Below are 56,263 nucleotides of genomic sequence, written 5' to 3' on the forward strand. Positions count from 1 at the left end.
CATCGTTTCTACCACCAGTTGCTTGAATTCTGGTGTATATCGTTTATTTGGTACTCCTTTTGGCATAAAAATCACCCCACTTGTTATTCAGTATATCATACTGTCTAACAAATGGGGTGCAGTTCATCCTGTGGGAAGCGGGGTCTTTTTATGCTACAATAAAGAAAAGGGCAAAAGGGGGCGCAGATATGCGGGACGAAACGTGGATAGAAGCAGGAAAACGAATGATACTCCGGCAATTTTACATCAGAGAATCTATGCGCATTTTCCTCATGTTTGTCATGTGCATGGTGGTCAGTATCCTGTGGGCTGTGAGTACGGGACAAATGGTGGTTTTTCTCATAGCCATCGGGATTACAGCCCTTGTGATTCTGCGGATGGTGACCATTGGCAGCAGAGAATTTCGCAATGCTTTTGCGGACTTATATCCCCCTAGACAAGAGCAGATCATCATGGATTATTTGCAGCCCCATACCATTTATCGGCTCTTTGGGGGCGAAGTCCATATGCTTTCTGATGCCATGATTTGTCGGAGCGGTGCGAAATTGCTGCTCATACTGCCGGAGGAGGTGGATGTGATCAAGACCATGAAATATAGCGGAGAAAGCGCTTTTGTCCGCGGTGTTTGGATCACAACAGATACCATGAAAAAATATCGGCTGGAATTTATGTCAGGACAGCAGCAAAATATTAAACATATCGTCATGTGGTTGAAGCACAAAAAGCCGGAGATCACATGGCAGAGAAATTCCTGATAAAAAAGAAAGCTGAAATCTTTGGAAAAGGATTTCAGCTTTTTGTTGTATTTTTTTATTCTTGATGTTGGGAAAGAAAGCTTTCTAAAGACTTTTGAAATGCCGCGTCCTGCTCCGGTGTGCGTTTTTTGATGTGACCGCCGCGGCTTTTTTTCTGGCGGCGCATTTCCCGGGAAATATGACGCTCAAAGAGCATACGGTCAATGGTGTCGTTGCCATAGAAAAAGCCATTGGGATGAAGCACCGCGGCACCTTTTGTAAGAAACAGGGTGGCAAGACCATAGTCGGATGTGACGCACAAATCTTGTTTCTGCGCCAGATTTGCCAGCACCAGATCGGCACTGTCTGCGCCTTTGTCCACGGTTTTGACGGTGACAAAAGGTTCCTCATAGAAAAGCTGGTGGGCAACATCGCAGACCATTAGCACTTCTTTTTCATATTTCTTTGCAGCCCTGACAATGATTTCTTTCACAGGGCATGCGTCTGCGTCAACAAGGATTTTCATTTTTCTGCTCCTTTCTGGGGAGGTATCAGTTTACGCCGGAAATAGAGCACATCATCCATGGGATTTTCGTAATAGGCAGAAATTTCTTCAAACCCATTTCTGCGGTACAGGCGGATGGCGCTTTCCATAGGCAAAAGGGTATCCAGAACCATTTCTTCGTATCCGTCTGCTGCTGCCAGATTTACGATTTCTGTCAGCAAAGCCTGTCCTATGCCGTCTTTGCGATAAGCAGGCAATACATACAGCCGCTTCATTTCACAGCGAACAGCAGAATGACGGCAATAAGCTACGCAGCCCACAACGTTGCCATGATCCGCAATAGCTGCCAGAAGCCTGCCTGCGGGAAAACCATATTTTTTCTGAAGGTCTGCCAGTTCTGCGCTGAGATTTTGAAAAGATAAATCCCGCCCCAGACTGTCAGTATATGCTACAATCAAACTTTTGACTTCTGCCAAATATGTAAAACCATCTGTAATTTTCATGGGAACAACTCCTTTGAAAAAGATTTTTCTCTATTATATGATAGAGGCGGTTTTTTCACAAGAGATGGAATGGGACTTTACGAATGGAGGGAAGATAAGTATAATGAGTACGTCAAAGGACTTTTGGCAGAAAGGAACATGCTTATGAAAAAAGAACAATTGATCTGTCGGGGCTGCGGGAACGGATGCTTTCTGGAAGCAGTCCATGATGGAGATACATTGATAGAATTGGCAGGAAATAGTTGTGACGGCGGACGACGCTATGCGACAGAACAACTTTTGCGAAACTACTTGCAAACTGTTTTGCCTACGGTTGACGGCAGAGAAGTGCAGATTGTTTCCAGAGAGAAAGTATCCCAGCCCATCCGTCTGCGCTGTCTGAAGGCGCTGGAAGGTATTGTGCTGGAAACGCCTGTCATTAAAGGTGAAATGGTGCTTTGCGATGCGGCAGATACGGGCGTAGATATCATAGCGGCGGAGAATTTGTTTTAAGGGGTGAGAAACGTGATACGGTTTTATGGAGAAAAACCATATAGAGCGGCGGTGATCCATGGCGGTCCCGGGGATATTGGTGGTATGCGTCCTGTTGCGGAGCGGCTAGGTAAGACTTTTGGCGTTATGGAGCCTATACAGTCACAATACACGACCATTGCATTGGTCATGGAACTGCGGCGGCAGCTGGGGCTTCATATCAAAGAACCCATCACCCTTATCGGACATTCCTGGGGCGCGTGGCTGTCTTTGCTGGTGGCATCCTGCTATCCTTTTCTTGTTGAACGGGTGGTGCTGGTAGGCTGTCCGCCATTGGAGGAGATCTACGCAGGGCACATCCATGAGCGGCGGATGAAACGCCTTTCTAAAGAAGAACAGGAGCGTTTTATCTGGTATATGAAACATATGGCTGCCATCACTGCGGAGGGATGGGAAGACCTGCGACAATTGATGATTAAGGCAGACCATTATGCCCAGAAACCAAATGCGTCTTCCTATGCGCAAATGGATGGGAAAATGTATGAGCGTGTTTGGACAGAAGCCATAGAAATGCGGCGCAACGGTAATTTGATGCGGTATATCCAGTCTGTTGCCTGTCCCATACATATCATCCATGGGGATTATGACCCCCATCCTTTAGAGGGTATCATCAATCCTCTGGACAGTTTGTGTATTCCTTATCGTTTGCAGATATTGCAAAAATGCGGACATGCGCCTTTTGACGAAATATTTGCGGAAGAACGGTTTTATCAGATTCTGGAGCAGATTTTACGCAGTTAAAGAAAAAACGGAAATCTCCTTTAGAGACTTCTTCATCAGAATACAAAGAAAGCTGAAATCCTTATAGTACAGAGGATTTCAGCTTTTTTTGTATTTACTCAGTTTTAATTTGAACTGTTTTCTTCTAAAGACATCCGTTCTTTTTATGGAAAAATCAGAAGCCCATGTCTTCGCCTACCAGAATCACTTTGATTCTCTTAGCGGGGCGGCAAAGGCGGGTGATGAGGATTTCGTTGCAGATACATTCTTCGGAAGTGCAGTTGTGGCATCTGCCTGTGGTTGCGCAGGGAGTTTTGCCCATGAAACGCATGCTGTTGACAGGTGCAGCATAACCGCGGATACGTTTTACAGCAGCATCCACATCCTTGGCAACTTTATTCATGCCGCAAATAACGATGACGTTTTTGGGACCGAAGCAGATGGCAGCAACACGGTTGCCTGTGCCATCGATGTTGACCATGATACCATCTTCAGAAATAGCGTTTGTGCTGGTCAGATAGTAATCTACCAACAGACCTTTCCGATGCAGTTCAGCCACTTCTGCGGGGTTTTTGCCCAGATCGCGGTCGATGACTTCATAATCACCTTCATGGAGGGCTTTTGTCAGACCCATTTCACGAATGGTTGTGGAACCGCCCCAGGATACGGAACTTTTTTCGGGAATCAGAGATACTGCTTTTTCCAGTGCTTCTGCCGCTGTGGGACAGTAATATGCTTCAAAGTGACGTTTTTCCAGATTTTCAACTAATGTTTTGCCTAATAATTCATTGCGTAATTCCTTTGGTGTAGCCATGGAACAAGACTCCTTTCCAGATGTAAATTCTTTTGTAAACAACTTTATTTTAGCACAAAGCGGAAAACAGGCATAGCTTTTTTTATTTTTTTCCAAAAGTCATCTGTTTTTCTTGCAAAAGCGGAAGGTGCTGGTTTATCATAGAGATACTGAGGTTTTGAAATAAGGAGAAGAAGTATGGCTAAATATATCGAAAGCGCGCAGAATCGGCTGGTGAAACGGCTTCACGGCTTGAAACTGCGTAAAAATAGAGAAAAAGAACAGGTTTTTGTGGCAGAAGGCATCCGCTTTGTGGGAGAGATTCCAAAGGATTGGCCTGTGGAATGTTATGTGGTGTCTGCCTCTTATGCGGCGGAATACGACATCACGGAACTGGAGAAACGGGCGGAAGTATATGTTTTGACAGATCACCTCTTTGTGGATGTGGCAGAAACGGAAAATCCCCAGGGGATTATGACCATCTGCGGCAGAAAAGAGTATGATCTTGCGGAAATGTTGGAAAAGAAAAACGCCTTTTTCCTTATGGCAGAAGAAATGAACGACCCCGGCAATCTGGGGACGGTCATCCGTACAGCAGACGCCTGTGCGGTGGATGCCATTTTTCTTTCCAAAGGCAGTGTAGACCTGTATAATCCCAAAACACTGCGGGCAACTATGGGTTCTGTGTTCCACATTCCCGTATTCCAGAATGTTTCTCTGGATGAAATGGCGACGGAACTGCGGGAACAGGGGATTCCCCTTTATGCGGCACATTTGCAGGGCAGACAGTATCCTTATAGTCTGAATCTGCGCCGTGCCTGCGCCTTCCTCATTGGCAATGAAGCCAGAGGTCTGTCGGAAGAAGCGGCAGCCCTTTGTGATAGCTATGTGAAAATTCCCATGCCGGGGCAGGCAGAATCCTTGAATGCGTCAGTGGCAGCGGCGGTGCTTCTATATGAAGTGGTGCGCCAGCGGCTTATTCCAAGACAGAATTAAAAAGAACAGGGAAGTACAAAATCTTATGAGATGGATTTTGTGCCTCCCTGTTTTTATTTTACAATATGCGGTTATTGATCTTCAACTTTCCGCCTTCGTAGGCTTTTTCTTCGCTGCCTGCGAATGTGGAGCGTTTTACAGTGTCTTTTCCGTATTTCATACGGATTAAATCCATGGCGGCATCGGCTTTTTTCTGTTTACTCCAGTCTGGTTCCAGCAGAGAAAGCTGCACACAACCTTCATCACATAATTTGCCTGCGCGAATGCCTAAGAGCCGCAGGGGTTCGCCTTTCCAAGCATGGTCGAAAACTTCTATGGCAGTTTCATAAACGGCGTTGGTGCAGTCGATGGCGTTGAGCAGCTGTTTTTGATGGGAATAGACCTGAAAATCCGATGTTTTCAGTGTGACAGCGATTTCCTGGGCACAAAGTTGGCTGCCTCGCAGACGAAGGGCAACGGTTTCGGAAAGAGCTAGAAGGATTTTGTGGGCAGTTTCCCGGTCTGTCACGTCATAGGCGACGGTAGTGCTGTTGCCGATGCTTTTCATTTCATGTACCTCTGTGGCTGCCGCTACAGGGCTGTCGTCCATACCGTTGGCAAAAGCGTGCAAGGTCATGCCAAAACTCTTAAATTCCCGTACCAGCAGGTCTGTGGGATATTTTGCCAAATCGCCAATGGTGCGGATACCCATTTTTCGCAGTTTTGGCGCTGTGCGTCTGCCGACCATGAACAGCTCAGAAACAGGCAGGGACCATAACTTTTTCTCCAGCTCATCGGGAAAGAGGGTAATGATCTTATTGGGTTTTTCCAGTTCTCCTGCCATCTTTGCCAATAGCTTATTGCAACTGATGCCGATATTTACTGTAAAGCCAAGTTCCGTAAAGATGCGCTGCTGGATGGTTTTGGCTGCTTCCAGCGGTGGTCCAAAGAGGGCTTCCATGCCTGTATATTCCAGAAAGCCTTCGTCAATGCTAAATTGCTCGATGCGGTCAGAATATTCACCCAAAAGTTGAAACATTTTTTCTGAGGAACGGGAATATAATGGAAAATCAGGAGGGATACAGACAAGCTCTGGGCATTTCTGCAATGCCATGCCTGTGGGTTCCCCAGTCTGGATGCCATATTTTTTGGCAGGAGTGCTTTTGGCAAGGATGATGCCCCGACGACTTTGTCCGTCACCTGCTACGGCAGAAGGGATTTCCCGCAGGTCAACGGTTTCGCCATCTTTGAGCCGCTGGACGGCAGACCAGCTCAAAAAAGCACTGTTGACGTCAATATGAAATATGATTCTGCTCATGGGGAACACCTCCTTCCCCGCCTCCTAATAAGAAAACATGAGCAAGTCCAGTAAAATCAATGTTTTCAGAGGCAAGGAACACGATGTGAAGTCAAAAATTTAATACTGGCAGGACAAAGGGTGCTGATATGAAATGTCAGCACCCTTTTCCTGTCCCAAACGCCATAGGTAACACAAACCTGTGGCGTTTTTTTATGCCCTGCTGGGGGCACCCAAAACTGTATGAAAACGGGTGGGAAACCCCCTGTTTTTTCGCCTGTGGGCGGCGCAAACGAAGCCGCCCATATTCTTTCCCTCATGGGAGGCCGGACGGTGATACAGGGGCGCAAAACCACCGAAACGAACACTTTTCAAAACCAACGGAAGGAGGTATCCAACATGGCGGTATTCCGCATTGAGAAAACCCGCGACTACACGGTGATGTCCAACCATCACCTGCGGGACAAGTCGCTTTCGCTGAAAGCGAAGGGCCTTCTCTCCCTCATGCTCTCCCTGCCGGAGGAATGGGACTATACCACCAAGGGGCTGGCTCGGATCTGCAAAGATGGCGTTGACAGCATCTGCGCCGGAGTGCGGGAGCTGGAGGAACACGGCTATGTGATCCGCCAGCGGGTCCGCAACGCAAACGGTCAGCTCGGCGCCATCGAGTACACGATCCTGGAGCAGCCCAGACCGCCGGAACCTAAACCGGGAAAACCTGAACGGGAAAATCCAGTCTTGGATAATCCTGAACAGGCTTCCCCTGTCTTGGGAGAACCTGAACAGGAAAACCCCGCACAATTAAATACTAAAGAATCAAGTAAAGATAAATCAAAAAAAGATTTATCAAGTACGGAAGGATCAAATCCTATCCTATCAAGCCCCCAAACCCCCAGGGGCTCGGATAGGGCCGGACGGGATTGGATGCGGGAGCGAGAGAGCTATCGGGAATTGATTTTGGAGAACATCGAGTATGACATCCTCATACAGAATGAGCGCCTGGACCGTGACCGGCTGGATGAACTTGTGGAGCTCATGGTGGACACGGTTTGCTCCCATCGGGAGATGATCCGCATTGCCGGGGACGACTATCCGGCGGAGGTGGTCAAATCCCGGTTCCTGAAGCTGAACAGTTCCCATATCGAGTATGTGCTGGACCGTATGCGGGAGAACACCACCTATGTCCGTAACATCAAGAAATATCTGCTGGCTGCCCTGTATAACGCTCCGGCCACCATCGACAGCTACTACACTTCCCTGGTGAGCCACGATATGTACGGCAGTGGAGAACGGAGGTGATGTGAGTGCAGGAAGAAATCACGCAGAGGACGGTATCCCTCTCGGTGGAGGCCGGCAAGATGACGGCGGACCTGCTCCAAAAGGCCGTGAAAAAGGTGCTGGAGGAGATGCAGAAGAAGCCCTCCCAGCGCACCCTCCACCAAGGGAAACAGACCCTGCACCAGCTCAAACAGCATGGGGCCTCCCTGACCAACATCGAGATCACGGAGCAGAACATCAAGGCGTTTTCGGCGGTGGCGAAGAAGTATGACATCGACTATGCCCTGAAGAAGGACCCCACCACCGACCCACCGCACTACTATGTGTTCTTCAAGGCGAAGGACAAGGACCAGCTTCAGCCGGCCTTCAAAGAGTTCACCGCCATGACCCTGAACCGGGAGAAGCGCCCCACCATCCGGGAGCGGCTGGCCCAGGCCCAGGAACAGACCAAGGCCAAACACCGGGAACGGGAGAAGGTCAAGACCAAGGACCGGGAGGTGGCGCGATGACCGACAAGGTGAAAAAGCTGGTGCTGCTCAACCTCCCGTATCTCATCTTCGTGTATCTCTTTGACAAGCTCTGCCAGGGGGTGCGGCTTTCCCCTGGGGCGGCCGCCTCGGAGAAGCTGCTCCACATCGGGCAGGGCTTTTCGGCGGCCTTTGCCAGCCTGGCGCCCAGCTTCCATCTGCTGGACCTGTGCGTGGGCGCCGCCGGCGCGGTGCTGATCCGGCTGGCGGTCTACTCCAAGGGCAAGAACGCGAAGAAATACCGCCGGGGGATCGAGTACGGGAGCGCCCGCTGGGGCACCCCGGCCGACATCGCCCCCTATGTGGACCCGGACTTTTCCCAGAATGTCCTTCTCACCCAGACGGAGCGGATCACCATGTCGAGCCGCCCGAAAGAGCCCAAGTACGCAAGAAATAAAAATATCCTGGTCATCGGCGGTTCCGGCTCAGGCAAAACGCGGTTTTTCGTCAAGCCCAACCTGCTCCAGTGCCATTCCTCCTATGTGGTCACGGACCCCAAGGGCACCATCCTGAACGAGGTGGGCGCTCTGCTGGACCGCAAGGGATACCGCATTAAAAGCCTGAACCTCATCAACTTCAAGAAGTCCATGCGGTACAACCCTCTGGCGTACATCCGCAGCGAGAAGGATATTTTGAAGCTGGTGAACGCCTTGATCCTTAACACCAAGGGAGAGGGCGAAAAGAGTTCCGAGGATTTTTGGGTCAGTGCGACTCGTTCGCAGGCGGTAAAAAGTCTGCGCACGGGCAACGGTTTTCCGCTGTTCGGAGAACTGATAGTTTGATAGGTGGAATGACGGGGTAACGCCCTGAAACGCCTACCCTTGATGGGCGTGCATTAGCTGTAATGGCTTTTGTACGAAGCCCCATGACAAAGGCTGAGAGTAACCGTAACCACTGCCAAAAGTGGTCGAAAGCGGTCTGGCGGCAGACTGTGTTACCTATAGGCCGAGGGTCTATAAGATACCTATGGTTAGAATGTTCGCTTTGGCGGGCGGACTGACGAACCTGCGAATGTACAGGTCTAAAAGAAGACCACGCAGAAATGCGTGGGTGTGTTAAAGCGCAGTCGGTGTGGTTCAGTAGAAATTTGCCCTACGAACGACCATGCTGTGTTACAGGCACAGGCAAGCCGACAGGTCTATAGCAGGAACCTAAGGGTATGTATGTACAGATAGAACTATCGGAACGAGGAAAGGCAGCAGATTCCGCAAGGAATAATCTGACGAAGAACAATAAGCAGACGAACTGCTGCTGAAAAGCAGTGGTCGAACCTATGATGTGCTTGCGTTATGTGAGCTACGGAGGAATGGCCACAAGTCGGTTGAGATAAACAGGCATTATTCAATCCAACATAAGGATTCGAGTAAGACCAAAAGGGTCACTTTCGTAAAAGGAGGTGATGCCTTATGCCAAAGAAAAGCAAAAATCTATGTGTAGACGATTTACGGCACGCCGAGTATTACGGTATGCAGCCAGTTTTTGACGAACTCTATCGCCGAAGTCTGGACGGAGACAACTTTACCGACCTTATGGATATAATCCTAAGCCGGGATAACATTCTTCTGGCATATCGGAACATCAAAGCAAACGGAGGAAGCTACACAGCAGGAACAGACAACAGAAACATCAGTGACATCGGGTGTTTACCGCCCGAAACAGTTGTGGAGAAAGTGAGGTTTATTGTCACAGGAAGTCAGCACGGATACCGACCAAAACCGGTCAGGCGTAAAGACATTCCGAAGCCAAACGGCAAGACCCGCCCGTTGGGTATTCCTTGTATCTGGGACAGGCTGGTACAGCAATGTATCAAGCAGGTCATGGAGCCTATCTGCGAAGCGAAATTCAGCGACAATAGCTACGGCTTTCGCCCGAACCGCTCCGTAGAACACGCCATGCAGAGAACCTATACCATGCTCCAGCGAATGAATCTGCATTATGTGATTGAGTTTGATATAAAGGGCTTTTTCGATAATGTAAATCACAGTAAGCTGGTGCGGCAGATATGGGCTTTGGGAATACACGACAAACAGTTGATTTTTATTATCAAGCGGATTCTGAAAGCACCGATTAGAATGCCAGACGGCACTACCCTCATTCCAGACAAAGGCACACCGCAAGGTGGTATCATTTCACCGCTACTTGCGAATATCGTGCTGAATGAACTGGATAACTGGGTAGAGAGCCAATGGCAGAACCACCCTCTTGTAAAGGAATACGGGTATGAGAGGAAAATCAGAAACTCGATTACTTTTGACCGGAGTAAGGCATTTCTCAAAATGAGGAAAACGGGACTGAAAGAAATGTACATCGTGAGATATGCAGATGATTTCAGAATCTTCTGTCGGAATAAAGAGGACGCTTTGAGAACAAAAGAAGCTGTAACAGCGTGGATAACTGAGAGGCTAAGGCTTGAAGTATCGCCAGAGAAAACAAGGATAGTCAATGTCAGAAAACGCTATTCAGAGTTTCTCGGATTCAAGATACGGGTCAGACCAAAAAGCGGTAGGTACGCTGTGCAATCTCATATCTGTGACAAAAAGTTGGAACTGGAAAGGCAAAAGCTGGTGGAACAAGCGAAGCGGATTGCCAGACCGTCCAAAGGAAAAAGACCTTTAGACGAGATAAGGCTGTTCAATTCAATGGTTCTGGGAATACAGAATTATTTCCAGCTCGCTACCTGTATCAGTATTGATTGCAGAAAAATCCACAGGCAGGTCATGACAGTTTTAACCAACCGGCTCAATACAGAAACCGGGTGCAAACTTGTTCGAGAAGGCGGTGCAATGACCGAGAGCGAAAAGGAGCGGTTCGGTAAGTCGGCAATGGTGCGGTATGTATCAGGAATCGACCAACCTATCTACCCTATCGCATATATCAAGAACAAGATACCGATGGCAAAGAAAACAGCGGTATGCAGTTATACGGCCGACGGACGGACATTGATACACACAAACCTAAGCCTGAACTCATTTGTTCTGGCGGGTTTGAGAAATCAACCGTCTATGGGTCGAAGCACAGAACTCACAGACAGCAGGATTTCATTATTCTCTGCTCAACGTGGAAAATGTGCGCTAAGTGGAGAACTCTTTGAAAATGCGGCTGACATTGTATGCTGGCTGAAAACTCCGGCAGAATTTGGCGGCAGGGAACGCTATCAAAACATGATTTTGTTCCACAGGAGATTCCTTCCGCTTCTGCAAAGACGCCCGATGAATGAGCTGAAAGCGATAGCTGATGCTCTCAAAACAACAAAGGAACTGATGTTAAAAGTGAACAGTCTGCGTGAGCGGGCTGGTTTGTCCGCAATAGAATAATAGTATTTCATTTGGAGATTGATTAAATGCTTGTGAAAACAATCGATGGAACGCCGGATGCGGTGAAAGTCGCACGTCCGGTGTGAAGTGGGGGAAAATCCGGCGATAACTTCAAAGGATTACCTATCACTATAAGCCGAGCGCCTGTACTATTCTGCCCTCATCGGGTACATCTGGTACGAGGCGGAGCCGGAGGAGCGCAACTTCATCACCCTGCTGGACCTCATCAACGCCAGCGAGGCGCGGGAGGACGACGAGGAGTTCCAGTCCCCCGTGGACCTGCTGTTCGCCAAGCTGGAGAAGGAGCACCCGGACCACTTCGCCGTGAAGCAGTACCGCAAATTCAAAATGGCCGCGGGCAAAACTTTGAAGTCGATTCTGATTTCCTGCGGCGCCCGCCTTTCTCCCTTTGACATCGCGGAGCTGCGGGACCTCATGGCGGAGGACGAGCTGGAGCTGGATACCCTGGGCGACCGCAAATCGGCGCTGTTCGTCATCCTCTCGGATACGGACAGCACTTTCAATTTTGTGGCGGCGCTCATGTACTCTCAGCTTTTCAATCTGTTGTGCGACAAGGCGGACGACTTCTACGGCGGCCGCCTGCCGGTCCATGTGCGGTGTCTGCTGGATGAGTTTGCGAATATCGGGCAAATCCCGAACTTCGACAAGCTGATCGCCACTATCCGAAGCCGGGAAATCTCGGCTTCTATTATTTTGCAGAGCCAAAGCCAGTTAAAGACCATCTACAAGGACGCGGCGGATACCATCGTGGGTAACTGCGACAGCACCTTGTTTTTGGGAGGCAAGGAGAAATCCACCCTGAAAGAAATTTCGGAGCTGCTGGGCAAGGAGACCATCGACAGCTTCAATCAATCCGAAAACCGGGGCAGCCAGGTTTCTCACGGCCTCACCTATCAGAAATTGGGAAAGGAGTTGATGACCCAGGACGAATTGGCAGTAATGGACGGAGGCAAGTGTATCTTCATGCTGCGGGGCGTGCGCCCGTTCCTCTCGGACAAGTACGACCTGACGAAGCACCCGAACTACAAATACACCGCCGACGCCGACAAGAAGTACCTCTTTGATATGGAACGGTACATGAAACGCAAACCGGCCATCGTGAAGCCGGATGAGCCTTTCGAGATGTACGAATTGACAGCAACGGACCTTCAATAACAATTCTACAAACGAAAGGAACTATGATTTATGGATTTTTTCACTAACGCTATCGACGTATTGCAGACCTTGGTGATCGCCCTGGGCGGCGGCTTGTGCGTGTGGGGCGGCATCAACCTTTTGGAGGGTTACGGCCAGGACAACCCGGCGTCCAAAAGCCAGGGCATCAAACAACTGATGGCGGGCGGCGGTGTCGCCCTCATCGGCATTACCCTGATCCCGCTGCTGTCCGGTCTGCTCTCCGCCTGATGACTCCCCATAACACCCGCGGGAGGCCCCGGCACACGGGGCCTCCCGGAAAGGAGGTGATCCCCGTTGATCTTTGACGCGATACAGGAGTGGTTCCAGGAACTGCTCATCGACGGTATCATTTCAAACCTGACCGGGATGTTTGATACCCTGAATACCAAGGTGGGTGAGATCGCCGGGGAGGTGGGCATGACGCCCTCTGCGTGGAACAGCGGCATTTTCAACATGGTCCGCAATCTCTCGGAGACCGTGATCGTCCCCATCGCCGGCATCGTCCTCACCTTTGTCATGTGCTATGAGCTGATCCAGCTCATCGTAGAAAAGAACAACCTCCACGACTTCGACACCTGGATCTTCTTCAAATGGATCTTCAAGACCTTCTGCGCGGTGCTCATCGTCACCAACACCTGGAACATCGTCATGGCGGTGTTCGATGTGGCGCAGAACGTGGTCAGCCAGAGCGCCGGCGTCATCATCTCGGACGCGGGCATCGACATATCCGGCGTGACCGCCGACCTGGAGACCCAGCTCGCGGACTGGAGCATCGGCGCCCTGCTGGGGCTGTGGTTCCAGAGCATCTTCGTGGGGCTGTGTACGCAGATCCTCTCCATCTGCATCTTCCTGGTGATCTATGGCAGGATGATCGAGGTGTATTTGGTGACCTCGATAGGTCCCATCCCCTTTGCCACGATGGTGAACCGGGAATGGGGCAACACGGGGCAGAACTATCTCCGCTCCCTGCTGGCCCTGGGCTTCCAGGCGTTCCTCATTATGATCTGCGTGGGCATCTACGCGGTGCTGGTGGAGGGCATCTCCCTGAGCGGCGACAACATTTCCGGCGCCATCTGGGGGTGCATGGGGTACACGGTGCTCCTGTGCTTCACCCTCTTTAAGACCGGCAGCCTCGCAAAGTCCCTGTTCGGGGCGCATTAGGGGGAGGCCGGTATGGAGAAGAAATACAATGTCATCTACGCAGACCCGCCCTGGTCCTACAAGGTATGGAGCAAAAAGGGCGCCGGCCGGAGCGCGGAAAGCCATTATCCCACCATGAGCATAGAGGCCATCAAGGCGCTGCCTGTGTCCCGGCTTGCGGCCAGGGACTGCGCCCTGTTCCTCTGGATTACCTTCCCCATGCTCCGGGAGGGCTGGAGCGTTATGGACGCCTGGGGCTTCACCTTCAAGACGGTGGCCTTCGTATGGGTGAAGCAGTGCCGCAAATCGGACAACATCTTCACCGGGATGGGATACTGGACCCGCGCCAATGCGGAAATCTGTCTGCTGGCGACCCGCGGGCACCCGAAACGGGCGGCCAGGGATGTCAAGCAGGTCATCCTCTCCCATGTTGAGGAGCACAGCAAAAAGCCGGATGAGGCGCGGCGCCGGATTGAGGCCCTGATGGGGGACATCCCCCGGATCGAGCTGTTCGCCCGGCAGGCGACCCCCGGCTGGGATGTATGGGGAAATGAAGTAGCAAGCGACATCCAGCTTGCGGAAAGGAGCTGATTTTATTGGCCTATGTAACGATCCCGAAGGACCTGAGCAAGGTACAGAGCAAGGTCCTGTTCGGGCTGACCAAACGGCAGGTGATCTGCTTTGGAGCGGCGGCAATTATCGGCGTGCCGCTTTTCTTTTTGACCAAGGGGGCACTTGGCACCACCACGGCGGCCCTGTGCATGATCCTGGTGATGCTTCCCTTCTTCCTGTTCGCCATGTACGAGAAGAACGGGCAGCCCCTGGAGGTGTTCCTGGGACATCTCATTGAAAACAAATTTATCCGCCCAAAGACGCGGATCTACCAGACCAACAACCTGTACTCCGCCCTGGTGCGGCAGTACGAATTGGAACAGGAGGTAAGAGCGATTGCAGGCAAAAACGGCAAGACCCGCAAAACCGGCAGGGGCAAGGCGCAAGCTGACCCGCGCCGAGCGTAAGCAGATCGAGGCGGTGGTCCGCCAGGCCAAGGGGGACGGGAAAGCCCGTACAGTGCAGGAGAGCATCCCCTTCCGCAATATGTTCCCGGACGGCCTGTGCCGGCTGGAGGGCGGGACCTTCTCCAAGACCATCGCCTTCGAGGATGTCAACTACCGCCTGGCTTCGCCGGAGGGCCAGCGGGATATATTTGAACACCTCTGCGATTTCTACAACGGCTACGACCCCACCATCGGGGTGCAGATGTCGCTCAGCAGCCGGTATGTGGAGCATGGGCCGGAGGAGGACCTGTTCGGCATCCGTCCCCAGGGTGACGACCTGGACCCTGTCCGGGAGGATGCGGCCGGGATACTCCGCTTCCAGTATGAGCGGGGCAGCAACGGCTATGTGAAAACCAAGTATGTGACCCTGACCATCGAGGCGGAGAACCTTCCGGCGGCGCGGGCGCGGTTCGCCCGTATCGAGACCGACACCCTCAACCGCTTCAAGGTCATGGGCGCCGCCGCCCATGTGCTGGACGGGAAAGAGCGGCTGGAGCTGCTTCACGGCATCCTCCACCCGGCAGACGGCCGCCGTCCGGAGGGCGGGAAGTTCGCCTTCGATTGGGACTGGCTGGCGCCCAGCGGCCTTTCGGTCAAGGACTTCATCGCCCCGTCCTCCTTCCACTTCGGGGAGACCCGCACCTTCCGCATTGGCGAGATGTACGGGGCGGTGAGCTTTTTGCAGATCACCGCCCCGGAGATCCACGACCGCATTTTGGCGGAGTTTATGGAGACCGAGGGCAACATCCTGGTAACTATGCACATCCGGGGCATCAACCAGAACGAGGCCATCAAGATGGTCAAGCGCAAGATCACGGATTTGGACGCCATGAAGATCGCGGAGCAGAAGCGGGCGGTACGCAGCGGCTACGACATGGACATCCTCCCCAGCGACCTTGCCACCTACGGCGGCGCGGCAAAGACCATCCTCCAGGACCTGCAAAGCAGGAATGAGCGAATGTTCAATCTGACCTTCCTGGTCATGCACATGGCGGAGACCAAGCAGAAGCTGGAGATTGCCGTGTCCCAGGCGGCCAGCGTGGCGCAGACCTACAACTGCCTCCTCACCCGGCTGGACTTCCAGCAGGAGGACGGACTGATGAGCAGCCTTCCCCTGGGGCTCAACCGTATCAAAATCGAGCGGAGCCTCACCACTTCGGCGCTGGCGGTGTTCGTCCCCTTCGTCACCCAGGAGCTGTTTATGGGCGGGGACGCCATGTACTACGGCCTCAACGCTTTGAGTAACAACATGATCCTTCTGGACCGCAAACAGTCCAGAAGCCCCAACGGGCTGGTGTTCGGCACGCCGGGCAGCGGCAAGTCCATGAGCTGCAAGCGGGAGATCACTTTCATCATCCTGACCACCAAAGATAATGTCATCATCTGCGACCCGGAGGACGAGTATTCGCCCCTGGTGCGCCGGCTGGGCGGGCAGGTGATCCGGCTGTCCCCGTCCAGCACCGACTATGTGAACCCCCTGGACATCAATCTCAACTACTCCGACGAGGAGAACCCCCTGGCGCTGAAATCTGACTTCGTGCTTTCCTTCTGTGAGCTCATCATGGGGAGCAAGACCGGGCTGGAAGCCATCGAGAAAACCGTCATCGACCGGGCGGTGCAGAAGATCTACCAGCCCTACTTCGCCGACCCCAGGCCGGAGAATATGCCCATCCTGGGCGACCTGAAGGAGGCGCTGCTGGCGCAGGGCATCCCGGAGGCCGACCGGGTGGCCCAGGCGCTGGATCTGTATGTGAACGGTTCGCTGAACTTCTTTAATCACCGCACTACCGTGGACATCCGCAACCGGCTGGTCTGCTTTGACATCAAGGGTCTGGGCAAAAACTTGAAAAAGCCGGGGATGCTCATTGTCCAGGATGCGGTGTGGAACACCGTCACCATCAACCGGGCCATTGGGCGCTCCACCTGGTATTTCGTGGACGAGTTCCACCTCCTGCTGAAGGAGGAGCAGACGGCGGCCTATTCGGCGGAGATCTGGAAACGGTTTAGAAAATGGGGCGGGGTGCCCACCGGGGCGACCCAGAACCCCAAGGACCTGCTCTCCTCCCCGGAGATCGAGAACATCCTGGAAAACAGCGATTTCATCTATATGCTCAACCAGGCCGCCGGCGACCGCAAGATTTTGGCGGAGCGGCTGGGCATTTCGGCGGAACAGCTTGCCTATGTGACCAATTCCGAGCCGGGCCATGGGCTGCTGTTCTTCAACAATGTGATCCTGCCCTTTGCGGACGACTTCCCAAAGGACACGGAGCTTTATAAGCTGCTTACCACCAAGCCCAGCGAGGTGGAGCACGCGGCGGAAACGGAGGCGTGAATATGAAAAACAAACTGTATGTCATCAACGGTAAGACCTATCTCTCCCACATCAACGATGAGGTCCACCTGTATGGGCTTCTCCACCAGCTCGCTTTTCTGGCTGGCCGGATCAAGGACGAGGAGGACGTGTTCCATGTGCTGGACGCGGCGAAGCGCTACGGCGAGATCGCCGAGGAGAAATTCCAGAGCTGGGGCATCCCCGGCCGCTACCTGGTATTCGGCGACCCCAAGGATTTGAAGGGGCTCATGGACAAGGAACTGGACGAGGTGGAGGTGGTCCCGGAGGAGGAGCCGAAGCCCAAAAAGTATAAGGATGAGTACATCATCCCCGGCTATGGCTTCCGTATGCTGGTGGGCGACATCCACCACCTGATCGTCCTCTACTATTCGCTGGCCCGCCGCCTGTCCGAGGCGGAGACGGAGAAGGACTTTCTCCGCTTGAAAAAGCGGGCCGGCAATTATGAGAAAGAGATGAAGCGGATCTACCGCAGCCTGGGGCTCCCGGAGAGCAGCGGCATCGCGCATGATACCCTGGAGGAGGCCATCATCAAGCGCCACAACTTGATCCCCCTGGAGGAAGTGGAGGACGAACCTCAGGATGACGGCCTTGAAGGGGATGAGGTATGGAGCGACTGACCCATGTAAGCCTGTTCTCCGGCATCGGCGGTCTGGACCTGGCGGCAGAGGCAGCCGGATTCGAGACCGTCTGCCAATGTGAATGGGCGGACTACCCCTATTCTATCCTGGAGCGGCACTGGCCGGATGTGCCGAAGTTCCGAGACATCACCACATTCACGAAGGAGGCGTTTTTTGAGAAAACAGGACTTGAAACAGTCACCATCATTTCCGGCGGATTCCCCTGTCAGCCCTTCTCCACCGCAGGAAAGCGGCGGGGCTTTGCGGATGAACGCTACCTGTGGCCGGAAATGTGCCGCGTTATTGCCGAACTGCGGCCCCGTTGGGTGCTTGGGGAAAATGTTGCTGGCTTCATCAATATGGGGCTCGACAAAACGATTTTTGACCTGGCAAAAGCGGGATACGCTGTTCTCCCATTCGTATTTCCGGCTTGCGGCGTCGGCGCATGGCATGAGCGCCAGCGAACTTTTATCGTCGCGGCTGATGTTTCCCACGCCCCTTGCCTCCGACAAATCCACCTGCCGGGACGCTGCCAACCTGGATGTGTTCCTGTCGGACAACGGGATCTTCCGCAAGCGGAACAAGGACGGGACGATCTGGAGCCTGTCCCTGTCGGCGGCGGTATTCTACCTGACGCCGGCGGCGTCGGAGGGCTACCGCTCCACCCTGAAACCGGCGGCCTTCCGGGGCAAATCCCCATCCTCCAACCTGTCGGCCCAGGTGATCCACCAGGAGCAGCCCCTGTCGGAGAAGGCGGCGCTGAACCCCGATTGGGTGGAATGGCTCATGGGCTTCCCGCAGGGATGGACGGACGTATCCTCTGGGCCAGCGAGCCGGAGGGCGTCCCCCGCATAACCGAGGATACGAAGGATCGGGCGCTGCGGCTGAAAACCCTGGGGAACGCGGTCTGCCCGCCCCAGGCCTATCCCATTTTTCACTACATTTCCCTGATAGAGACCGGGGCGTGCGCCGGCATCTGCCCCTATGGAGGAGGTGACGGATAAATGCAGGAATGGAAAGCCTCCGAAAAGGAGGCGCAGAAGATGACCCGTGATGGAGCCATCTCGGTGAACCTGGTGACTGGCGAGGCCACCCATATTTCAGACCGTCCCTCGGAGCAGGATTATTCTTCTGCTGATGAAACGGCGGGGGCATTGATCCGGGCGGCGGACGAGGTGGTGGGACACCGGGAACGCCGACAGGCGAAAAAGGCGCGGCGAAAGCGGCGAGACACCTTTCGGGAGGGTGAGGCAGCCAGGGACCGCCCTTCCTCCCGTTTGCAGTTTTCCGAGACAGACCAGGCGGCGCCGGAACTGAAAAAGGCCATCCGTAAGTCGGACAAGGCGGCGGATCGGCTGGACGCGGCGAAAGCTGCTGTCCCCGTAAACCCTCCCGGCAAGGAACATGGCAACCCATTGTCCCGGCCGGTCCAGGAAATACGGTCCACCCTCCACGGTGAAGTGAGCAAGGTGGAGGGCGATAACTCCGGCGTTCAGGCCGGCCACCTGGGAGAACGGCAGATTGAGAAGGCTGTGGGCTATGGCAATCGGCGTTTCCATCAGGCGCGTGCGGACCGGAAACTGAAACCCTGGCGGGATGTGAAACAGGCAGAGCAGGCAGCGGTGAAAGCCAATACCAATTTCTACTGGCGGAAGTCCGTCATGGAAAATCCCCAGCTTGCGTCCAGTAACCCCATCTCCCGCCTTTGGCAGAAAAAGCGACTGCAAAAACAGTATGCTGCCGCACATCGGGCAGGGACCGGCGCGGCCCAGGCTGCGGGAAAGGCATCCCAGACCGCCGCTTCCGCAGCGAAGAAAGGCGGCGGGACCATCGCCCAGAAGCTGGGCGGCCTTGTGACGAAGAACAAACACACCCTTCTCATTGTGGGCGGGATTGGGCTGATCCTCATGCTCATCATGGGGCTGATGCAGTCCTGCACCTCCATGTTCGGGGGCGGGACTTCCGGCCTGGTGGCCTCCTCCTATCTTTCGGAGGACTCAGACCTGACCGGGGCCGAGGCCGCCTACTGCGAGATGGAGGCGGAGCTGCAAGAATATCTGGACACCTACGAGGCCACCCACGACTACGACGAATATCACTTTGACCTGGACGAGATCGAGCATGACCCCTATGTGCTGCTGTCCATCCTGTCGGCGCTTCACGAGGGGGTGTTCACCCTGGACGAGGTGCAAGGGGATCTGGAAATGCTCTTTGACAAGCAGTACATCCTCACCGAGACCGTGACCACCGAAACAAGGTATCGGACAGAAACGAGGACGGACAGCGAGGGCAACGAGTACGAGGTAGAGGTTCCCTACACCTGGTATATCTGCACCGTCACGCTGGAAAACTTTGACCTCTCTCATGTGCCGGTCTACATCATGGGCGAGGATCAGCTTTCCATGTATGCCGTGTATATGTCCACCCTGGGCAACCGGCCGGATCTGTTCCCGTCCTCCGGGTATGTGGGCAAGTACATCGAGAACCCTCCTACGGCCTGGGACATCCCCGCCGAGTACCTGACGGATGAACGGTTTGCCACCCTCATCACCGAGGCGGAGAAATACCTGGGATACCCCTATGTGTGGGGCGGGAGCAGCCCGGAGACATCGTTTGACTGTTCCGGCTTCGTCAGCTATGTGCTGACCAGCACCGGCCTGTGCAATACCGGGCGGCTGGGCGCCCAGGGGCTCTACAATATCTCCACGCCGGTATCCGACCCCCAGCCCGGTGATCTGGTGTTCTTCGTGGGCACCTATGACACCAGCGGTATCTCCCATGTGGGTATTTATGTGGGCGATGGAATGATGCTGCATTGCGGAGACGTGCGTCCAGATAGGACGGAAGTAGAAGTAGACGAAAGGAGGGCAGCTTGAAGGTACTACCCCGTAAGATAACGCGGGAATCCACCTGACTAACCGAAAGGCGAAAGCTGGCACGGGACAATAGCACGTTAGGAAAGCGGTAAGTCACCTAAAGGCAATCGGGTGCGACTGAACTGCGAGGATAAGTGAATATGAGGATAAATCTGGGCTTGAATCTTGTGAGTTCCCAGCCCCTGTTCAGTGTGGGCATAGGAAATTTGCCTGAAACCTATGGTGCAAACAGGGCCAGAAAGGGGAGCCTTCTGACCTGTGATCAGAATACCGGAAAGGGTTGCCTTCCGGTAGGTTATCAAAGAAATGCACGGCGCGCCGGAGAACCGGTGTCAACGGAACGAAAGCATATCCGACAATTCACACTTACCTACTACTTCCGTTAACTGGAGATTGCCTAAACCAGAGCGCCCATAAGGGCTATGTGGCAGACACTGAAAATCTGGCATGGCAACGGAGCTTCCATAGTAGTCTGAGAACCCTGAATTGACAGGGAAAGCCGTAAATCGGATGCGGGAAAGCCGCTCACATGGCGAAGGGAAGCAGTCTGAGCGTATTAAAATCAGAAATTGATTAGGGAGGAAAACCTCATTGAAACCAACAATGGAGATTTTAACTAAGTTACAAGAAAACTCAAAGAAACACCATGATGAAGTATTCACAAGGCTTTATCGCTACCTGCTCCGGCCAGATATTTACTCTATTGCTTACCAGCACCTCTACTCCAATGAAGGGGCTGGGACAAAAGGCGTGGATGAAGATACGGCGGACGGATTCAGCGAGGAGTATGTGGAGCGTATTATTGAAGCATTGAGAACGGAGACATACCGCCCGAAACCTGTCCGACGCAGCTATATCCAGAAATCGAATGGAAAAATGCGCCCATTAGGTCTGCCTACTTTCACGGACAAGTTGATTCAGGAAGTCATGCGAATGATTTTGGAAGCGGTCTATGAACCTGTTTTCTCGAATTACTCTCACGGATTTCGCCCCGGCAGAAGCTGTCACACGGCACTGGCCCAGCTCAAGCATGAGTTTATCGGTGCAAGCTGGTTCGTTGAGGGCGATATAAAAGGCTGTTTCGACAACATCGACCATACGGTGCTGATTGCTGTTATCGGCAGGAAAATCAAAGACGCCAGATTTCTGAAACTCATACGGCTGTTCTTAAAGTCGGGCTACATGGAGGACTGGAAATACTACGGTACTTACAGCGGCTGTCCGCAGGGCGGCATTATTTCGCCAATCCTTGCGAACATCTATCTGAATGAGCTGGACAGCTACATTGAGGAATTGAAAAAGGAGTTTGACGTTAGGACGCCGTACAGAACCACTCCGGCATACCATGCGATTGAGCGAAAGCGGGCAAATTTAAGGAGAAAAATAGACCGACGTGAAGCTGGCCTGGAACGTGACTTGCTGATTGCGGAGTACAAAAAGCTAACTAGCGAATTGTATAAAACGCCAGCAAAGTTGTGTGATGATAAAAAGCTTAAATATGTTCGCTATGCGGATGATTTTCTGATTGCCGTCAACGGGAGCAAGCAGGATTGCGAATGGATAAAAGTAAAACTCACGGAGTTTATCCAGAACACTCTGAAAATGGAGTTAAGCCAGGAAAAAACGCTGATTACCCATAGCAACACGCCTGCGAGATTTCTCGGTTATGATGTGCGGGTACGCCGTGACCAGCAGATAAAGCCGTGGAAGAAATGCAAACAGCGCACGATGAATAACACCGTGGAGCTACTTATCCCGCTTCAAGATAAGATTGAAAAGTTTCTGCTCTCAAAAGGCATTGTAAAACAGAGAGCCGATAACGGAAAGCTGGAGCCAACCAGCAGACTTTCTTTATTGCGCCACACAGATTTAGAGATTGTGACGGTATTTGACGCGGAACTGCGGGGAATCTGCAACTACTATCACCTCGCCAGCAACTACCGAAGCCTGAACTATTTCAGCTATCTCATGGAATACAGCTGTCTGAAAACACTGTCCGGCAAGCACCGTTGTAAACTGTCCAAAATTTATGACAAGTACCGTGTTGGTGAAAAGCGTTGGGGTATCCCCTACGAAACAAAAGCCGGAAAGAAAATCCGCCGACTCACGAAGTTTAACGAGATTGACGGTAAAAAGTGTGAGGACATTGAACCGAAAGTCATTACGATTGTAGCCAAAGGACGCACTACGATAGATGACCGTCTAAAGGCCAGAGTATGCGAACTATGTGGCAGAACAGACGTAAAACTGGAAATCCATCATGTGAACAAGGTGAAAAATCTGAAAGGAAAAGAAGCCTGGGAGCAAGTGATGATAGCGAAACGGCGCAAAACACTGGCGGTCTGCCATGACTGCCACCAGAAAATACATCATGGTTTCTAAAAGTTATTTTTGTAATGGAGCAAAGATGGCGAGCCGTGTGCATTGAGAGGTGCAAGCACGGTTCTGGGAGGGGTCTGCGCAGGCCTGCCGCAGAAATGCGGCAAGGCGGCGCTTTCCTACTCTACCCGATTTCCTACACCAATTTGAATACAAATTACTGGCAGTCTCACTTTTATGCCTACGGCCGGCCGCCGTACAACTGATGGGAGGTGAAACACACATCAATATGGTTTCCTATGGGGGCGGTGTCAACAGCACCGCCCTTTTAGTCGGCCTGCACCAGCACCGTATCCCGGTAGACCTGATCCTCTTTGCGGATACCGGGGCGGAGCATCCCCACACCTATGCCTACCTGGACATCATGGACCGCTGGCTGAAGGACCACGGGATGCCGCCCATTACCAGAGTGTATAAGACCACGCGGGACGGAAAGCGGCTGACCTTGGAACAGGAGTGTTTGCAGAGCGGCACCCTGCCTTCTATGGCCTATGGCTTCAAGCGGTGTTCCCTGAAACACAAAATCGGGCCGCAGGAAAAGTTCTGCAACCATTATCCGCCCTGCCGGAAGGTGTGGGCGGCGGGCAAACGGGTGGTCAAGTTCATCGGCTACGACGCCGGCGAAGGCTACCGCAGCGACAAGGTGCTGCTGGGGGATCTGGCCGACCCCAAGTACAGCAAGTGGTATCCCCTGATGGAATGGAGATGGGACCGGGCGGCTTGCCAGCGAGCCATTGATGATGCGGGGCTGCCCCAGCCGGGCAAGTCCTCTTGTTTCTTCTGCCCCAGCATGAGGGCGGAGGAGATCATCTATCTGCGTGACCACCACCCGGACCTGTTCCGGCGGGCCATCGCGCTGGAGGACAACGCCCGCCCCAATTTGAAAACGGTCCAGGGCCTGGGCCGCAACTACTCTTGGAAAGAACGGTTTGGAAAGGAGAATTGCACACATGGCAACTGTTGAGAAAATCCGCCGAGACATCGAAAAGACCAAGGAGAAGATCTCCGAACAGCAGAAGCGCCTCCGCTCTCTGGAGGCGCAGCTTGTGGAGGAGGAGAACCTGGAGATCGTCCGCATGGTCAAGGCGGTAAAGATGGACAACCGGGAGCTGACGGCCTTCCTGAAGGCTTACGCCAGCGGCCTCATCACCCTGCCGGAGGGCATGATGGAGGCGGAGGCCGCGGCGGACCCTGGCGAGAATGACATGGAGGACACCAAGTATGAAGAATAAGAAGATCATCCGCCTGTTTACGGCGGCCCTGGCCGTGGCGCTCTGTGCCACGGCCTTTGCTGTCCCTGCCTTTGCCGGCGGCGGGGATGGCGAACCCTACTACACCGAAACTGCCGGGACAGAGGCCGCTCCCACGGGGGATGCCGAGTCCCCGGAGGTCACTGTGACCGATGATGAAGATACTGCTGGCAACAATGATACGCAGGCCGGCGCTGATACTCTGGATCAGCTTGCCGAACTGCTCGGCGGTCTGGGGACCGTCACGGTCACCGAGGAGGGTATCCAGTTTACCCCTGATGCGGAGGGATTGGAGACCCAGCAGATCGGGACTGTGACCACCTGCGGGGGAAACCTGAATGTCCGCACTGGCGCGGGGCTGGAAAACGACGCATTTACCCAGCTTCCCAACGGGGCGCAGGTGGAAGTCATCGGCACCGAGGACGAATGGGTCAAGGTGCTTCTGCCGGAGCGCGAGGGCTATGTCCATTCCGATTACCTGACCATCACGGACACGGGCACCTTCTCCCTCTCCCTGGATGGGGCGGAGCTTTCCTCGCTCCTGGAGCTGTTCACTTCCGGCCTGTCGGATGGGACAGGCGCTGCCCTGACCCCGGACGGGAACCTCTCCCTTGTGGATGACATCGGCGGAACCGCCTCCGGCAAACAGTTCATCACGGTGGAGACAAAAAGCGGAAATGTGTTTTACCTCATCGTTGATCGGGATGATGAAGGAGCGCAGACTGTTCACTTCCTCAATCAGGTGGATGAAGCCGATCTGATGGCCTTAATGGAGGATGGGGAGACCCAGGAGGAGGAACCCGCGGTCTGCACCTGTACCGAGAAGTGCCAGGCCGGGGCGGTGAACACTTCCTGCGAGGTGTGCGCGGTGAATATGGCCGAGTGCGCCGGCGCGGAGCCGGAGCCGGAACCCGAACCGGAGCCGGAGGAGGAGAAGTCCGGGGGCATGGGCGCCCTGGCGCTGGTCCTGGTGCTGGTGGTGCTGGGCGGCGGCGGAGCCTTCGCCTACATCAAGTTCATCCGTCCCAAGCAGGCGTCCAAGGCCAGCGCAGACCCGGACGACTATGATTTTGCGGATGAGGAGGAGTATATCAACGAGGACGAACCTGAACAGGAGGAAGAAACGGAGGATACGAAATGAAGCTGGTGATCTGCGAGAAACCGAGTGTTGCAAAATCCATCGCGTCGGCCCTGGGTGTCACATCCAGGGCCGACGGCTGTTTTGAGGGGAACGGGCTCATTGTTTCCTGGTGCGTGGGCCATCTGGTGTCCCCGATGGACGCGGCGGGGTATGACCCTGGCTACAAGAAATGGCGGTATGATGACCTTCCCATTTTGCCGGAGCCCTTCCGTTATGTGCTGGTGAAGGACAAGGCGGACGCCTTCCAGAACTTGAAGCGGCTCATGGACCGGGAGGATGTCACCGAACTGGTCAATGCCTGCGACGCCGGGAGGGAGGGTGAGCTCATTTTCCGGCTGGTCTATGAGATGGCGGGCTGTACCAAACCCTTCTCCCGGCTGTGGATCTCTTCCATGGAGGACGCGGCCATTCGGGAGGGCTTTGCCGACCTGCGCCCCGGTGCGGAGTATGACCCGCTGTATCAGTCCGCCCTCTGCCGCCAGAAAGCGGACTGGCTCATCGGGATCAATGCCACAAGACTTTTTTCTGTTCTCTACCACCGCACCCTGAATGTGGGGCGGGTGCAGACGCCCACCCTTGCCATACTGGTGGACCGGGACTGGAAGATCACCAGCTTCAAGAAGGAGAAATACCACCATGTGCGCCTGGTCCTGGACGGGGCCGAGGCGGTCAGCGAGCGGATCACCTCCCCGGAGGAGGCGGAGACCCTGCGGGCGGCCTGTGCCGCTGGTCCGGCGGTCTGCACCTCTGTCACCCGTGAACAGAAGAAAGAGGCGCCGCCCAAACTCTACGACCTGACCACTTTGCAGCGGGAGGCAAACCGGGTGTTCGGCTACACGGCAAAACAGACGCTGGACTACGCGCAATCCCTCTATGAGAAGAAGCTACTGACCTATCCCCGGACGGACAGCCGGTATTTGACCGCTGATATGGCGGAGACCGCTTCGGCGGTCCTCCACCTGGCGGCCAAGGTGCCGCCCTTTGATGGATGCGCCGAGTTCTTCCCGGATGTGACCCTGCTGGTGAACGATGGGAAGGTATCCGACCACCACGCCATCATCCCCACCCTGGAGCTGGAGAAGGCTGACTTGTCCGCTCTGCCCGTGGGCGAGCGCAATATCCTTCTGCTGGTGTGCCGGGAGCTGCTGTGCGTGGTTGCGGAGCCCTTTGTGTACGAGACTGTCACGGCGACCTTTACCTGCGGCGGGCAGACCTTCACCGCCAAGGGCCGCCATGTGCTGTCCCTGGGGTGGAAGGACATTGACCGCATTTTCCGCGCTTCCCTGAAAGAGGAGCCGGAGGACGAGGCGGAACCCGCCGCCCTGCCGGACTTCACCGAAGGTCAACTTTTTAACCGGGTGAAGGCCGCTGTCACCGAACACTTCACCGCCCCGCCCAAGGCCTACACGGAGGACACCCTCCTGGCGGCGATGGAGACTGCCGGAAAAGACGATATGCCGGAGGATGCCGAGCGTAAGGGCCTGGGCACCCCGGCCACCAGGGCGGCGATCCTGGAAAAGCTGGTGGCGGCCGGTTTTGTGGAACGCAAGGGAAAAAGCCTCATCCCCACCAAGGCGGGGATCAACCTGGTCACTGTCCTGCCGGATACGCTGACCTCTCCCATGCTCACGGCGGAGTGGGAACAGAAGCTGACCGGCATTGCCAGAGGCGAGGCGGACCCCGCTTCGTTCATGGATGGGATTTCTGAAATGACGCGGGAGCTTGTGAAAAATTACTCCCACATTTCCGAGGAGGGGCAAAAGCTGTTTGCCCCGGAGCGTGAGACCGTGGGCCTCTGTCCCCGCTGCGGCAAGCCGGTGTATGAGGGCAAGAAGAATTTTTACTGCTCCGACCGCTCCTGCCAGTTTGTGCTGTGGAAGGATGACCGCTTCTGGACCTCCCGCAAAAAGGAACTGACCAAGAAAATGGCCGGCGACCTGCTGAAAAAGGGCCGCACCTCCGTCAAGGGGATGTGGTCTGAAAAGAAGGGCGCCTCCTATGACGCGGTGGTGGTGCTGGATGATACCGGCGGGAAGTATGTCCGCTTCAAGCTGGAGTTCCCCAAACGGAAGGAGGGCGTGAATGGCAAAAAGTAAATCTGATATTTCCCTGAATGATCTGAAAGCAATGCTCCCCCAGGAGGGGAGCATTGCGGAGCAGGAGGCGGCACTTCGGGCTTTGACCACCCTTTCTCAGGAGGACCGGAACCTTCTGGCCGCTGTGCAGGAGTCTCCCTATCGTCTGACCACGCTGGAGCAATTTCGGGAGTTCCCCGCCAATACCGAGTATTTCATCCTGGAGTCCCGTGTCAATAAACTGGATACGCTGGGATGGCGCTATCTGTTTGAGCATACAGATATAGTTTTCCCGGATGAGTTGCTGAAGGCCATTGATCCCGTTCCTTTTGGCAAATACGCCATGCAGGAGGAACAGGGCTGTTTTACCAGCAGGGGCTATTTAACGCTGTCCGGGGACGAGTGGCAGCATGACCGCCCCCAGGAGAAGCAGACGGACCGGAAACCCTCCATCAAGGAACGGCTGGAGCAGAGCAAGCAGGAGTGCATGGGAAAAAACAAGGCGCCGGCGCCCCACAAGGGGAAGTCCGAGCCGGAATTGTAAGGAGGTGCGTATATGCCCCATTATGAATATGACAAGGATTATCCCTTCGCCGCCTTCATCACCAACTTGGGCAAGTACAACGAGGGCTCCCTGGTGGGTGAATGGGTGAAGTTCCCCACCACGGCGGAGGAGCTGCAAAAGGTGTTTGAGCGGATCGGCATTGGCTCCAAGGACGACTTCGGGCAGCCCTATGAGGAGTGGTTCATCACCGACTATGACTGCTATGTGGACGGCCTCTATGACAAGCTGGGCGAGTATGAGAACCTGGACGAGCTCAACTACCTGGCCTCCAAGCTGGACGAGATGAGCCAGGGCGAGTACGAGCAGTTCCAGGCGGCTATGGAGATCGGCGACCATTCCGGCAGTTTGCAGGAGATCATCAACCTGACCGAGAACCTGGACTGCTACGATGTGTACCCCGACATCCGCGACCATGACGACCTGGGCCGGTATTACATTGAGGAGCTGGACGCCATGCAGGTGCCGGAGCACCTGCGGAACTACATCGACTATGAGGCCTACGGCCGGGACGTCGCCCTGGAGGAGGGCGGCGAATTTACCGACTTCGGCTATGTGCGGGATACCGGGGACACCTTCCATGAATATTACGATGGCGAACACGGCAGTATCCCGGAGGAATACCGGGTGATGACCTTCCAGGACGATATTCCCGAAGAAGAAATTTCGGAATGGGCAATGGACATTGCCTACGATATGGACGAGTTTTTTCGCCAGCACGACCCGCAGTACGCCGCCGAGCACCCGGAGGAACATGCGGCGAGGGAGGAAATTTACGAAAACCTGATGGCCGGCCGCATTTCCGCCCTGGATGAGAAGCTGGCCGCCCTGGGGCAGACCCAGGAGGACTATCTGCCTTCCGAAATCGAGAAGTTCAAGGACGCCACCGGGTATGAGGAATTTCTTGACTTTGATCCGGCTGTAATCAAAGCGGCACTGGAGGACCCGGACAAGTCCCATGTGGACGAGATGCTGGCCTTTGCGGAGCAGGCGGGCCGGGACTATGAGGCGGAGCTGGCCGGGCAGGCCACGGCACCCTCCCCGGATGACCGGGAGACCGGCGAAACAGTGCGGACCCCCAGGGGCACCTTCTATGTGACGGATATGAGCCGGGAACAGATGGAGGCGGCCGGGTATGGCTTCCACCACCAGTCTGACGATGGGAAGTATCTCATCATGGGCAACGGCTCCCGCTCTTTCGCTATCCGCAATGAGGAGGCCCAGGAGCACGCCGCCCCGGAGAAAATGATGGTCCTTGTGGTAGAGCCGATGAAGGAACCCTACCTGAAGGAGATCGACCTTGGCCTCCATTCGCTGCAAGCGGAGGTGGGCGGCGACATTGCCGCCTCCTATCCCTTCTCTGACCCGGTGGGGCTGGTCTGCAACGATGAGGGCAAGCTGATCGGCCTGGAGCTGAACCGGGGCCTGCGGGATGAGGATGGAAACCTCTATGACATCATGGCCGGCACCTTCCTGGTGGTGGGCCTGGGTGAGGAGGACTTCACCTCGCTGCCCCCGGAGCTGGCGCAGAAGTATATGGAACACTTCAAGCAACCGGAGCAATTTATTAACCTGAACGGGCAGATCATCGCCCTGCCGGTGGAACCGGAGAACCCCCTTCGCACCGCAGAGATGACCGTGGAGGACGACTACGGGATGATTGATGGGGTCATCAACAACGGCCGCAAGGGCGAGGAGCTGGAGGCGGCGAAGGGTGAGGTGCGCCGGACCTCCCCGGAGAAAAAGCCCTCCATCCGGGAACGGCTGGAGGCGGCGAAAAAGGAGTGCGGCGAACGCAAGCCCCCGGACAAAGCCCACCAGAAGAAGCCCCCGGAGCACGACCTATGAGCCGGAGCAAGAAGTGGCGGCTGGAATGGGCTTTCTTCCTGGGGGAGAACGGCCGCCGCAAGTACAACAAGGTCTGCAAGGGCTGCGCCCACCCCTGCAAGCAGAGCTTCCGGGCTGTCCTCATCGCCTGTCCCCATTACCAGTCCGCACGCTCAAAAAAGTGCGGCGATAGAGGTTGAAAATGGGGCGAAAAATCGCTTGTGGCGGCTTTTCCGGGAGTAGCCTTTATGATTACCATGTGGGCGTGCCCCTCCGATTTGAGGGGTGCAGAGAGGCTGTTTTGAACACTTTTCCATAACAGAGCGGGAGCGCCGCCTTCGGTTTGAGCCGAGGGTGACGCTCCCGCTTCTTTTTTTGTTCTCTTTTTTCTCTTTCAATCAGGATCGGATAGGACAGGATAGGAAGAATATTCGCCGTAGTAGGCGCTGTGGGAATGTGCGTAAACGGTCATGTTTGTGGAGCTGTGGGAAACGATGTTTGCGGGCTGTGGGAAAGCCGGCGGCTTTTCCATCGGGCCGTGAATGTCTGTTTTCCATCGGCGGAGCGGCCGTTTTCCACATTTCCATAGTGCGGTTACCCCACAATCAGGCGGTAGATGGTGAGGGGCACATACCACGCCGCCACCAGCAGGCGCCACACCAGGACGAAACCCCCGATGAGTCCGCCGATGATGAAGTTCAGCGCGAACAGCGCGGCGCCGCCGCCCAGGGAGCTGCCGCCCGGCACGATCCAGACGCACATCCGATGGATGCCGAAGGGCAGGCCGCAGAGTATCCAGAGCCAGAGAAGATCCAGCTCCCCATTCCTGATGCAGGCGGATTTGAAAATGCAGTACAGCAGCCCGGCGATGGCGACGGGCAAAACTGCCTTCTTGAAAAATTCCTTGATGGCCTCGGTTCTCGTCATTGGCGGCACCTCCATTCCTGCCTCCATTATACCGGGAAAATCTGACTGCGCCCAGGGCCTTTTGAAAAGTCTGGTAAAGGCGCACAACCTCCGCTATTCCAGCTCGTTATTTCGCTGCCTCTGCGGTTCGGCCTCCCTCGGCTTTTCCAGCAGGGCCTCCACATTCTGGCGGAGGGTGTCGTACTCCCGTTCCTCCCGCTGGGCTTTTCTATATTCCGATTGCAGGGTGGCCTTCCTGGCGGTGAGTTCATCCATTTCGGCCCGGAGCCGTTGGGCGGCGGGCAGGGGTACGGCGTTCAACCGTTTCAGTTCCCTTGCCGCCGCCTCAAACAGAATGATCTCCCCCTCATGCCCCCGGAGGAATTTCTCCTTGTCCCTGGACTGGCGGTATTGGTCATACAGGGGACGGAGCTGGCGATAGGTGGCGGCGTGCTTCATGGTGAGAGTCAGCCGCTCCATTTCCTTCTCCGTTGCCCGGAGGGCTGCTTTCACCCTGGCGGTGGCGGCCGCCGCCCCGTTGCAACGCTCGGTCAGCTCCTCATAGCTGGAGATCCCATGTTCGGTCAGAAAGTTCAGCGTTTCAGCGGCCCGTTTCAAATTCTCGATGGTCGCCCAGTGCTTGTAACCGGCGCTCTGCTGGGCTTTGAGATTGTTCTGAATGTCGATGAGCAGGCTGGGCTTCCCGGTGCGCTGCTGGGGCTGGCGGGAGGGCCTGGGCCTTCCGGCGATCCGGGCGGTCAGGGCCTCCTCGGCATAATCGGCGCCCAGGGTTTTCAATCGGGTGAACCGTTCCTGGCCCGGAGCCCTGGCGGATATGTACTTGCCCCGTTTCAGTTCGTACCCTTCCCGCTGAAGGCGGCGGAGCAGGTCCTCCAGGTCAGAGCAGCCGGGCAGGAGCCGGTCAATGGCGGCACGCAGCTTCGCCTTGTAGCTGGTGCCGTTCTGTTCCGCCTGATGCTCAATGTAGCTCTTGCCCTTGTCCCTGCCGGGAACGATGACGGACAGGCCATGTTCTTTGCAGATCCGGTCACTGGTGCGGCGGATGAAGTGATAGCTCCGCTTATTGGAGTGATAGTGCTTGTGGTCCTGAAAGCTGACCGCATTGAAAATCAGGTGATTATGGACGTGGTCTCTGTCTATGTGGGTGGTAAGGACAAATTCATACTTGCCGCCCAGGACCTCCCGCGCCAGCTCCATGCCGATCCGGTGGGCTTCCTCCGGCGTGACCTCCCCAGGCTCAAACGCCTGGATGAGGTGCCTGCCCAGGTTCGTGCCCTTGTCGATGGCATGGCGGCGGGTCCAGGCAAATTCGATGTCGGCGGTCTCGGCGGAGCAGCCGAAGGAGGACACCAGCAGTTTCCCATCTGTCTTATCGGGATTGCAGATATAGTCAATGGCCGCTTTCAGCGTTGACTTAATAGGATGCGTCTTTGTAACTGCCATATCTGCTCCATCCTCTCCCGGATCTCCTCCATGTCGGCCTGGTAGGCCGGACCGCCGGCGTTTAACCGCTTGGCGATCTGGTTGATGTTCCGGCCGATGGCGGAGAGGGCGCGGGTCATCTCCTTGATGTCGGTGGTGTCCACCTGGATGATGTACCCATCAATCGCCATTTTGCGGAGATAGGCGCCGCTCCGCTTTGTGTGGAGCTGGGTCATTTTCTCCTCAATGAGCCGCTTTTCCTCCTCTGTCACCCAAAACTTCATCTGGATATTCCGCTTTCGGTTTGCCATGCTGCGCCGCCTCCGTTTCCATAAGGGTCTGGGACTATCCCAGCAAGCAATTTTTCGATTTAGGGGCAGGGGTCCCCCTAAATCAAAAATCCGCCAGTGGGTACTCACTGGCTGTGCTTGCTATCTACTCCATACCCCCACCGAAAGGCGGTATTTGTTGCGCGTTCCTTTGATTTTGGACGCAAAAAAAGATTGCAGCCGCCATGCGCTGCAATCTCCCGATTTCTCATATTGTGAGGTTAATCCTCTGCTTTTTCGACTTCCGTTATCTCCCTTGCTGTTGCGGTTACAATCCGTATGCCTTTATCGCTCATACCGTCCAGCAGCGCGTCAAGCTGCCGCCGCCCGGTGGATTTCTCCGCATTGCTGTTCGGGAAGAAAAATTGATCTACCGAAATATGATACCGGGTTACAAGGTCATAGAATACCTGTAAACTCGGCTGTTGTCCCTTGTTCTCGATATTCGCAAGGTAGCGCGGGGAAATATATAACTCGTCGCTTACCTTTTTGCGGCTCTCGCCGTATTCATTTCTCGCGGCTTTTATAGCTGCCCCGAAAGCCTTAAAGTCGTACAATGGTACGGGTCTTTTTGCCATTTTCATTCACCCTGTTACATTTTACAGTTCACCTTTCTTTTTGGATATGTCCACACAATTCATATCATTAGGTTAAATACTTCCTGTTGTGTATTGACAGTAGACTGATTTTCTGATAAAATAAAATTTATGTAAAAGGAGGCGGCGTTTATGTTGCATAGCATGCGTATTAGATAAGCATTGAAAAAAAGGATTTTCCCATTTTCAACATGGGCTTTTTTGTCATGCTTATTTTGCGGATGCTATACAAAAAACTAACGACGTATAGATATAGTATAGACATAGTGCAAGCTATGCCTTAGTTTTGTTGTACTGCTCTGTGCATTATAAATGCAGGTCAATGCTCATGTTGAGGATTGACCTGCATTTTTTGTGTAAAAAGGACGAGTGAAATATAATGCTTAAAAAATATTGGATAAAATGTCCGATTTGTAACGGAAAGACGAGAGTTCAAGTATTTCATAATACTGTATTAAAAGATTTTCCTCTTTTCTGCCCTAAATGCAAATTGACGCATATCATTGATGTAGAAAAATTAGAGATTGTAATCAAAAATACAGAAAAACAAACTTTTATTATTTAGAAGAAAGGATATAAAAATGAAACGTTTACCTAAATATACGCCTGCGGAAGTACGGAATGATCCATACGGATTTACTTACAAAGAAATGTCGGAAGTTATTGGCGAGAATGAAGCAAAAGCCTTATATGAAGAATTATATAAGCAATTACCACGCAAAAAAAATCTATCAATGTTGGTAAAAAATATTTGCAAAAGCAGTGATACTGAAAAGTATGTTTACGAACTGAAAGACAACAAATACATTGAAACGGTTTTTATCAAGCGGCGAGATGGTGGAACTGTTTGCGTGAGCACACAAGTCGGTTGTCCTGTTGGTTGTATTTTTTGTGAGTCCGGGCGAAATGGCTTTGTTCGTAATCTAACATCGTCAGAAATCGTACAACAGATTATATTGTTGCGTCGAAAAGTAAACCGTATCGTTTTTATGGGTATGGGAGAGCCTTTATTCAATTATGACAACTTGATAAAAGCAATCCATATTCTCCGAGATAGATATGGGCTCAACTTTCCAACCGACGGCATTACCATATCAACAGTTGGTCCGGTTGATCAATTAAAAAAATTGCGCGAGGAACATCTTAAAATTCAGTTGACAATATCTTTACACGCAGCAACACAATCTGCAAGAAATCGTATTATTCCTCACATGCGCATATATGCTATTGAAGATGTTGTTAAGCAAGCCTTATCCTATTCTGAAAGGCATAATCGCAAAATTGTCTTTGCGTATTTGCTTTTACCGGGTATAAATGACCGGCCCTCAGATGTAAGACAACTTGCAAAATGGTTTCGGGGCAAAAAAGTTATGATTAACGTGTTACAATACAACCCAACAAGCAATTCAAGAATTAAAGCACCACAGAAACGGGAAATAGTTGCATTCAAACATCAATTAGAGCAAGCAGGACTTGAAGTTACTATGAGAGTTTCTCATGGCAGAGAGATTAACGCGGCTTGTGGACAGTTAGCTAACACATATAATAAATTCAAAAAAAAATGATTAAAAGTGCCAGACGCATAGACGCAGAGCCGATAACGCATTAGGTCAAAAAACCTATGTGTTATCGGCTTTTTTATTTAATATTGCGCAAAAGCCGCTGTTCCCTATTATAGAATGGATTGCGGGTAGTGTATTAAAGTCGCCCTTTTTTAAGGATACGGCGGTATCGGGGAGGTATCGCCGTGTCCATTTTTATTTACTGTAACCCGCCTAATGCTTTGCGGTCAAAAAAAGCTATGCTCCGCAAGCGGGATATTCCGGCTATGAATATGAACTGTCAATACATTTAGTTACTGCTTACATTTCCTTTGCGCCCGTCCGCGTCTTGCGGACGGGCGCATTTTGCTTTTTTCAACTTTTTTCTGAAAAACGCACTCAAGAGCCATCTCCCGAACGGGTACGGAGCGAAAGGGGCAGAGAGGACAAGCCCTTAACTCCCGTCCTCTACTCCACGCGGGAAGGAGGTGAACTCTATGGAGCTATCTTCTTCCGACAAGGAAAGAATACAACATCAGTACGACGCATTAGCAAAGAAAACTTTGGTCGGCGAAGCGAAAAGCCACCGCCGCACTCTTGCGAAACGCGCAGCACGCGAAGTTACTTTTTCGGATTTGAGCGAAAGCGAACTCGCGCAGCTTTTCACAACGGACGAATACGAAAGCGATTATTTCCGTTTTCAAGTGTCCGGCTTTAATGTACTCGTCAAAAATGAATTGCTTGCCGAAGCCCTTAACGCTTTGCCCGAAAGGAAACGCGACATTATCCTTTTGTCCTACTTCTTGGACATGAGCGACGCGGAAATTGGCGAACTGCTGAATGTTGTACGCACGACGGTTTTCCGGCACAGGAAATCCGCGCTTGCGAAAATCAAACAGTATTTGGAGGGAAAAGCAGATGATGAATACCGTTAGGAAATCTGAAAATCTGTTGCCGTTCCCTGTCATTTCCGCAGCGGCAAACGGCGACACAACCGCCATGTGCGCGATCTTGAAGCATTACGAGGGTTACATAGCGAAACTTTGTACCCGCACGCTGAAAGACGACGCGGGTAATACCTATTCCTATGTGGACGAGGAAATGCGTAACAGGCTGCAAGTGCGCCTTATTACCCGCACCCTTGCTTTTCATGTAGGATAACTTTTTAGCCCATGCGGGGAGCGTGTCCCCTTTCCACGCTTCCCGTTATGGGCTATTTGTCGTTCCGTAACAGCATATCGGAAACGGTATGTTTTTACAGGCTGACAAAGCCTTATTGTTCCTTGACAAAGAAAGCCTTCGGGCAGCATAAGGCAGACGGATACGATCTGTCTGTGTGGAGCCGATCGGCCGGTGCGCCATGACCCTGTTGCAAGTCCGCAGGACGGGACCCCTACCAAACAGGCGAGCGACAAAACCAGGCCGCGAAACAGGTGTGGCAACCTGTGGGCGAAGATGCACAGACAGGACAATGAGACTCCCGCGTTGAACGCCCTCAAAGCATTGCGCGGCGCACCCATCAGCATGGGCCGGGGTGAAATTCCCGTGGAGCTGCGGCCAGCAGCCATCCGTTTTCTGCCTCTTTTATGGTTTTAATGAAATGGCATGAAAGGGGCTTTATCATGCAGAAAAATCAATCTGAAAATAAATATGCCCCGCCTATGCGGAGCAAAAAGAAGATCGGCAACACGACCTTTATCGTCAATTCTTTCTTTCCTCAAAAGGGAAATCAAACGATCGCCTCCAAACTGGAGAACTTGATAAAAGCCGATGTCCAGAAAGAAACTGTGACTTGAAATCCTCCTAACAGGCAGACAGGAAAAAGAAAGCGCGGTATAATGAAGTTGGACTTCAATATCGTGTTTGACTGCCAGATGGGAGGTATTTATGTATTATCAGTCAAACACCGCTGCCGCGCTTCAATTCCCTTACACAGCTATGAGTTCCGAAGAACTTACTGCTCTGTATTGTCGCTTATCCCGTGACGATGAATTGCAGGGTGACAGCAATAGCATTGTAAACCAGAAAAAAATCCTGGAAAAGTATGCCCGTGAGCATGGATATAGCAATTTCAAATTCTATGTTGATGACGGCATCTCAGGTACGACCTTCAACCGCCCAGGCTTTCAGCAGATGATTGCAGATATTGAGGCAGGTCTTGTCAAGCGTGTTATCATTAAGGATATGTCGCGTTTCGGACGTGATTATCTGCAAGTCGGCATGTATACGGAGATCATGTTTCCCGAACATGATATTCACTTTATTGCGGTGAATGATGGTGTAGACAGTACCCAGGGCGACAACGAGTTTACGCCCTTCCGCAATATCATCAATGAATGGTACGCCAAAGACACCAGCAAAAAAATCCGTGCCGTTATGAAAGTGAAAGGCAATGCAGGGGAACATTTGACTGTCTTGCCTCCGTATGGATACATAAAATCGTCTGATGACAAAAAGCAATGGGTGAAGGATGAAGAAGCCGCCCAGGTAGTTTATGAAATTGGTCTCTATATCATGGACGGTTTGGGACCCTCGCAGATCGCAAGAAAACTGACGGAAAGAAAAATCCTTACTCCGGCTGCTTACTATGCGAGTAAAGGCAGGACAACCAATGTCACAAAGAAAGGTTCTCCTTACGCTTGGGATTCTTCTACGATTGCCGACATCATGGATCGCTGGCGTGAATACCTGGGGCACACGGTTAATTTCAAAACCCGTAAAAAATCCTACAAGAGCAAAAAGACTCTGCTCAATCCAGAAAGCGAATGGAAGATTTTTGAGAATACCCACGAAGCTATCTGGACAGAGGCGATTGCCGATGCAGCAAGGCTCGCAAGGCAGACGCGGCGCCGACCAACAAAGATGGGAGAAATGGGGATGTTCTCCGGCATGATGTTCTGTGCCGACTGCGGTTCCATCATGTATCAATGCAGGGCAACCAATTTTCGGCGCGATCAGGAATACTACCTGTGTTCGGGCTATCGGAAAAGCCGTGATGTATGTGGGCAGACACATTCTATCCGAACTGTTATCCTGGAGGAATTGGTTCTGCAAAATCTGCGCGAGATCGTTTCCTTCGCATCACAGCGCAAAGACGATTTTGTGAAGATGGTGATGGATGCGGATATGCGCCAGCGTAACCGAGGTTTGGCAAAACGGCAGAAAACATTGGCTGATGCCGAAAAACGGATCACAGAGCTGGACACCATTTTCAAGCGGCTCTATGAGGATACTATTTCGGGAAAACTTTCTGACGAGCGTTTCCAAAAGCTCTCCGCTGACTACGAGAAAGAGCAGCATCAGCTTCAAGAGGTAGCGGCTGTCCTCCGTGGTGAAATCGAAGCAGAGGAACAAAAAAGCGCCAATGTAGAAAGGTTTCTCTCCGTTGTAGAACGGTATACGGAAATTCCTGAATTGACGCCATGTATCTTACATGAGTTTGTCGAAAAGATCGTTGTCCATGCTGCCAGCGATCCAAAGGGTAAGAACCGCACCCAGGAAATTGACATCTACTATAAGGGCATTGGAGCCCTGGAAGTATCCAAAGTCACTTCATCAAGGCAAGAATGAGAAAAACGGCATAGCCGAAGCTATACCGTTTCTCTCTTGCCTCACGATGTTTTCTTATCGGGAGGCACCTTTTTGTTTTTTCTTTATTATATCATAGAAAGAAAAGAGAGGGGAAACTTAAAAAAACTTTCATTGTTTTACAAGGCACTTCCATTTATAATAGTAGTATGAGCATTGGCAAATCACAGGAGAAAGAATAGGTGATGACATTGAAAAACAATGGCAAAAAACTGCTGCTGGCAGGTTTGGCGGCAGGTGCGTTTTTATATTGGCAGGACAATGCACTGACAGTGACACAGATGACTTGCACCACCATGGTGCCGAAAGCATTTCACGGATACAAGATTCTGCACATTTCCGACTTGCAGAACAAAATGTTCGGCAAAAATCAGGAACGGCTTATCTATAAAGCAGAGTGTACAGCCCCTGATTTGATTGTTATAACAGGGGATCTCATTGACCGGAACAGAACCGATCTGGATGCGGCAATGGACTTGATCCGCGGTATTGTGAAACTGGCACCGGTCTACTATGTTTCTGGCAATCATGAGCATCAGTCCGGGTATTATGAGGACTTGGTGGAACTGCTGACAGCAGAAGGGGTGAAGGTGCTGGACAACGGCAAGAGCATTCTGGAGCGTGATGGCGATACCATCACATTGCTGGGATTGGCGGATAAAAGGGTAAATCCTCATTATGGCAAAATTTTGGATATGATGTGCAAAGGGCATGAGGATGATTTCAAACTGCTGTTGTGCCATCGCCCGGAACTTTTTGCGGATTATGTGGAAAGAGAAATTCCACTGGTATGCTGTGGTCATGCCCATGGCGGACAGATTCGTCTGCCTTTTATTGGCGGTTTATTTGCACCAAATCAGGGCTTTTTCCCTAAGTACACAGAAGGCATGCATCGGGCAGGGAAAACTTCCATGGCAGTCAGCCGTGGCTTAGGCAACAGCACTTTCCCTTTCCGCATCTTCAACCGTCCAGAATTGGTTGTGATTACTCTGTATCACAAAGGGGAAACAGACTATACAGAAACCACAACGGTATGATATACTGTTAAATGATTCTATCAATTTATAAAGAAAGAAGGAAAATGACATGGCAAAAAATCCTGTTGTAACATTTCAGATGAAAGACGGCGGCGTGATCAAAGCGGAACTGTATCCCGAAATCGCGCCTAACACAGTAAACAACTTTATCTCTCTGGTAAACCACAATTTCTATGATGGTCTGATTTTCCATCGTGTCATCAGAGGCTTCATGATTCAGGGCGGCTGCCCCGATGGCACTGGCATGGGTGGTCCCGGCTACACCATTCGCGGTGAATTCGCTTACAATGGCGTGAAAAACGATCTGAAACATACCGCAGGCGTACTGTCTATGGCACGCGCAATGCACCCCAACAGTGCAGGTTCTCAGTTCTTCATCATGCATGAAAACGCACCTCATCTGGATGGTCAGTATGCAGCTTTTGGTAAAGTGATCGAAGGTATGGATGTAGTAAACCGCATTGCAGAAACAAAAACAAGCCGCGGCGACAGACCTCTGGAAGATCAGGTAATGGAAAAAGTAACTGTAGATACATTTGGTGAAACATATCCCGAACCTGAAAAAATGTAATATGCGTAAAAAAAGCCGGAAAAGAATTCCGGCTTTTTTCTTTTGGTCTAATAGAAAAAACTTTGGTAGAATTTCTACCAAAGTTTTTTTGTTATTGCCGATATAGTGTACCGTCATAATATGCTACCCATCCGGGATCCTGTTTCTTATCGCCCACCATTTGGAATGTTCCTTTATAAGTATCTCCATTTACGACTGTTGTGACATCTATGCTTACGCTTATGTTTTCGGTACAGGAACATACGGTTTCATATTTAGAAATATGAATGGTATTTTCCGTACGAGCACCTGCCTTTAGTGTGTATGGAGCCAATTGTTTCCAGGTGAGGCTAGCATTGCTTGGTGGAGCATATGTGACTGTATCAGCGTTGGGGTTGGGTATTACGGTTATTTCGCAGTTCCTTGATTCCAATTCGGCACCAAATATATGGTTGGAGCTTGCTCCAAATATACTAATGATGCCAAAAGGAATCCATATGGAAAGGATGATGGCAAGGATGGGAATTTTTTGATATCGCATGATTGCCATAATTCTTTCTTTCATCACAAATTTTGAAAAACCGTTATAGAAAACCAATTGGTTTTGACGCTGACCATGGTTTTTTTCGACCAAATGAACCAACTGCAAAGCGTAGGTTTCTCTGTGTTCTTTGCCTAAGAGTTTTAAAACGCCGCGGTCACAAGCCACCTCCATATCTCGATTGATGTAATGATACATGATCCAAACAAATGGATTGAACCAATTGATCATGACAACAAGAATCAGGAAATACTGAATGATCTGGTGATGATATTTCAAGTGCATATATTCATGCAAAAGGGCTTCATCGAACATGTCAGCATGTGTTTTGTAAAATCCTTTTGGAAATAGGATCATCGGTTTGAGAATGCCATAGGCAATGGGGGAGGCGATGGTTTCGTTGTCATATAAAAGATATTTCTTTGACAGACCGTAAGAGGATAAGATTTCATAGACCTCCTTTTCGTTTTCCATAGGAATGGAAGTCTGTTTGAGATGAATGGTTTTTTGAAAATCTGCAGCGAAAGTTTTTCCCACATACAAGACACCGCATATCCATACAATAAATAGTCTAAACAGAATCCGTTTGTTTTGTGATGCATCTACAATGATCGTTACAAGTTTGGAAAATATAGAATTAGATAATGACATGTGCAGAACATTTTCAATGAAATAGTAAAATGCATTATAAAAATTGTAATTTGTCGTAATATCAAAGGGAACAAAGAGTCTGAAAAAAACCAAACCCCATGAGATCCCCAAAATGACAGATGGAATTTTGTGAAGAAAAACCTTCCGCAGTGCAATGATAGATAGAACCATACATGCGACTGCGATGTTCATAAATACAAAGAGCAAGATTATTTCGACCTCTTTTCTTTATCGATCAGAGAATATAGTTCATTGATTTCTTCATCCGAAAAATCATTATTGCTAATCAATGATTTTACCAATTGAAAAGGAGAGTTATCAAAAAGATTTTTCCGAAGTTCATTGATGGAAGATGCTTGCAAATCTTCCTGTTTGACATTTGGCGTACAGATAAAGCCGGGATCAGAACGGGTAATGAGTCCTTTCTTGATGGCTCGCCGGATAATGGTATAGGTGGTGTTTGGCGCCCAACCAACTTCTTCTTCAAATACTTTGGAAATGTGACTTGCTTTGCAGGAACCGCATTTCCAAAGATATGTCAGAACTTTCAATTCAGAATCTGATGCTAACATAAAAATCACCTCTTTACTACTGATGTAGAATAATTTTATATTATATAATTCCCGTGGAAAAATCAAGGCGCAAATGTCTTCACTCAAGGAAGCAAAAGATTTGTATACATAAAAATGGCAGTTTCTATAGTTTTACGCTGATTTTTTCGTGAAAATCATGATTGTATTTTCAAAATTGGTATTATATAATTTTACTACGGATGTAGTAAAATACATTTGCAGTGATAGGGCATTGAAGAAACTAGGGGGGATAACATGAAAAGAAATCAAAATTTATGCATCATTGCTGCCTTATTTATAACCGTTTTGGCAATTTCGGCCACAAAATTTCCGTACAGAGGGGAAGCAGCTGTATCTCAGGAAACGGCAGGGCAAAAAAATCTAGCAGCAATATTGTCTTCTGATGCAGATAATGTTTGTGCTGGTGTTGTGATGGATGCAAAGACTGGAGAAATTTTGGATCAGTATGGGGATATTGACGATCCATTTGAACCGGGAGCGACTTTTAAGCCCTTTGTGACAGCCATTATGCTGGAAAAGGGAAATTTATCCCTGACGGACACAATAGAGGGCGGTACCTATACCAGTGTCAACGGGACAACCATTAAAAATTACAGTGACCAGTCTGGGGAAAAGTCATTTTATGATCTCTATGTTGCTTTGAATGAGCCATTCCTTGTGCGTGCTTGGGAAAGCAGAAGAGATCCTATAGATTTTTCAAAAGAGATAGCTTCCTATGGCTTTGATGAAAAGAACAAGTATCAGCCAGAATTTTTGCTGGGAAGGGGATTTACGACTTCTGTACGGGAAATCGCTCAGGGATATTACATTTTGGCTGGAAATAGCGGCACAGAAAATAAAGTGATTTCCAAAGCAAACAGCAACTTAATGAAAGAATTGCTCCATGAAACGTATTTGAATTATCCATACATGGACGCAGGGCTGATGGAAGTCCAAAATGTTGGTGAAGCCGCAGGTATGTATGACAGCAGTTTTTCCATTGAAAATGAAATTGTGCATGAAACAAAAACATTTGCTGGTTTTGCGCCTTATGATGATCCAGAAGTGATCTTTGTGGTCACGATGAAGGGAGAATCCAAAATAGGCGAAGAAGTGAATGGCAGAGTTCCTTTGGCGTGCGCAGTAACGGAGGTTTTTGAACAATACTTGCCGGAGAGAAGTTTTAAAGAAATCACAGATCTCAAGCAGGTGGAATATCTGGAAGCAAGATCTGACTATATTCTGTATTTCAGCAGACCCACATGTGCGGCATGCAAAAGAGCGGAACCATTGGTTCGTAATACAGCCAATGATTTGAAAAAAGATGTTTACTATTTGAATGTCGATCGTTTTGATGATGAAGCGTTGGAGCAAATAGTATCTCAATACGGTGTTGATGCTGTGCCATGTGCAGTGAAGGTTACAGATGGCAAAATCTCTGATAAAAGAGTGTTTATGGAAAACGGAAACATGAAAGAGGATGTGGATCGTTTTTTGAAAGCTTAATGTGTATATCGGGGATAACGATAGAAAGGGCTTATAGGGGGATAGAAAAAAGGGGAAATGGTCTTTTGGATTAATCAATCTGAAAGACCATTTGTTATAAGATCATAGGGTGAATGATATGATAAATGCAATTGATCAAAAACTGAAAAACGTACAATGTTTCACGGGGAATCAATTGAAGCTCATAGCTTGTCTGTGTATGCTTATTGACCACGTCAGCAAAATTCCTATGAGCAAGTACATGGATAAATTGTTTTCTTTGTCTCTTGAGGGAATGATATCAGAAGAACAGTTTTTTGCACTTCAGGATTTCCAAAGACAGGTTCTATTTGGTATCGGTACCATCGCTTTTCCTTTGTTTTGCTTTTTATTGGCAGAAGGATTTCGGTATACTAGAAACCGGAAACGGTATATAGGTTCTATGCTTGTTTTTGCGATTATTTCAGAAATCCCCTTTGACATTGGGTTTTTTCATGCGTATTCCATGGAAGCAGGGACATTTCCCTTCTATTTTGCGTATCAGAATGTATTTTTTACATTATTTCTGGGATTGGTATGTTTGACTGGTTTAGAAGCCGTTTCACAGAGAAATCGTAATTTGGACAGAAAAGAAAAAGCAAAGGGGCTTTTGCTGCAAATAGGAATCATTGCCATAGTGGCATCTGTGGCAGAACTTTTGAAGTGCGATTATGGTGCACAAGGGATTATCTTCATAGCCGGTTTCTATATTTTTCGGAAAAGTCATGTTTTGCAAGTCGTGATGTTTCTTGTTTTGTATATGGCTACAACAGGAAATCAGCCGCCAACTTATACAATGATCGCAGCTTTCTTGTTATTGCTTTATAATGGGAAACGGGGAAAATGGAAGGCAAAATATTTGTTTTACTGGTTTTATCCAATCCATATATTCGTTTTGTATGTTATCGCTCAACTATTTTTATAACGAATGAAAAGAGGGGGATATTATGAAAAATTGGCAAGTGCTCATTGGCTTGATGGCTATTGCAATTGCGATTCTCATTAGCGGAATGCTTATTTCAAATGCGATTCAAGAGGCAAGCTCCAATATTCTGCAGGGATTTACTGCTTTGGGTGAGCTCATTAGATCGTCATAAACCAATGATCGCCAACGGAAAAATGGCTGCTAAGATGTCTTAGCAGCCATTTTAAGTGGAAATAATTTTCATTCTTCGATGCTTTGGGCAAAGAGTTTTACAGAGCTGCAAGAACCATCGTCATTATAGATATAAATCTCATAGGTGCCTTTTGCAGTGTGACCGTAACCCTCGCCATGAAGTTGGGGATCGAAATGATCTATCATCAGATTTTGTTTCGCTTCTAACCTTCCGCCAACTAATTTGCAGCCACAGGGGTATTTCACACGATAAATAAAACCATTGGAGCCTGCATTTTCGATACAAAATATCAGGTTTCCTGATTTGTGATAAAACTGATATCTGCCTTCGCCAATGAAGTCTGTTTCCATGCTTATAGATACGCCGCCTGCTTGGGGGTCACCAAGATTTTTGAGAGAGGTTGTATCACTGGAGGCAAAAGCGGTGACGGAAGAATGTGTCAATAGGAAACTCAAAAGACAAGAGATAAAAAGCTTTGATTTCATAGAAATACCACCTTTCTGTCATGGATACCCTTTCTATGATGATCATAACATTTACTACATATGTAGTCAATATTTTGATGCTGTGGAAATGGGTATTTCTATCAGAAATGCAGATGGATTAGGTGGATTTTTGCATGGGCAAAGGAAAATTGTGCAAGAAAGGGATAGATGGAAAAAGGAATCAAGGGATGTTTGAAGTTTGGCAAAAACATGTATATCAATTTCTAAAGGGAAAGCTATGGTGTGAAAGACCGCATATATGGCAGGCAAATAAAGAGGAAAGGGAATGAAGAACGCAGAAAAGGCAAAAGAGGGGGTTGTGTCAAGGATATGGTTCATAAAGTAGAGGCGAAAAAGGCGGATATCTACAGGGTTGTATCAGAATCTATACAAAAATGAGAAAAAATTATAAAAAAACACTTGCTTTTTTATTCCTTCTATGATATTATTATCAAGCAGTTTCGATTCGCGGCTGTGGCGGAACTGGCAGACGCACCAGACTCAAAATCTGGCGGTAGTGATATCGTGTGGGTTCGAGTCCCACCAGCCGCACTGAAGAAACCTTGAGAAATCAAGGTTTCTTTTTTTTCGTGTTGCATTTTGTGTTGCATTACTGAAAATGTTCGGAAAAATAGCATCGCGAAGAAATGGACATGATTTTCAACATACGTTTTCATTTTCCATCATATTTGCGTAGTCAGGAGAAGCTGTAAAGCAGAGATGAAAACAGTCAACAGCAAGTTTGAAATTTCCGTGCTACACCCTTTTGCTCTGTATGATCTTGTTTTTTTATTGGAATCCCATATCACGCAGCATTACTGTTTAAGAAAAAGCTTCATTAATGTTTTCTGCGTAGCTGACCAGACCGCCTGTGATGGCATCGGCTAAATCATTATCTGGCACAATGAGCCAATTGTTTTCGCCTTTTACCAGAGAAATATCCACTTCTTTGGTGTAAGTTGTATCTTTGTTATTGGCAATGGCAGAAATCATTGCTTCTGTGGATTTTTGTTCTAATTCTTCTTCAGACAATCCTGCGAAAGCCAGTGAAATCATTTCAGAGATTGCTTGACTCATGGCATTTGCCATATCCACATTTGTGATGGACACTTTAACTGTTGCAGTGTCACCTTCTTCTGTGGAAGAAAGGATTTCAAAAGTCAGGTTTTCCACAAAAGCTTTGCCGGTTTCTTCATTTTCCAAGTCGGAAATGGCATCATCTGCGGTATCTGTTGTTTCACTGGTATCGTTGGTATACTTATCAATGGTTTCCAGATCAAGGTTCTGGAACGCTGTCAGATAGTTCGTGACAGCTGTTTCTGGAGATTCTCCACCAGAGCAGCCAACAAAGGCAAATACCATTGCCAAAGTTGTCAAGAAAGCAAGAAATTTTTTCAGCATATACATTCCCCCTGAATGGCTGCCGCGTGATATGGAATTGCACACAATGAGATGTTTGCAAAAGAAAATATTCAGTTTTTCTGGAAAGATTCCTCCCCATCTTCTGGCAGTATTGTATTTTGGGAAAAATCTGCATATTTTTGATAGTCAGATAATTCCTGCGACCTTTCGATAGAAGCTTTCTTTCCTGTATCATTTCATTTTCTATACGAATCGTTCAATTCCTTCTCATCCCCTTTGATATTTGATGCCATGAACAAAACACTGGTGCCAGCAGATATTTAGATCAGCGACAATCAAATGCAGAGAAGGAAAGTCATTTGAACAGTAATGAAAAATATATATTTTGTTATTTTGAAAAAAGAGGCAGACCCCTAAGCACCTGGAACCGAAGTTCGTCGCTTATCTGTAAAAAAAGTCTGCCTCTTATATAACCAATATAAAGGATATGAGGAAAGAAAGCAAGATGAAAAAAGCTTTACAATGAGTGGTTTGCTGATTACGGCAGAATCTTCTACCGCCGTCGTTGGTTATGATGCCGTCAACGCCATCCAAGAAGATTCTGCCAAATCATAACAGACAGTTCGGCACAAGCGGCGAAAACGCGACCTGTGTTCGAAGTTGAACTGTCTGTTGGTTAGAATATAACATGCTTTGCGTGGGAAAACAATCTTTTACAGGAAAGACTATTAGGTTTTTGAAGTGGGATTTTTTATAGTAATATGCACGCTACAATCGGCTCTTTTTAAACAAACAATCCTTTTATACAAGAAAAAAACACCCGAAGTCCTTCATGTCATAAGGATTTCGGGTGTCTTTGTTTTTTTATGAAGCAGCCTATAAAGCATACGCATCATTTTTGTTCTTCTGTCTTTTTCATAATCCAGCATTTTCTCGTACATTCATCGCAATTTTTCCGGCACAGGGCACTGCCATCGCTGCGGACGGCACCGGCGTGCTTATAAGCCACATAACCCAGTGTCACACAAAGGATGATAAACAGAAATTGTCCCATACCATTCCTCCTTTTATATGAGTGGTTTTTTCGTGGTGTTTTTATTATCATACCAGAAATTCCGAAAAGACGCAAAGGATTATGCAAAAAGCATATGGCAAAAGTCAATAAAAACTGCTATAATAAGACGGATTCAGCCGAAAGGCTTTTCTTTTTGAAAGCGTTATTTTTTTAAAAGAATAACGAGGTGATTTATGAAACAGGATTTACATTATGATATGAAAGTGCGCATCATGGGAGAGGAAAAAGCCTTTGGTCCGGGTGTGGCACAGCTTTTGAAAGGTATAGAAGAAATGGGTTCCATGCAGAAAGCCGCGGAGAAAATGGGGCTTTCTTACAGCAAAGCATGGAAAATGATGAAAACAGCGGAACAGGAACTGGGCTTTGCCCTGACGGAACGCAGCAGCGGCGGCAAGGACGGCGGCGGTTCTGTTGTAACAGAAGAAGGCAGAGAAATGATGCAGCGATATGGAAATTTCCTCTCTGCTTTGCAGACAGAGGCAGATCGTTTGTTTTCTATTTATTTTCAGAGGGAAGGTGAGAAATGATGCCGGAAGAGATTGTATTTTGCAAAGGCGGCGGATGTACGGCAAAACTGGGCGCAGGCGTATTGGAACGCGTCCTTTCCCGTCTGCCAAAACCGGAGAAAAAAGACGAAAACCTGCTCATTGGCTTTGAAAGCTCTGATGATGCGGCAGTTTATCGAATTTCAGAAGATACTGCCATTGTGCAGACATTGGATTTTTTTCCGCCAATGGTGGAAGACCCTTATATTTTTGGACAGATTGCTGCAGCTAATGCCCTCAGCGATATTTATGCCATGGGCGGCGATGTGCGGACAGCCTTGAATATCGTTTGTTTCCCGGAAAAAATGGACTTGAACATTTTGGGGAAAATCATGCAGGGAGGCAGTGAAAAAGTTATAGAGGCGGGAGGAACTCTCGCAGGCGGTCATTCCATTGCCGACGCAGATGTGAAATATGGGCTTTCTGTCATGGGAACCATCCATCCAGACCGCATCTTTCCCAATGATGGCGCGCAGAAAGGCGATGTGCTTTTATTGACAAAACCCTTGGGTGTTGGCATTGTCTGCACGGCGAATCGTATGGGAGAGGCTTCTCTGGAAGCTATGGACATGGCTGTCCGTTCCATGACAACTTTGAACAAATACGCTTCGGAAATCATCAGAAAATATGATGTCCATGGCTGTACGGACGTGACAGGCTTTGGTTTTCTGGGGCATTTGAAGGAAATGCTGGCAAAAGGGCTTAGTGCGGAGATTGATTCCATCCGTATCCCTCATATTCCAGAAAGTCTGGCTTACGCTGACGGATTTTTCCTCACAGCGGCAGCCCAGCGAAACCGGAACCATGTGGGTGATTTAGTGCAATTTTGCGGTGTGCCTTTTGCGGTGGAAGAACTGCTTTTTGACCCTCAGACTTCCGGCGGCTTGCTGGTGAGCATGCCTAAAGAGGATGCCCAGCAGGCGTTAGCGGAAATTGCGGCTTTAGGTTTGCCCTGTGGCATCGTTGGAAAAGTTATGAAAAAAGAAACACAGAAGATTGTGGTATTATAGGAGGAAACAGAAATGGAAAGAGTAGACGCACGCGGAAAAACTTGTCCTTTGCCGGTTATCGAAACAAAAAAAGTACTGGAAAGCATGACAGAAGGTACTGTGGAAGTGTTGGTAGATAATGCCATTGCGGTGCAGAATCTCTGCAAAATGGCAGAACAGAAAAAAATGAAAGCGGTCAGCGAAAAACAGAGTGAGGACTGCTATGTGGTGACTATCACTGTGGAAGCGGGCAGCCAGACACAGCCAGATGCGGCTCCGGTGGTTTGTATGCCCGACGGCAGATGCGCAGGAACCGTAGTTGCTTTGACAGCGGAAACCATGGGCACAGGCGACGATGTGTTGGGAAAAATTTTGATGAAAGGTTTTGTATATGCTCTGACAGAACAGGATCAGCTGCCGGAAACCATCGTTTTGTATAACGGAGGCGCAAAACTGTCTGTGGAAGGTGCGGAAACATTGGCTGACTTGAAACTTATGGAAGCCCAGGGTGTGGAAATCCTGACCTGCGGTACTTGTCTGAATCACTATGGTTTGTCTGAAAAACTGGCGGTTGGTTCTGTGACTAATATGTATCGTATTGCCGAAGTTCTTTCCAAAGCAGGTAAGGTGATTCGTCCATGAAAAAACCATTTCCCATTGTTGTCCGCGGCGGCGGCGATTTGGCAACAGGTACCATCCATAAATTGTATCAGGCAGGTTTTCCAGTCATTGTGCTGGAAACTACCAATCCTTCTGCCATTCGGCGGTATGTAGCTTTTTCCGAAGCTGTATATGAAGGCGAATGGACAGTGGAGGGTGTGACTGCCGTTTGGGCAGCGGATTTTGCGGAAGCCCAGGAGATTTTGGAGGATGGAAACATTCCTGTGCTCATTGACCCTGATTGCAAAATTTTGGAGGAAATCCAGCCGCAGGTGCTTGTGGATGCCATTCTGGCAAAAAAGAATCTGGGAACGACCATGGATATGGCAGAAACAGTTATTGCCCTTGGTCCTGGTTTCACAGCAGGGGTGGATGCCCATTTGGTCATTGAAACCCAGAGAGGGCATAATCTGGGGCGTGTGCTGACGGAAGGAGCAGCGGCACCCAATACAGGCATTCCCGGTGTCATTGCTGGTTATGGCAAAGAACGTGTTATCCATGCACCGGCGGCAGGAATTTTGCAGAACAAAAGCAAAATCGGTGATCTGGTGGAAAAAGGTCAGACCATTGCCATGATTGGCGATGTGCCTGTTACTGCCACATTGACAGGGGTTCTCCGCGGGCTGATTCGGGATGGTTATCCTGTGACAGAAGGCTTCAAGATTGCCGATATTGACCCCAGAGAAAGTGAACAGAAAAATTGTTATACCATTTCCGATAAAGCGCGGTGCATTGCCGGCGGTGTGCTGGAAGGAATTTTGATGCGAAATAGAGGGAGTTTTATATGGAAAAAGTAAGAGTGGAAGATGCCGTTGGTATGGTGCTGTGCCACGATATTACAGAAATCGTACCCGGTAAATTCAAAGGCAGAGCCTTTGCCAAAGGTCATGTCATTCAGGAAGAAGATATTGAAAAACTGCTGGATCTGGGAAAACGCCATATTTATGTCTGGGATTTGTCCAAGGGCTATGTCCATGAAAATGACGCAGCTTTGCGGATGGTACAGGCGGCAGCAGGGGAAAACATCGTTTTCAGTGAGGTAAAAGAAGGAAAGATCGAACTGCGGGCAGCTTGCGACGGGGTGCTGAAAATCAATCTGGATACCCTGTACGCTGTGAACAGTGACGATGAAATCTGTTTTGCCACTATCCATGGCAATAAACAGGTGACAAAAGGCAAACTCCTTGCTGCTACCAGAGTTATCCCTCTGGCGGTGAAGGAAGAAGTGCTGGAACGCTTTGAGAAAGCATGCAAAGAAAGCAAAACGCCTTTGGTGGAAGTAAAACCTTTCCGCCCTGCAAAAATCGGCGTTGTCACCACTGGCTCTGAAATCGTTTCCGGCAGAATTGCCGATCAGTTTGGCCCTGTTCTGGAGAAAAAAGCGGCAGAAGTGGGGGCGACCATCATGGGTCAGGTGTTCCCTGGTGATGAGCCCGAAGCTATCACACAGGCAATTCTGGATTTTCTGGCACAGGGAGCAGATATGGTGCAGGTAACCGGGGGTATGTCTGTAGACCCGGATGATATGACACCTTCTGCCATTCGTGCCTGCGCCGATGAAGTGGTGACATATGGTACACCTGTTTTGCCGGGTGCGATGTTCATGCTGGTCTATGTGCAGGGAAAACCTGTGGTAGGTCTGCCCGGATGCGTTATGTATGCAAAACGAACAGTGTTCGACCTGGCGGTTCCTCGTCTGCTGACAGGAGAAAAACTCACCAGACGAGATTTTGTGCTTATGGCGCATGGCGGACAATGCCAGAACTGCCCTGTCTGCACTTATCCCGACTGTGGTTTTGGACAGTAAAGGAGGGGAGGAGCTTTATGGGAGAGTTGACACATTTTGATAAAGAAGGCAACGCAGTCATGGTGGATGTGAGCCAGAAAGCGGAAACGGAACGGACAGCCACAGCAAAGGGAATCATTCGCGTGAGCCGGGAAGTTTTTGAGAAGATTCAGGCAGGCACCATGGCAAAGGGCGATGTGCTGGGCATTGCCAGAACGGCAGGCATCATGGCGGCAAAACGCACCTGGGAATTGATTCCTCTGTGTCATTTGCTGGCGCTGACAAAATGCAGTGTGGATTTTGAACTGTATCCAGAAAGCTGTGAAATCGAAGTGGCGTGTACGGTGAAAACCGTTGGGAAAACAGGGGTGGAAATGGAAGCCCTCACAGGGGTACAGATCACTCTTTTGACCATTTATGATATGTGCAAAGCCTTAGACCGTTCTATGGTTATGACAGACATTCGCCTGTGCGAAAAAAGCGGCGGAAAGAGTGGGGAATATCGGCATGATTGATGGATTTGGAAGAACCATTGACTATCTTCGGATTTCCGTCACAGACCGCTGTAACCTGCGGTGTGTCTACTGCATGAAGGAAGAACAGCAGGAATTTCTGCCCAGCGGCGAACTGCTGACACTGGAAGAATGGGTCAGACTTTGCAAAGGCACCGCTTTGGCTGGCATCCGCAAAATCCGCATCACTGGCGGCGAACCCCTTATGCGGCAGGATATCGTGGAATTGGTGGAAGCCATTTCCAACATCCCTGGCATCGAAAAAGTAGTTATGACAAGCAATGCTGTCCACCTGGCACCCCTTGCGGAAAAACTGAAAAAAGCAGGGCTTTCCGGCGTCAATGTGAGCATCGACAGTCTGGATGAAGAACAGTATTGTAGGCTCACCAGACGGGATGTGCTGTCTGACGCTTTGGCAGGTCTTGCTGCTTGCGGCAAAGTGGGACTGCCTGTGAAAGTCAACTGCGTGCCTGTAGCAGGGGAAAATGAAAAAGAACTGCTACATCTGGCAGAACTGGCGAAGGAATATCCCATGGAGGTGCGTTTCATTGAAATGATGCCCATTGGGGAAGGTTCCGCTTTTCCGCCAGTGAAAAACGAAACCATCCGGAAACGGCTGGAAGAAGTTTACGGCGAATTTGTTCAGACACAGCAGGATGACCGGGAAGGCCCGGCAGTGTATTATACAAACGAGCATTTCAAAGGACGCATTGGATTCATCAGCCCTGTGAGCCGCAGTTTTTGCCATCAGTGCAACCGTATCCGCATGACAGCGGAAGGGAAACTGAAGCTCTGCCTACATCATCCAGTGGATTGCGATTTGCGGGAATTGGTGCGCAGCGGCGCGGAGCCGGAGGAGATACAGAAGGTGCTGCAGGAACGTATCCTGCAAAAACCAAGGGACGGTCATACCACTGACGAAAGCCGTCCCATGTGGAAAATAGGAGGATAGTATGGGAAAGATTATGGCTGTGTGTATCAGCGAAAAACGGGGCACACAGAAGAAAAATATTGAGAAAGTACGCTTGATTGAGAATTTCGGGCTGGAAGGTGACGCCCATGGCGGTAATTGGCACCGACAGGTGAGCCTTCTTTCTTATGAGAAAGTGCGGGCATTTGAAGAAAAAGGCATTTCCGTAGAGGATGGCGCTTTTGGTGAAAATCTGCTGGTGGAAGGCTTTGATTTCAAAACTCTGCCCGTGGGAACCAGATTCCGCTGTGGAGAAGTTTTGCTGGAAATGACCCAGATCGGCAAGGAATGTCATAGCCATTGCGAGATTTATCAGGCGGTAGGGGACTGCATCATGCCCAGAGAAGGCGTGTTTGCAAGGGTGCTCCATGGCGGAATGATTCAGATTGGAGATGAAATGGAAATTGTACCGAGTAGCGATTCTGACAGCAAGTGATAAAGGGGCGGCAGGCAAACGGGAAGACTTGAGCGGTCCTGCGGCAAAAGAAATCATGGAACAGGCAGGCTATACTGTGGTGGATATGCGGATTTTGCCGGATGAACGGCAGTTGCTTTCGGAAACCATGAAAGAAATCTGTGATATGGGAACAGCTGACTTGATTCTGACCACCGGCGGCACAGGTTTTTCTCCCAGAGATTGGACACCGGAAGCCACGCTGGATATTGCGGAACGGCAGGTGCCGGGTTTTAGTGAAGCCATGCGGGCGGCATCTTTGGCAATCACGCCAAGAGCCATGCTCAGCAGAGGTGTTTCTGTCATTCGGAAACAGACCCTTATCGTCAATCTGCCGGGCAGCCCTAAAGCGGTGCGGGAAAACCTGGAAGTGATTTTACCGGCTTTGGAACATGGACTGGATATTTTGACGGCAAATGCAGAAGAATGTGGGCAGTAAGGAGGAAGAACATGAAAAAGAAATTTGGTATGATGGCATTGGCAATGATTTTGACAGCAGGCATGCTGGCAGGCTGCGGCAGTGAGCAGGCAGCGGAAAGCAGTGATGGACAGGATGCAGTGACAGGTGCTATCACCGTTTCCGCGGCGGCAAGTTTGACAGATGTTCTCAATGAACTGGCGCAGACATTCCAGGAAGAATATCCTGGTACAGAAGTTTCCTTTACCTTTGGCGGCAGTGGTGCTTTGCAGACACAGATTGAAGAAGGCGCTCCTGTAGATCTGTTCTTCTCTGCGGCAGAAAGCAATATGGACGCTTTGGAAGAAGAAGGGCTCATTGATGCAGCCACCAGAAAGGATGTACTGCAAAATGAAATCGTCCTCATTGCCCCTCAGGGAGAAACAGCAGTAACTTCTTTTGAAACCATTCTGGATAGTGAACCTCAGATTGCCTTAGGGGAAGCGGAGAGCGTTCCCGCTGGGAAATATGCCCAGGAAATTTTCACAAACCTTGGTATCTGGGATGATGTGAAGAGCCATGCTGTGTTTGCGTCTAATGTGCGGGAAGTGCTGGCTTGGGTAGAAGCGGGAGAAGCTGACTGCGGCGTGGTGTATGCTACTGACGCAAAGACCAGCGATGCGGTGCAGGTTGTTTGCAATGCACCAGAAGGCGGCCCTCAGGTATTGTATCCTGCGGCTGTCATCAAAGACTGCGCAAATCCCGAAGGCGCTCAGGCATTTCTGGATTTCCTCACCAGTGAAGAAGCAGGAGAAGTGTTCGCTTCTTATGGCTTTACATTTTTGGCAGAATAAAGGAAGGAGAATTCCGTGATAGATGTTTCGCCTCTTTTGCTTTCTGTTTGGGTGGCAGCCTGCGCCACGTTTTTTTCCGTGGTGCTGGGCACCCTTGCGGCTTATGGCGTCATGAAGCTGCGCCGCTTGCGTCCCTTTGCCGATGCGGTGCTGACATTGCCTTTGGTGCTGCCGCCAACGGTAACAGGCTTTTTCCTGCTCATATTGTTGGGCAAAAATAGCCCTGTGGGACGGTTTTTCAATGAAATTGGATTTCCTTTTATCTTTTCTCTCCGTGGGGCAGTGGCAGCGGCATTTGTGGTGTCTTTTCCGCTGATGTATCGAGCGGTCAGGGGGGCTATGGAATCTATGAATAAACAGCTTCTTTATGCGGCACGGACATTGGGTGCAAGTGAAAAGAAAATCTTTTTCCGCATTATCCTGCCCAATTGCCGCAGCGGGCTTTTGGCAGGGATGATTCTTGCCTTTGCCCGTGCCATGGGGGAATTTGGTGCCACTATCATGATTGCCGGCAATATCCCCGGCAAGACCCAGACCATGGCACTGGCAGTGTATACAGCAGTCCAGAGCGGCAATCGGCAGACAGCATATCTGTGGTCGCTGGTCATTGTGATATTGTCTGCCCTTGCCATTGTGGGCATCAATTATTTTGAAAAGAAAAAATACCAGGGAGAGGATGCGGGTTTTTGAGATTACAGGCAGAATTCATGAAAAAAGTAAAGACAGAAACCATCGAAATTTCTCTGGATTTGGAAAATGAAGTGCTGGGCATTCTGGGACGCAGCGGCTGTGGCAAAAGCGTCACCCTGCGGTGTCTGGCAGGAATTTTACAGCCGGACAAGGGTAGAATACAATTAGATGATAAAATCTTGTTCGACAGTGACAAAAAAATCTCCGAAAAAGCCCAGAAACGAAAAATCGGGTATTTGTTCCAGAATTATGCCCTGTTTCCCAATATGACGGTGCGGGAAAATATCGCCTTTGCCTTTGGGAAAGAAAAAGAAAAGAAATTTCTGGAGGAACTTTTGGAGCGGTTTTATCTGACAGAAGTGGCAGAACTGTATCCCTCTGTGCTTTCTGGCGGTCAGCAGCAACGAACAGCCATGGCAAGAATGCTGGCGGCAAAGCCGGATGTGATTTTGCTGGACGAGCCGTTTTCCGCTCTGGACAGCTTTCTGCGGCAGGAAATGGAACGGGAAGTCCAGCAGGTGCTCCAGAGCTTTGGCGGCGTATCCATTCTGGTATCCCATAATAAGGAGGAAATTTTTCGCCTGACTCAGAAATGTATGGTCATGGAACGGGGGAAAATTGCAGAAATCGGGGACACAAAAGAAATTTTTGCCCATCCAAAAACAGCGGAGGGCAGATTGTTGATACAGGGAGGAAGCTTATGATTTATCTGGACAGCGCGGCAACCAGCTTTCACAAACCAAAAGAAGTGGCAGAAGCTGTATATGACGCCATTTTGCATATGGGGAATAGCAGCAGAAGTGGTCATGAGATTTCTCTGACTTCTTCCCGTGTCATATTCGGCACCAGAAAAAAACTGGCGGCACTCTTTGGCATGGACGACCCTGCACAGGTGGTTTTTACGGCAAATTCCACCCAAAGTCTGAATATTGCCATCAGCGGGCTTTTTGGAAAAGGTAACCATGTCATTACCACTGCCATGGAGCATAACAGCGTCCTGCGCCCTTTGTACCGCAAGGAGGCAGAAGGCATGGAGCTGACCATCATTCCCTGTGATGAAAAGGGTACTGTCCGCTATGATTTGCTGGAACAGGCGGTGCGACCCAATACAAAAGGCATTGTCTGCACCCATGGTTCTAATCTGACGGGGAATCTGGTGGATATTCAGCACATCGGCGCATTTTGCAAAGAAAAAGGCATTTTGTTTATAGTGGATGCTTCCCAGACAGCAGGGGTATTTCCCATTCATATGGAAGAAATGGGCATCGACATTTTGTGTTTTACAGGACATAAATCCCTTTTGGGTCCTCAGGGTACAGGAGGGATGTGTGTGCGGAAAGGACTGGAAATCCCCAGTTTTTGTGTAGGCGGCAGTGGCGTTCAGAGCTACAGCAAGACCCATCCGGCACAAATGCCTACCCATCTGGAAGCGGGAA

Annotated in this window: 60 protein-coding genes, 1 tRNA gene and 4 pseudogenes (1 of these 65 cut by a window edge); 52 read left to right on the forward strand and 13 right to left on the reverse strand. The window is 50.4% G+C overall.

The genetic code is table 11. The features are described from left to right. The first annotated feature begins 188 nt into the window (after positions 1–188). Positions 189–755 (forward strand): hypothetical protein, encoded by a 567-nt coding sequence (locus tag INF29_RS04910; RefSeq protein WP_193484992.1) that lies wholly within the window; start codon positions 189–191, stop codon positions 753–755. A gap of 55 nt (positions 756–810) precedes the next feature. On the opposite strand, the gene INF29_RS04915 is transcribed toward INF29_RS04910, so the two are convergent. Together INF29_RS04915 and INF29_RS04920 are read right to left on the reverse strand one after the other, a co-directional pair. Beyond that, on the reverse strand, positions 811–1,260 hold the full coding sequence (locus INF29_RS04915; RefSeq protein ID WP_193484994.1) for a YaiI/YqxD family protein: 450 nt from the start codon (positions 1,258–1,260) through the stop codon (positions 811–813). Then, positions 1,257–1,742: a GNAT family N-acetyltransferase gene (locus INF29_RS04920; RefSeq protein ID WP_193484996.1), complete on the reverse strand. Its 486-nt coding sequence runs from the start codon at positions 1,740–1,742 to the stop codon at positions 1,257–1,259. The genes INF29_RS04915 and INF29_RS04920 overlap by 4 nt, the downstream gene beginning before the upstream one ends. A 144-nt stretch (positions 1,743–1,886) precedes the next feature. Here INF29_RS04920 and INF29_RS04925 point away from each other — a divergent pair, with 144 nt between their 5' ends. Both INF29_RS04925 and INF29_RS04930 read left to right on the forward strand, forming a co-directional pair. Then, positions 1,887–2,234, forward strand: coding sequence for a DUF1667 domain-containing protein (locus INF29_RS04925; protein WP_193484998.1), 348 nt, complete (start codon positions 1,887–1,889; stop codon positions 2,232–2,234). Between the two features lie 12 nt (positions 2,235–2,246). Then, complete coding sequence (locus INF29_RS04930; RefSeq protein WP_193485001.1) at positions 2,247–3,014, forward strand: alpha/beta fold hydrolase; 768 nt, start codon at positions 2,247–2,249, stop codon at positions 3,012–3,014. A gap of 154 nt (positions 3,015–3,168) precedes the next feature. On the opposite strand, the gene INF29_RS04935 is transcribed toward INF29_RS04930, so the two are convergent. Beyond that, positions 3,169–3,807: a lactate utilization protein gene (locus INF29_RS04935; protein WP_087990021.1), complete on the reverse strand. Its 639-nt coding sequence runs from the start codon at positions 3,805–3,807 to the stop codon at positions 3,169–3,171. A gap of 177 nt (positions 3,808–3,984) precedes the next feature. Between INF29_RS04935 and INF29_RS04940 the strand changes: the two genes are divergently transcribed. Further along, on the forward strand, positions 3,985–4,782 hold the full coding sequence (locus tag INF29_RS04940; RefSeq protein ID WP_193485004.1) for a TrmH family RNA methyltransferase: 798 nt from the start codon (positions 3,985–3,987) through the stop codon (positions 4,780–4,782). Between the two features lie 58 nt (positions 4,783–4,840). Here the strand turns inward: INF29_RS04940 and INF29_RS04945 are convergent, their stop codons facing one another. Further along, a complete protein-coding gene (locus INF29_RS04945; RefSeq protein WP_193485005.1) occupies positions 4,841–6,079 on the reverse strand; it encodes a DNA polymerase Y family protein in 1,239 nt (412 codons plus the stop codon). 378 nt (positions 6,080–6,457) lie between these two features. Here INF29_RS04945 and INF29_RS04950 point away from each other — a divergent pair, with 378 nt between their 5' ends. The 22 genes and pseudogenes from INF29_RS04950 (at position 6,458) to INF29_RS15490 (ending at position 29,673) form a co-directional block, all read left to right on the forward strand. Beyond that, positions 6,458–7,357 carry a DUF6017 domain-containing protein gene (locus INF29_RS04950; RefSeq protein WP_118552134.1) on the forward strand — a complete coding sequence of 300 codons (900 nt, stop codon included), beginning with the start codon at positions 6,458–6,460 and terminating at the stop codon, positions 7,355–7,357. Positions 7,358–7,362: 5 nt separating this feature from the next. Next, a complete protein-coding gene (locus INF29_RS04955) occupies positions 7,363–7,845 on the forward strand; it encodes a PcfB family protein (protein WP_193485008.1) in 483 nt (160 codons plus the stop codon). Further along, positions 7,842–8,579, forward strand: a pseudogene (locus INF29_RS04960) (type IV secretory system conjugative DNA transfer family protein); the annotation flags it as partial. The gene INF29_RS04955 and the pseudogene INF29_RS04960, both read left to right, overlap by 4 nt. Positions 8,580–9,269: 690 nt before the next feature. After that, positions 9,270–11,177, forward strand: coding sequence for a group II intron reverse transcriptase/maturase (gene ltrA, locus INF29_RS04965; protein ID WP_193485012.1), 1,908 nt, complete (start codon positions 9,270–9,272; stop codon positions 11,175–11,177). Between the two features lie 135 nt (positions 11,178–11,312). Beyond that, positions 11,313–12,353, forward strand: a pseudogene (locus INF29_RS04970) (VirD4-like conjugal transfer protein, CD1115 family); the annotation flags it as partial. Between the two features lie 30 nt (positions 12,354–12,383). Next, positions 12,384–12,602 carry a Maff2 family mobile element protein gene (locus INF29_RS04975; RefSeq protein ID WP_153917335.1) on the forward strand — a complete coding sequence of 73 codons (219 nt, stop codon included), beginning with the start codon at positions 12,384–12,386 and terminating at the stop codon, positions 12,600–12,602. Between the two features lie 66 nt (positions 12,603–12,668). Beyond that, entirely contained in the window at positions 12,669–13,535 is an 867-nt protein-coding gene (locus INF29_RS04980; protein ID WP_021661448.1) for a VirB6/TrbL-like conjugal transfer protein, CD1112 family, read from the forward strand. A 12-nt stretch (positions 13,536–13,547) separates the two neighbouring features. Beyond that, positions 13,548–14,105: an MT-A70 family methyltransferase gene (locus INF29_RS04985; protein WP_193485014.1), complete on the forward strand. Its 558-nt coding sequence runs from the start codon at positions 13,548–13,550 to the stop codon at positions 14,103–14,105. Between the two features lie 5 nt (positions 14,106–14,110). Next, the gene (locus INF29_RS04990) at positions 14,111–14,533 is read left to right on the forward strand and encodes a PrgI family protein (RefSeq protein WP_087238554.1); all 423 of its coding nucleotides are present in this window, start codon (positions 14,111–14,113) and stop codon (positions 14,531–14,533) included. Continuing rightward, the gene (locus INF29_RS04995) at positions 14,463–16,904 is read left to right on the forward strand and encodes a VirB4-like conjugal transfer ATPase, CD1110 family (RefSeq protein ID WP_193485016.1); all 2,442 of its coding nucleotides are present in this window, start codon (positions 14,463–14,465) and stop codon (positions 16,902–16,904) included. The genes INF29_RS04990 and INF29_RS04995 overlap by 71 nt, the downstream gene beginning before the upstream one ends. Positions 16,905–16,906: 2 nt before the next feature. Beyond that, complete coding sequence (locus INF29_RS05000) at positions 16,907–17,542, forward strand: hypothetical protein (RefSeq protein WP_193485018.1); 636 nt, start codon at positions 16,907–16,909, stop codon at positions 17,540–17,542. Next, positions 17,530–18,546: a DNA cytosine methyltransferase gene (locus INF29_RS05005; protein WP_193485020.1), complete on the forward strand. Its 1,017-nt coding sequence runs from the start codon at positions 17,530–17,532 to the stop codon at positions 18,544–18,546. The genes INF29_RS05000 and INF29_RS05005 overlap by 13 nt, the downstream gene beginning before the upstream one ends. After that, positions 18,547–20,418, forward strand: coding sequence for a C40 family peptidase (locus INF29_RS05010; RefSeq protein WP_193485022.1), 1,872 nt, complete (start codon positions 18,547–18,549; stop codon positions 20,416–20,418). A gap of 591 nt (positions 20,419–21,009) precedes the next feature. Beyond that, the gene (locus INF29_RS05015; protein ID WP_193485024.1) at positions 21,010–22,800 is read left to right on the forward strand and encodes a reverse transcriptase domain-containing protein; all 1,791 of its coding nucleotides are present in this window, start codon (positions 21,010–21,012) and stop codon (positions 22,798–22,800) included. Between the two features lie 202 nt (positions 22,801–23,002). Beyond that, positions 23,003–23,761 carry an adenine nucleotide alpha hydrolase family protein gene (locus INF29_RS05020; RefSeq protein ID WP_243184097.1) on the forward strand — a complete coding sequence of 253 codons (759 nt, stop codon included), beginning with the start codon at positions 23,003–23,005 and terminating at the stop codon, positions 23,759–23,761. Then, positions 23,748–24,029 (forward strand): DUF4315 family protein, encoded by a 282-nt coding sequence (locus INF29_RS05025; RefSeq protein WP_193485026.1) that lies wholly within the window; start codon positions 23,748–23,750, stop codon positions 24,027–24,029. Before INF29_RS05020 ends, INF29_RS05025 begins: the two co-directional genes overlap by 14 nt. Next, complete coding sequence (locus INF29_RS15475) at positions 24,019–25,188, forward strand: CD1107 family mobile element protein (RefSeq protein WP_193485028.1); 1,170 nt, start codon at positions 24,019–24,021, stop codon at positions 25,186–25,188. The genes INF29_RS05025 and INF29_RS15475 overlap by 11 nt, the downstream gene beginning before the upstream one ends. After that, a complete protein-coding gene (locus tag INF29_RS05035; RefSeq protein WP_118550713.1) occupies positions 25,185–27,284 on the forward strand; it encodes a type IA DNA topoisomerase in 2,100 nt (699 codons plus the stop codon). Before INF29_RS15475 ends, INF29_RS05035 begins: the two co-directional genes overlap by 4 nt. Next, positions 27,271–27,807, forward strand: coding sequence for a hypothetical protein (locus INF29_RS05040; RefSeq protein WP_173827680.1), 537 nt, complete (start codon positions 27,271–27,273; stop codon positions 27,805–27,807). Before INF29_RS05035 ends, INF29_RS05040 begins: the two co-directional genes overlap by 14 nt. 12 nt (positions 27,808–27,819) lie before the next feature. Continuing rightward, positions 27,820–28,374, forward strand: a pseudogene (locus tag INF29_RS15480) (antirestriction protein ArdA); the annotation flags it as partial. 489 nt (positions 28,375–28,863) lie between these two features. Continuing rightward, positions 28,864–29,049, forward strand: a pseudogene (locus INF29_RS15485) (hypothetical protein); the annotation flags it as partial. A gap of 45 nt (positions 29,050–29,094) precedes the next feature. Next, positions 29,095–29,673, forward strand: coding sequence for a DUF3846 domain-containing protein (locus tag INF29_RS15490; protein WP_432062306.1), 579 nt, complete (start codon positions 29,095–29,097; stop codon positions 29,671–29,673). Positions 29,674–30,246: 573 nt separating this feature from the next. Here the strand turns inward: INF29_RS15490 and INF29_RS05050 are convergent. The 4 genes from INF29_RS05050 to INF29_RS05065 form a co-directional block, all read right to left on the reverse strand. Then, positions 30,247–30,579 carry a DUF6050 family protein gene (locus tag INF29_RS05050; protein WP_193485030.1) on the reverse strand — a complete coding sequence of 111 codons (333 nt, stop codon included), beginning with the start codon at positions 30,577–30,579 and terminating at the stop codon, positions 30,247–30,249. Positions 30,580–30,672: 93 nt separating this feature from the next. Then, positions 30,673–32,022 (reverse strand): relaxase/mobilization nuclease domain-containing protein, encoded by a 1,350-nt coding sequence (locus INF29_RS05055; RefSeq protein WP_193485032.1) that lies wholly within the window; start codon positions 32,020–32,022, stop codon positions 30,673–30,675. Next, on the reverse strand, positions 31,983–32,312 hold the full coding sequence (locus tag INF29_RS05060) for a plasmid mobilization protein (RefSeq protein ID WP_118550708.1): 330 nt from the start codon (positions 32,310–32,312) through the stop codon (positions 31,983–31,985). The genes INF29_RS05055 and INF29_RS05060 overlap by 40 nt, the downstream gene beginning before the upstream one ends. Positions 32,313–32,551: 239 nt before the next feature. Next, the gene (locus INF29_RS05065; protein ID WP_002584957.1) at positions 32,552–32,908 is read right to left on the reverse strand and encodes a helix-turn-helix transcriptional regulator; all 357 of its coding nucleotides are present in this window, start codon (positions 32,906–32,908) and stop codon (positions 32,552–32,554) included. Positions 32,909–33,305: 397 nt separating this feature from the next. Here INF29_RS05065 and INF29_RS05070 point away from each other — a divergent pair, with 397 nt between their 5' ends. From INF29_RS05070 to INF29_RS05105, 8 genes are all read left to right on the forward strand, one after another. Continuing rightward, positions 33,306–33,491, forward strand: a complete 186-nt coding sequence (locus INF29_RS05070) for a cysteine-rich KTR domain-containing protein (RefSeq protein ID WP_003431289.1) — start codon at positions 33,306–33,308, stop codon at positions 33,489–33,491. Positions 33,492–33,507: 16 nt separating this feature from the next. Then, complete coding sequence (gene rlmN / locus INF29_RS05075; RefSeq protein ID WP_002584956.1) at positions 33,508–34,491, forward strand: 23S rRNA (adenine(2503)-C(2))-methyltransferase RlmN; 984 nt, start codon at positions 33,508–33,510, stop codon at positions 34,489–34,491. 473 nt (positions 34,492–34,964) lie between these two features. Continuing rightward, positions 34,965–35,402: a sigma-70 family RNA polymerase sigma factor gene (locus INF29_RS05080; RefSeq protein ID WP_193485034.1), complete on the forward strand. Its 438-nt coding sequence runs from the start codon at positions 34,965–34,967 to the stop codon at positions 35,400–35,402. Next, positions 35,386–35,628, forward strand: coding sequence for a helix-turn-helix domain-containing protein (locus INF29_RS05085; RefSeq protein WP_002604473.1), 243 nt, complete (start codon positions 35,386–35,388; stop codon positions 35,626–35,628). Before INF29_RS05080 ends, INF29_RS05085 begins: the two co-directional genes overlap by 17 nt. A 461-nt stretch (positions 35,629–36,089) precedes the next feature. Next, positions 36,090–36,263, forward strand: coding sequence for a transposon-encoded TnpW family protein (locus INF29_RS05090; RefSeq protein WP_158094644.1), 174 nt, complete (start codon positions 36,090–36,092; stop codon positions 36,261–36,263). 91 nt (positions 36,264–36,354) lie between these two features. Further along, on the forward strand, positions 36,355–38,037 hold the full coding sequence (locus INF29_RS05095) for a recombinase family protein (protein WP_087187166.1): 1,683 nt from the start codon (positions 36,355–36,357) through the stop codon (positions 38,035–38,037). Between the two features lie 203 nt (positions 38,038–38,240). Next, positions 38,241–39,092: a metallophosphoesterase gene (locus tag INF29_RS05100; protein WP_087990023.1), complete on the forward strand. Its 852-nt coding sequence runs from the start codon at positions 38,241–38,243 to the stop codon at positions 39,090–39,092. A gap of 49 nt (positions 39,093–39,141) precedes the next feature. Next, positions 39,142–39,663: a peptidylprolyl isomerase gene (locus INF29_RS05105; protein ID WP_072851492.1), complete on the forward strand. Its 522-nt coding sequence runs from the start codon at positions 39,142–39,144 to the stop codon at positions 39,661–39,663. Positions 39,664–39,754: 91 nt separating this feature from the next. Here INF29_RS05105 and INF29_RS05110 read toward each other — a convergent pair whose 3' ends face one another. Both INF29_RS05110 and INF29_RS05115 read right to left on the reverse strand, forming a co-directional pair. Continuing rightward, entirely contained in the window at positions 39,755–41,041 is a 1,287-nt protein-coding gene (locus INF29_RS05110) for a M56 family metallopeptidase (RefSeq protein WP_193485036.1), read from the reverse strand. Positions 41,042–41,043: 2 nt separating this feature from the next. Further along, the gene (locus INF29_RS05115) at positions 41,044–41,406 is read right to left on the reverse strand and encodes a BlaI/MecI/CopY family transcriptional regulator (RefSeq protein WP_193485038.1); all 363 of its coding nucleotides are present in this window, start codon (positions 41,404–41,406) and stop codon (positions 41,044–41,046) included. A 255-nt stretch (positions 41,407–41,661) separates the two neighbouring features. On the opposite strand from INF29_RS05115, the gene INF29_RS05120 reads away from it, so the two are divergent. The 3 genes from INF29_RS05120 to INF29_RS05130 all read left to right on the forward strand — a co-directional run bounded on the left by INF29_RS05120 (position 41,662) and on the right by INF29_RS05130 (position 44,027). After that, the gene (locus INF29_RS05120) at positions 41,662–42,912 is read left to right on the forward strand and encodes a penicillin-binding transpeptidase domain-containing protein (protein ID WP_193485040.1); all 1,251 of its coding nucleotides are present in this window, start codon (positions 41,662–41,664) and stop codon (positions 42,910–42,912) included. Between the two features lie 118 nt (positions 42,913–43,030). Then, the gene (locus INF29_RS05125) at positions 43,031–43,855 is read left to right on the forward strand and encodes a TraX family protein (protein WP_193485042.1); all 825 of its coding nucleotides are present in this window, start codon (positions 43,031–43,033) and stop codon (positions 43,853–43,855) included. Positions 43,856–43,877: 22 nt separating this feature from the next. After that, complete coding sequence (locus INF29_RS05130; RefSeq protein WP_193485044.1) at positions 43,878–44,027, forward strand: hypothetical protein; 150 nt, start codon at positions 43,878–43,880, stop codon at positions 44,025–44,027. A gap of 68 nt (positions 44,028–44,095) precedes the next feature. On the opposite strand, the gene INF29_RS05135 is transcribed toward INF29_RS05130, so the two are convergent. Continuing rightward, complete coding sequence (locus INF29_RS05135) at positions 44,096–44,533, reverse strand: hypothetical protein (RefSeq protein WP_193485046.1); 438 nt, start codon at positions 44,531–44,533, stop codon at positions 44,096–44,098. Positions 44,534–44,667: 134 nt separating this feature from the next. Between INF29_RS05135 and INF29_RS05140 the strand changes: the two genes are divergently transcribed. Both INF29_RS05140 and INF29_RS05145 read left to right on the forward strand, forming a co-directional pair. Then, positions 44,668–44,823 carry a hypothetical protein gene (locus tag INF29_RS05140; protein WP_193485048.1) on the forward strand — a complete coding sequence of 52 codons (156 nt, stop codon included), beginning with the start codon at positions 44,668–44,670 and terminating at the stop codon, positions 44,821–44,823. 178 nt (positions 44,824–45,001) lie between these two features. Next, positions 45,002–45,085 (forward strand) — tRNA-Leu (locus INF29_RS05145). Positions 45,086–45,355: 270 nt separating this feature from the next. Here the strand turns inward: INF29_RS05145 and INF29_RS05150 are convergent. After that, on the reverse strand, positions 45,356–45,934 hold the full coding sequence (locus INF29_RS05150) for a nuclear transport factor 2 family protein (RefSeq protein WP_072851942.1): 579 nt from the start codon (positions 45,932–45,934) through the stop codon (positions 45,356–45,358). A gap of 853 nt (positions 45,935–46,787) precedes the next feature. After that, entirely contained in the window at positions 46,788–46,949 is a 162-nt protein-coding gene (locus INF29_RS05155) for a hypothetical protein (protein ID WP_159432888.1), read from the reverse strand. A 194-nt stretch (positions 46,950–47,143) separates the two neighbouring features. On the opposite strand from INF29_RS05155, the gene INF29_RS05160 reads away from it, so the two are divergent. The 13 genes in view from INF29_RS05160 to INF29_RS05220 are tightly spaced (at most 17 nt apart) and all read left to right on the forward strand, a layout consistent with a single transcriptional unit that may run on beyond the window. Further along, positions 47,144–47,497: a winged helix-turn-helix domain-containing protein gene (locus INF29_RS05160; protein ID WP_087989755.1), complete on the forward strand. Its 354-nt coding sequence runs from the start codon at positions 47,144–47,146 to the stop codon at positions 47,495–47,497. Next, positions 47,494–48,525, forward strand: a complete 1,032-nt coding sequence (gene selD, locus INF29_RS05165) for a selenide, water dikinase SelD (RefSeq protein WP_207728124.1) — start codon at positions 47,494–47,496, stop codon at positions 48,523–48,525. The genes INF29_RS05160 and selD overlap by 4 nt, the downstream gene beginning before the upstream one ends. Positions 48,526–48,537: 12 nt before the next feature. Next, positions 48,538–49,146: a sulfurtransferase-like selenium metabolism protein YedF gene (gene yedF / locus INF29_RS05170; RefSeq protein ID WP_191344144.1), complete on the forward strand. Its 609-nt coding sequence runs from the start codon at positions 48,538–48,540 to the stop codon at positions 49,144–49,146. Further along, on the forward strand, positions 49,143–49,961 hold the full coding sequence (gene yqeB / locus INF29_RS05175) for a selenium-dependent molybdenum cofactor biosynthesis protein YqeB (RefSeq protein ID WP_193485050.1): 819 nt from the start codon (positions 49,143–49,145) through the stop codon (positions 49,959–49,961). The genes yedF and yqeB overlap by 4 nt, the downstream gene beginning before the upstream one ends. Then, entirely contained in the window at positions 49,949–50,971 is a 1,023-nt protein-coding gene (locus INF29_RS05180) for a molybdopterin-binding protein (RefSeq protein WP_193485052.1), read from the forward strand. The genes yqeB and INF29_RS05180 overlap by 13 nt, the downstream gene beginning before the upstream one ends. Before the next feature lie 17 nt (positions 50,972–50,988). After that, a complete protein-coding gene (gene moaC / locus INF29_RS05185; protein WP_193485054.1) occupies positions 50,989–51,465 on the forward strand; it encodes a cyclic pyranopterin monophosphate synthase MoaC in 477 nt (158 codons plus the stop codon). Next, positions 51,458–52,414: a GTP 3',8-cyclase MoaA gene (gene moaA, locus INF29_RS05190; protein ID WP_193485056.1), complete on the forward strand. Its 957-nt coding sequence runs from the start codon at positions 51,458–51,460 to the stop codon at positions 52,412–52,414. The genes moaC and moaA overlap by 8 nt, the downstream gene beginning before the upstream one ends. Position 52,415: 1 nt before the next feature. Then, positions 52,416–52,868: an MOSC domain-containing protein gene (locus INF29_RS05195; protein ID WP_193485058.1), complete on the forward strand. Its 453-nt coding sequence runs from the start codon at positions 52,416–52,418 to the stop codon at positions 52,866–52,868. Continuing rightward, a complete protein-coding gene (locus INF29_RS05200; RefSeq protein WP_243184098.1) occupies positions 52,837–53,325 on the forward strand; it encodes a MogA/MoaB family molybdenum cofactor biosynthesis protein in 489 nt (162 codons plus the stop codon). The genes INF29_RS05195 and INF29_RS05200 overlap by 32 nt, the downstream gene beginning before the upstream one ends. Before the next feature lie 11 nt (positions 53,326–53,336). Then, entirely contained in the window at positions 53,337–54,137 is an 801-nt protein-coding gene (gene modA, locus INF29_RS05205) for a molybdate ABC transporter substrate-binding protein (RefSeq protein ID WP_193485062.1), read from the forward strand. 15 nt (positions 54,138–54,152) lie between these two features. Further along, the gene (gene modB, locus INF29_RS05210; RefSeq protein WP_330608285.1) at positions 54,153–54,827 is read left to right on the forward strand and encodes a molybdate ABC transporter permease subunit; all 675 of its coding nucleotides are present in this window, start codon (positions 54,153–54,155) and stop codon (positions 54,825–54,827) included. After that, positions 54,824–55,531, forward strand: coding sequence for a sulfate/molybdate ABC transporter ATP-binding protein (locus INF29_RS05215; protein WP_193485064.1), 708 nt, complete (start codon positions 54,824–54,826; stop codon positions 55,529–55,531). Before modB ends, INF29_RS05215 begins: the two co-directional genes overlap by 4 nt. Next, positions 55,528–56,263 carry the 5' portion of an aminotransferase class V-fold PLP-dependent enzyme gene (locus INF29_RS05220; RefSeq protein ID WP_193485066.1) on the forward strand. Its footprint extends 407 nt past the window's final position, so the window shows 736 of its 1,143 coding nt (coding positions 1–736); it begins with the start codon at positions 55,528–55,530; its stop codon lies off the right edge, out of view. Before INF29_RS05215 ends, INF29_RS05220 begins: the two co-directional genes overlap by 4 nt.

This window comes from Anaerotignum lactatifermentans (assembly GCF_014982935.1).
GTDB lineage: Bacteria > Bacillota > Clostridia > Lachnospirales > Anaerotignaceae > Anaerotignum > Anaerotignum lactatifermentans.

Excerpts from the sequence above, each read along its gene's own strand:
- INF29_RS04910 (WP_193484992.1), top strand. The coding sequence starts at position 189 with ATGCGGGACGAAACGTGGATAGAAGCAGGAAAACGAATGATACTCCGG.
- INF29_RS04915 (WP_193484994.1), bottom strand. The coding sequence starts at position 1,260 with ATGAAAATCCTTGTTGACGCAGACGCATGCCCTGTGAAAGAAATCATT.
- INF29_RS04920 (WP_193484996.1), bottom strand. The coding sequence starts at position 1,742 with ATGAAAATTACAGATGGTTTTACATATTTGGCAGAAGTCAAAAGTTTG.
- INF29_RS04925 (WP_193484998.1), top strand. The coding sequence starts at position 1,887 with ATGAAAAAAGAACAATTGATCTGTCGGGGCTGCGGGAACGGATGCTTT.
- INF29_RS04935 (WP_087990021.1), bottom strand. The coding sequence starts at position 3,807 with ATGGCTACACCAAAGGAATTACGCAATGAATTATTAGGCAAAACATTA.
- INF29_RS04940 (WP_193485004.1), top strand. The coding sequence starts at position 3,985 with ATGGCTAAATATATCGAAAGCGCGCAGAATCGGCTGGTGAAACGGCTT.
- INF29_RS04945 (WP_193485005.1), bottom strand. The coding sequence starts at position 6,079 with ATGAGCAGAATCATATTTCATATTGACGTCAACAGTGCTTTTTTGAGC.
- INF29_RS04950 (WP_118552134.1), top strand. The coding sequence starts at position 6,458 with ATGGCGGTATTCCGCATTGAGAAAACCCGCGACTACACGGTGATGTCC.
- ltrA (WP_193485012.1), top strand. The coding sequence starts at position 9,270 with ATGCCAAAGAAAAGCAAAAATCTATGTGTAGACGATTTACGGCACGCC.
- INF29_RS04975 (WP_153917335.1), top strand. The coding sequence starts at position 12,384 with ATGGATTTTTTCACTAACGCTATCGACGTATTGCAGACCTTGGTGATC.
- INF29_RS04985 (WP_193485014.1), top strand. The coding sequence starts at position 13,548 with ATGGAGAAGAAATACAATGTCATCTACGCAGACCCGCCCTGGTCCTAC.
- INF29_RS05000 (WP_193485018.1), top strand. The coding sequence starts at position 16,907 with ATGAAAAACAAACTGTATGTCATCAACGGTAAGACCTATCTCTCCCAC.
- INF29_RS05005 (WP_193485020.1), top strand. The coding sequence starts at position 17,530 with ATGGAGCGACTGACCCATGTAAGCCTGTTCTCCGGCATCGGCGGTCTG.
- INF29_RS05010 (WP_193485022.1), top strand. The coding sequence starts at position 18,547 with ATGCAGGAATGGAAAGCCTCCGAAAAGGAGGCGCAGAAGATGACCCGT.
- INF29_RS05020 (WP_243184097.1), top strand. The coding sequence starts at position 23,003 with ATGGGAGGTGAAACACACATCAATATGGTTTCCTATGGGGGCGGTGTC.
- INF29_RS05025 (WP_193485026.1), top strand. The coding sequence starts at position 23,748 with ATGGCAACTGTTGAGAAAATCCGCCGAGACATCGAAAAGACCAAGGAG.
- INF29_RS15475 (WP_193485028.1), top strand. The coding sequence starts at position 24,019 with ATGAAGAATAAGAAGATCATCCGCCTGTTTACGGCGGCCCTGGCCGTG.
- INF29_RS05035 (WP_118550713.1), top strand. The coding sequence starts at position 25,185 with ATGAAGCTGGTGATCTGCGAGAAACCGAGTGTTGCAAAATCCATCGCG.
- INF29_RS05040 (WP_173827680.1), top strand. The coding sequence starts at position 27,271 with ATGGCAAAAAGTAAATCTGATATTTCCCTGAATGATCTGAAAGCAATG.
- INF29_RS15490 (WP_432062306.1), top strand. The coding sequence starts at position 29,095 with ATGAAGGAACCCTACCTGAAGGAGATCGACCTTGGCCTCCATTCGCTG.
- INF29_RS05050 (WP_193485030.1), bottom strand. The coding sequence starts at position 30,579 with ATGACGAGAACCGAGGCCATCAAGGAATTTTTCAAGAAGGCAGTTTTG.
- INF29_RS05055 (WP_193485032.1), bottom strand. The coding sequence starts at position 32,022 with ATGGCAGTTACAAAGACGCATCCTATTAAGTCAACGCTGAAAGCGGCC.
- INF29_RS05060 (WP_118550708.1), bottom strand. The coding sequence starts at position 32,312 with ATGGCAAACCGAAAGCGGAATATCCAGATGAAGTTTTGGGTGACAGAG.
- INF29_RS05065 (WP_002584957.1), bottom strand. The coding sequence starts at position 32,908 with ATGGCAAAAAGACCCGTACCATTGTACGACTTTAAGGCTTTCGGGGCA.
- INF29_RS05070 (WP_003431289.1), top strand. The coding sequence starts at position 33,306 with ATGCTTAAAAAATATTGGATAAAATGTCCGATTTGTAACGGAAAGACG.
- rlmN (WP_002584956.1), top strand. The coding sequence starts at position 33,508 with ATGAAACGTTTACCTAAATATACGCCTGCGGAAGTACGGAATGATCCA.
- INF29_RS05080 (WP_193485034.1), top strand. The coding sequence starts at position 34,965 with ATGGAGCTATCTTCTTCCGACAAGGAAAGAATACAACATCAGTACGAC.
- INF29_RS05085 (WP_002604473.1), top strand. The coding sequence starts at position 35,386 with ATGATGAATACCGTTAGGAAATCTGAAAATCTGTTGCCGTTCCCTGTC.
- INF29_RS05090 (WP_158094644.1), top strand. The coding sequence starts at position 36,090 with ATGCAGAAAAATCAATCTGAAAATAAATATGCCCCGCCTATGCGGAGC.
- INF29_RS05095 (WP_087187166.1), top strand. The coding sequence starts at position 36,355 with ATGTATTATCAGTCAAACACCGCTGCCGCGCTTCAATTCCCTTACACA.
- INF29_RS05100 (WP_087990023.1), top strand. The coding sequence starts at position 38,241 with ATGACATTGAAAAACAATGGCAAAAAACTGCTGCTGGCAGGTTTGGCG.
- INF29_RS05105 (WP_072851492.1), top strand. The coding sequence starts at position 39,142 with ATGGCAAAAAATCCTGTTGTAACATTTCAGATGAAAGACGGCGGCGTG.
- INF29_RS05115 (WP_193485038.1), bottom strand. The coding sequence starts at position 41,406 with ATGTTAGCATCAGATTCTGAATTGAAAGTTCTGACATATCTTTGGAAA.
- INF29_RS05120 (WP_193485040.1), top strand. The coding sequence starts at position 41,662 with ATGAAAAGAAATCAAAATTTATGCATCATTGCTGCCTTATTTATAACC.
- INF29_RS05125 (WP_193485042.1), top strand. The coding sequence starts at position 43,031 with ATGATAAATGCAATTGATCAAAAACTGAAAAACGTACAATGTTTCACG.
- INF29_RS05130 (WP_193485044.1), top strand. The coding sequence starts at position 43,878 with ATGAAAAATTGGCAAGTGCTCATTGGCTTGATGGCTATTGCAATTGCG.
- INF29_RS05135 (WP_193485046.1), bottom strand. The coding sequence starts at position 44,533 with ATGAAATCAAAGCTTTTTATCTCTTGTCTTTTGAGTTTCCTATTGACA.
- INF29_RS05140 (WP_193485048.1), top strand. The coding sequence starts at position 44,668 with ATGGGCAAAGGAAAATTGTGCAAGAAAGGGATAGATGGAAAAAGGAAT.
- INF29_RS05150 (WP_072851942.1), bottom strand. The coding sequence starts at position 45,934 with ATGCTGAAAAAATTTCTTGCTTTCTTGACAACTTTGGCAATGGTATTT.
- INF29_RS05155 (WP_159432888.1), bottom strand. The coding sequence starts at position 46,949 with ATGGGACAATTTCTGTTTATCATCCTTTGTGTGACACTGGGTTATGTG.
- INF29_RS05160 (WP_087989755.1), top strand. The coding sequence starts at position 47,144 with ATGAAACAGGATTTACATTATGATATGAAAGTGCGCATCATGGGAGAG.
- selD (WP_207728124.1), top strand. The coding sequence starts at position 47,494 with ATGATGCCGGAAGAGATTGTATTTTGCAAAGGCGGCGGATGTACGGCA.
- yedF (WP_191344144.1), top strand. The coding sequence starts at position 48,538 with ATGGAAAGAGTAGACGCACGCGGAAAAACTTGTCCTTTGCCGGTTATC.
- yqeB (WP_193485050.1), top strand. The coding sequence starts at position 49,143 with ATGAAAAAACCATTTCCCATTGTTGTCCGCGGCGGCGGCGATTTGGCA.
- INF29_RS05180 (WP_193485052.1), top strand. The coding sequence starts at position 49,949 with ATGGAAAAAGTAAGAGTGGAAGATGCCGTTGGTATGGTGCTGTGCCAC.
- moaC (WP_193485054.1), top strand. The coding sequence starts at position 50,989 with ATGGGAGAGTTGACACATTTTGATAAAGAAGGCAACGCAGTCATGGTG.
- moaA (WP_193485056.1), top strand. The coding sequence starts at position 51,458 with ATGATTGATGGATTTGGAAGAACCATTGACTATCTTCGGATTTCCGTC.
- INF29_RS05195 (WP_193485058.1), top strand. The coding sequence starts at position 52,416 with ATGGGAAAGATTATGGCTGTGTGTATCAGCGAAAAACGGGGCACACAG.
- modA (WP_193485062.1), top strand. The coding sequence starts at position 53,337 with ATGAAAAAGAAATTTGGTATGATGGCATTGGCAATGATTTTGACAGCA.